Annotated in this window: 52 protein-coding genes and 2 tRNA genes (1 of these 54 running past the window's edge); 31 read left to right on the forward strand and 23 right to left on the reverse strand. The window is 67.0% G+C overall.

Annotated elements, in window-relative coordinates; all coding sequences use genetic code 11:
* Window positions 1-110 precede the first annotated feature (110 nt).
* Window positions 111-1616 (forward strand): methyl-accepting chemotaxis protein, encoded by a 1506-nt coding sequence (locus AB4Z16_RS01985; protein WP_441509642.1) that lies wholly within the window; start codon window positions 111-113, stop codon window positions 1614-1616.
* A 168-nt stretch (window positions 1617-1784) separates the two neighbouring features.
* Here AB4Z16_RS01985 and AB4Z16_RS01990 read toward each other — a convergent pair whose 3' ends face one another.
* The 7 genes from AB4Z16_RS01990 to rpsU form a co-directional block, all read right to left on the reverse strand.
* Entirely contained in the window at window positions 1785-2447 is a 663-nt protein-coding gene (locus tag AB4Z16_RS01990; protein WP_441509643.1) for a class I SAM-dependent methyltransferase, read from the reverse strand.
* Window positions 2444-3598, reverse strand: coding sequence for a glycosyltransferase (locus tag AB4Z16_RS01995; protein ID WP_441509644.1), 1155 nt, complete (start codon window positions 3596-3598; stop codon window positions 2444-2446). Before AB4Z16_RS01995 ends, AB4Z16_RS01990 begins: the two co-directional genes overlap by 4 nt.
* Before the next feature lie 116 nt (window positions 3599-3714).
* Window positions 3715-4983, reverse strand: coding sequence for a S8 family serine peptidase (locus tag AB4Z16_RS02000; RefSeq protein ID WP_441509645.1), 1269 nt, complete (start codon window positions 4981-4983; stop codon window positions 3715-3717).
* A 249-nt stretch (window positions 4984-5232) separates the two neighbouring features.
* Complete coding sequence (locus tag AB4Z16_RS02005; protein WP_441509646.1) at window positions 5233-5928, reverse strand: anti-sigma factor; 696 nt, start codon at window positions 5926-5928, stop codon at window positions 5233-5235.
* 48 nt (window positions 5929-5976) lie between these two features.
* A complete protein-coding gene (locus tag AB4Z16_RS02010; protein WP_441509647.1) occupies window positions 5977-6537 on the reverse strand; it encodes a sigma-70 family RNA polymerase sigma factor in 561 nt (186 codons plus the stop codon).
* Between the two features lie 279 nt (window positions 6538-6816).
* Window positions 6817-7191 (reverse strand): DUF6481 family protein, encoded by a 375-nt coding sequence (locus AB4Z16_RS02015; RefSeq protein ID WP_441509648.1) that lies wholly within the window; start codon window positions 7189-7191, stop codon window positions 6817-6819.
* Window positions 7192-7276: 85 nt separating this feature from the next.
* Complete coding sequence (gene rpsU / locus AB4Z16_RS02020) at window positions 7277-7540, reverse strand: 30S ribosomal protein S21 (RefSeq protein ID WP_441510105.1); 264 nt, start codon at window positions 7538-7540, stop codon at window positions 7277-7279.
* 381 nt (window positions 7541-7921) lie between these two features.
* Here rpsU and proB point away from each other — a divergent pair, with 381 nt between their 5' ends.
* The 9 genes from proB (at window position 7922) to AB4Z16_RS02065 (ending at window position 16574) form a co-directional block, all read left to right on the forward strand.
* Window positions 7922-9046, forward strand: coding sequence for a glutamate 5-kinase (proB, locus tag AB4Z16_RS02025; protein WP_441509649.1), 1125 nt, complete (start codon window positions 7922-7924; stop codon window positions 9044-9046).
* A 112-nt stretch (window positions 9047-9158) separates the two neighbouring features.
* A complete protein-coding gene (locus AB4Z16_RS02030; protein ID WP_441510106.1) occupies window positions 9159-10400 on the forward strand; it encodes a glutamate-5-semialdehyde dehydrogenase in 1242 nt (413 codons plus the stop codon).
* A gap of 14 nt (window positions 10401-10414) precedes the next feature.
* Window positions 10415-11026, forward strand: a complete 612-nt coding sequence (locus AB4Z16_RS02035) for a nicotinate-nucleotide adenylyltransferase (protein ID WP_441509650.1) — start codon at window positions 10415-10417, stop codon at window positions 11024-11026.
* A gap of 124 nt (window positions 11027-11150) precedes the next feature.
* Complete coding sequence (gene rsfS, locus AB4Z16_RS02040; RefSeq protein WP_441510107.1) at window positions 11151-11507, forward strand: ribosome silencing factor; 357 nt, start codon at window positions 11151-11153, stop codon at window positions 11505-11507.
* Between the two features lie 12 nt (window positions 11508-11519).
* Window positions 11520-11999 carry a 23S rRNA (pseudouridine(1915)-N(3))-methyltransferase RlmH gene (gene rlmH, locus AB4Z16_RS02045; RefSeq protein WP_441509651.1) on the forward strand — a complete coding sequence of 160 codons (480 nt, stop codon included), beginning with the start codon at window positions 11520-11522 and terminating at the stop codon, window positions 11997-11999.
* A complete protein-coding gene (locus AB4Z16_RS02050; protein ID WP_441509652.1) occupies window positions 11996-13357 on the forward strand; it encodes a murein hydrolase activator EnvC family protein in 1362 nt (453 codons plus the stop codon). The genes rlmH and AB4Z16_RS02050 overlap by 4 nt, the downstream gene beginning before the upstream one ends.
* A complete protein-coding gene (locus tag AB4Z16_RS02055; RefSeq protein ID WP_441509653.1) occupies window positions 13354-14739 on the forward strand; it encodes a S41 family peptidase in 1386 nt (461 codons plus the stop codon). The genes AB4Z16_RS02050 and AB4Z16_RS02055 overlap by 4 nt, the downstream gene beginning before the upstream one ends.
* A gap of 159 nt (window positions 14740-14898) precedes the next feature.
* Entirely contained in the window at window positions 14899-16068 is a 1170-nt protein-coding gene (locus AB4Z16_RS02060; RefSeq protein ID WP_441509654.1) for a divergent polysaccharide deacetylase family protein, read from the forward strand.
* Complete coding sequence (locus tag AB4Z16_RS02065; RefSeq protein ID WP_441509655.1) at window positions 16065-16574, forward strand: RNA pyrophosphohydrolase; 510 nt, start codon at window positions 16065-16067, stop codon at window positions 16572-16574. Before AB4Z16_RS02060 ends, AB4Z16_RS02065 begins: the two co-directional genes overlap by 4 nt.
* 115 nt (window positions 16575-16689) lie before the next feature.
* Here the strand turns inward: AB4Z16_RS02065 and AB4Z16_RS02070 are convergent, their stop codons facing one another.
* A complete protein-coding gene (locus AB4Z16_RS02070) occupies window positions 16690-17277 on the reverse strand; it encodes a hypothetical protein (RefSeq protein WP_441509656.1) in 588 nt (195 codons plus the stop codon).
* A 400-nt stretch (window positions 17278-17677) separates the two neighbouring features.
* Between AB4Z16_RS02070 and AB4Z16_RS02075 the strand changes: the two genes are divergently transcribed.
* Window positions 17678-17887, forward strand: coding sequence for a cold-shock protein (locus tag AB4Z16_RS02075; protein ID WP_038358045.1), 210 nt, complete (start codon window positions 17678-17680; stop codon window positions 17885-17887).
* 115 nt (window positions 17888-18002) lie between these two features.
* A complete protein-coding gene (locus tag AB4Z16_RS02080; RefSeq protein ID WP_441509657.1) occupies window positions 18003-18239 on the forward strand; it encodes a hypothetical protein in 237 nt (78 codons plus the stop codon).
* 9 nt (window positions 18240-18248) lie between these two features.
* Here AB4Z16_RS02080 and AB4Z16_RS02085 read toward each other — a convergent pair whose 3' ends face one another.
* Window positions 18249-18395, reverse strand: a complete 147-nt coding sequence (locus tag AB4Z16_RS02085; RefSeq protein ID WP_441509658.1) for a hypothetical protein — start codon at window positions 18393-18395, stop codon at window positions 18249-18251.
* A gap of 429 nt (window positions 18396-18824) precedes the next feature.
* Window positions 18825-18901 (reverse strand) — tRNA-Arg (locus AB4Z16_RS02090).
* A 28-nt stretch (window positions 18902-18929) separates the two neighbouring features.
* Between AB4Z16_RS02090 and AB4Z16_RS02095 the strand changes: the two genes are divergently transcribed.
* The 3 genes from AB4Z16_RS02095 (at window position 18930) to AB4Z16_RS02105 (ending at window position 22147) form a co-directional block, all read left to right on the forward strand.
* Window positions 18930-19700 carry a hypothetical protein gene (locus tag AB4Z16_RS02095; RefSeq protein WP_441509659.1) on the forward strand — a complete coding sequence of 257 codons (771 nt, stop codon included), beginning with the start codon at window positions 18930-18932 and terminating at the stop codon, window positions 19698-19700.
* Window positions 19701-19704: 4 nt separating this feature from the next.
* A complete protein-coding gene (locus tag AB4Z16_RS02100) occupies window positions 19705-21183 on the forward strand; it encodes a M48 family metalloprotease (RefSeq protein WP_441509660.1) in 1479 nt (492 codons plus the stop codon).
* Between the two features lie 94 nt (window positions 21184-21277).
* Window positions 21278-22147 carry a dienelactone hydrolase family protein gene (locus tag AB4Z16_RS02105; protein WP_441509661.1) on the forward strand — a complete coding sequence of 290 codons (870 nt, stop codon included), beginning with the start codon at window positions 21278-21280 and terminating at the stop codon, window positions 22145-22147.
* Between the two features lie 193 nt (window positions 22148-22340).
* Here the strand turns inward: AB4Z16_RS02105 and AB4Z16_RS02110 are convergent, their stop codons facing one another.
* From AB4Z16_RS02110 to AB4Z16_RS02135, 6 genes are all read right to left on the reverse strand, one after another.
* Complete coding sequence (locus AB4Z16_RS02110; RefSeq protein WP_441509662.1) at window positions 22341-22940, reverse strand: CarD family transcriptional regulator; 600 nt, start codon at window positions 22938-22940, stop codon at window positions 22341-22343.
* 374 nt (window positions 22941-23314) lie between these two features.
* A complete protein-coding gene (fdxA, locus tag AB4Z16_RS02115) occupies window positions 23315-23650 on the reverse strand; it encodes a ferredoxin FdxA (RefSeq protein WP_441509663.1) in 336 nt (111 codons plus the stop codon).
* Window positions 23651-23819: 169 nt separating this feature from the next.
* A complete protein-coding gene (locus AB4Z16_RS02120; protein WP_441509664.1) occupies window positions 23820-24128 on the reverse strand; it encodes an RNA-binding S4 domain-containing protein in 309 nt (102 codons plus the stop codon).
* Window positions 24129-24152: 24 nt separating this feature from the next.
* Complete coding sequence (locus tag AB4Z16_RS02125; protein ID WP_441509665.1) at window positions 24153-27533, reverse strand: helicase-related protein; 3381 nt, start codon at window positions 27531-27533, stop codon at window positions 24153-24155.
* A 277-nt stretch (window positions 27534-27810) separates the two neighbouring features.
* Window positions 27811-28257: a MerR family transcriptional regulator gene (locus AB4Z16_RS02130; protein WP_441509666.1), complete on the reverse strand. Its 447-nt coding sequence runs from the start codon at window positions 28255-28257 to the stop codon at window positions 27811-27813.
* A gap of 197 nt (window positions 28258-28454) precedes the next feature.
* Window positions 28455-29429, reverse strand: coding sequence for a KpsF/GutQ family sugar-phosphate isomerase (locus AB4Z16_RS02135; protein ID WP_441509667.1), 975 nt, complete (start codon window positions 29427-29429; stop codon window positions 28455-28457).
* A 258-nt stretch (window positions 29430-29687) separates the two neighbouring features.
* Here AB4Z16_RS02135 and AB4Z16_RS02140 point away from each other — a divergent pair, with 258 nt between their 5' ends.
* Window positions 29688-31220 (forward strand): outer membrane beta-barrel protein, encoded by a 1533-nt coding sequence (locus AB4Z16_RS02140; protein WP_441509668.1) that lies wholly within the window; start codon window positions 29688-29690, stop codon window positions 31218-31220.
* Window positions 31221-31336: 116 nt separating this feature from the next.
* On the opposite strand, the gene AB4Z16_RS02145 is transcribed toward AB4Z16_RS02140, so the two are convergent.
* Window positions 31337-33190, reverse strand: coding sequence for a M3 family oligoendopeptidase (locus tag AB4Z16_RS02145; protein ID WP_441509669.1), 1854 nt, complete (start codon window positions 33188-33190; stop codon window positions 31337-31339).
* A 188-nt stretch (window positions 33191-33378) separates the two neighbouring features.
* Here AB4Z16_RS02145 and AB4Z16_RS02150 point away from each other — a divergent pair, with 188 nt between their 5' ends.
* The 3 genes from AB4Z16_RS02150 (at window position 33379) to AB4Z16_RS02160 (ending at window position 39001) form a co-directional block, all read left to right on the forward strand.
* Entirely contained in the window at window positions 33379-34875 is a 1497-nt protein-coding gene (locus AB4Z16_RS02150) for a sigma-54-dependent transcriptional regulator (RefSeq protein ID WP_441509670.1), read from the forward strand.
* A 219-nt stretch (window positions 34876-35094) separates the two neighbouring features.
* A complete protein-coding gene (locus AB4Z16_RS02155) occupies window positions 35095-37011 on the forward strand; it encodes a L,D-transpeptidase family protein (protein WP_441509671.1) in 1917 nt (638 codons plus the stop codon).
* A gap of 235 nt (window positions 37012-37246) precedes the next feature.
* The gene (locus AB4Z16_RS02160) at window positions 37247-39001 is read left to right on the forward strand and encodes a peptidoglycan L,D-endopeptidase MepK (protein WP_441509672.1); all 1755 of its coding nucleotides are present in this window, start codon (window positions 37247-37249) and stop codon (window positions 38999-39001) included.
* Window positions 39002-39126: 125 nt separating this feature from the next.
* Here AB4Z16_RS02160 and AB4Z16_RS02165 read toward each other — a convergent pair whose 3' ends face one another.
* Together AB4Z16_RS02165 and AB4Z16_RS02170 are read right to left on the reverse strand one after the other, a co-directional pair.
* The gene (locus tag AB4Z16_RS02165) at window positions 39127-39735 is read right to left on the reverse strand and encodes a glutathione S-transferase family protein (RefSeq protein ID WP_441509673.1); all 609 of its coding nucleotides are present in this window, start codon (window positions 39733-39735) and stop codon (window positions 39127-39129) included.
* Window positions 39736-39915: 180 nt separating this feature from the next.
* The gene (locus AB4Z16_RS02170; RefSeq protein WP_441509674.1) at window positions 39916-40908 is read right to left on the reverse strand and encodes a LysR family transcriptional regulator; all 993 of its coding nucleotides are present in this window, start codon (window positions 40906-40908) and stop codon (window positions 39916-39918) included.
* A 112-nt stretch (window positions 40909-41020) separates the two neighbouring features.
* On the opposite strand from AB4Z16_RS02170, the gene AB4Z16_RS02175 reads away from it, so the two are divergent.
* Window positions 41021-41626: an FMN-dependent NADH-azoreductase gene (locus AB4Z16_RS02175; RefSeq protein WP_441509675.1), complete on the forward strand. Its 606-nt coding sequence runs from the start codon at window positions 41021-41023 to the stop codon at window positions 41624-41626.
* Between the two features lie 127 nt (window positions 41627-41753).
* On the opposite strand, the gene AB4Z16_RS02180 is transcribed toward AB4Z16_RS02175, so the two are convergent.
* Complete coding sequence (locus AB4Z16_RS02180) at window positions 41754-43085, reverse strand: aminotransferase-like domain-containing protein (protein ID WP_441509676.1); 1332 nt, start codon at window positions 43083-43085, stop codon at window positions 41754-41756.
* Between the two features lie 97 nt (window positions 43086-43182).
* Between AB4Z16_RS02180 and AB4Z16_RS02185 the strand changes: the two genes are divergently transcribed.
* From AB4Z16_RS02185 to AB4Z16_RS02230, 10 genes are all read left to right on the forward strand, one after another.
* Window positions 43183-44157, forward strand: coding sequence for a substrate-binding domain-containing protein (locus tag AB4Z16_RS02185; RefSeq protein ID WP_441509677.1), 975 nt, complete (start codon window positions 43183-43185; stop codon window positions 44155-44157).
* Window positions 44158-44250: 93 nt separating this feature from the next.
* Window positions 44251-45096 (forward strand): ABC transporter substrate-binding protein, encoded by an 846-nt coding sequence (locus tag AB4Z16_RS02190; protein WP_441510108.1) that lies wholly within the window; start codon window positions 44251-44253, stop codon window positions 45094-45096.
* 13 nt (window positions 45097-45109) lie between these two features.
* Entirely contained in the window at window positions 45110-46021 is a 912-nt protein-coding gene (locus tag AB4Z16_RS02195) for an amino acid ABC transporter permease (RefSeq protein WP_441509678.1), read from the forward strand.
* A complete protein-coding gene (locus AB4Z16_RS02200) occupies window positions 46018-46818 on the forward strand; it encodes an amino acid ABC transporter ATP-binding protein (RefSeq protein WP_441509679.1) in 801 nt (266 codons plus the stop codon). Before AB4Z16_RS02195 ends, AB4Z16_RS02200 begins: the two co-directional genes overlap by 4 nt.
* Window positions 46819-47143: 325 nt before the next feature.
* Window positions 47144-47476: a c-type cytochrome gene (locus AB4Z16_RS02205; RefSeq protein WP_441509680.1), complete on the forward strand. Its 333-nt coding sequence runs from the start codon at window positions 47144-47146 to the stop codon at window positions 47474-47476.
* A 439-nt stretch (window positions 47477-47915) separates the two neighbouring features.
* On the forward strand, window positions 47916-48731 hold the full coding sequence (locus AB4Z16_RS02210) for a cytochrome c oxidase subunit II (RefSeq protein WP_441509681.1): 816 nt from the start codon (window positions 47916-47918) through the stop codon (window positions 48729-48731).
* A 63-nt stretch (window positions 48732-48794) separates the two neighbouring features.
* Complete coding sequence (locus AB4Z16_RS02215) at window positions 48795-50555, forward strand: cbb3-type cytochrome c oxidase subunit I (protein ID WP_441509682.1); 1761 nt, start codon at window positions 48795-48797, stop codon at window positions 50553-50555.
* Window positions 50556-50567: 12 nt separating this feature from the next.
* Window positions 50568-51284: a cytochrome c oxidase subunit 3 gene (locus tag AB4Z16_RS02220; protein WP_441509683.1), complete on the forward strand. Its 717-nt coding sequence runs from the start codon at window positions 50568-50570 to the stop codon at window positions 51282-51284.
* A gap of 36 nt (window positions 51285-51320) precedes the next feature.
* On the forward strand, window positions 51321-52043 hold the full coding sequence (locus tag AB4Z16_RS02225; protein ID WP_441509684.1) for a heme-copper oxidase subunit III family protein: 723 nt from the start codon (window positions 51321-51323) through the stop codon (window positions 52041-52043).
* A gap of 9 nt (window positions 52044-52052) precedes the next feature.
* The gene (locus AB4Z16_RS02230; RefSeq protein WP_441509685.1) at window positions 52053-52388 is read left to right on the forward strand and encodes a cytochrome C oxidase subunit IV family protein; all 336 of its coding nucleotides are present in this window, start codon (window positions 52053-52055) and stop codon (window positions 52386-52388) included.
* A gap of 31 nt (window positions 52389-52419) precedes the next feature.
* Here the strand turns inward: AB4Z16_RS02230 and AB4Z16_RS02235 are convergent, their stop codons facing one another.
* Window positions 52420-53421 (reverse strand): D-cysteine desulfhydrase family protein, encoded by a 1002-nt coding sequence (locus AB4Z16_RS02235; protein WP_441509686.1) that lies wholly within the window; start codon window positions 53419-53421, stop codon window positions 52420-52422.
* Window positions 53422-53817: 396 nt separating this feature from the next.
* Here AB4Z16_RS02235 and AB4Z16_RS02240 point away from each other — a divergent pair.
* Window positions 53818-53894 (forward strand) — tRNA-Arg (locus AB4Z16_RS02240).
* Window positions 53895-53983: 89 nt separating this feature from the next.
* On the opposite strand, the gene AB4Z16_RS02245 is transcribed toward AB4Z16_RS02240, so the two are convergent.
* Together AB4Z16_RS02245 and AB4Z16_RS02250 are read right to left on the reverse strand one after the other, a co-directional pair.
* Window positions 53984-54622, reverse strand: coding sequence for an enoyl-CoA hydratase-related protein (locus AB4Z16_RS02245; RefSeq protein ID WP_441509687.1), 639 nt, complete (start codon window positions 54620-54622; stop codon window positions 53984-53986).
* 34 nt (window positions 54623-54656) lie between these two features.
* Window positions 54657-55676: the 3' portion of a TRAP transporter large permease gene (locus tag AB4Z16_RS02250; RefSeq protein ID WP_441509688.1), read on the reverse strand. Its footprint extends 273 nt past the window's final position; only the last 1020 of its 1293 coding nucleotides appear in the window; the start codon falls outside the window, past its right edge; its stop codon occupies window positions 54657-54659.

Consider the following 55676-nt stretch of genomic DNA (forward strand, 5'->3'; position numbering starts at 1 on the left):
CAGCAGATCGATCCAGATCGGCCCACCCTCCTCACCGGCCGTTAACCCGTGATCGGCGAGAGAGGGCAGCGGGCTCGAACAGTCGCGGGCCCAAAAGGAATTACCGTCTCATGTCCGCACCGGATCATCTCGCCAAGCGCCTGGCCTTCCTCGGCCTCGACACCGCAGCGAACAGCCATATCCGTGACGTCCACGAGACCCTCAGCGCCGCCATTCCGGGCGCGCTCGACGCTTTCTACGATCAGGTGCGCGCCTTTCCGGAAACCCGCGGCTTCTTCGGCAGCGACGAGCATATCGAGGCCGCCAAGCAGCGGCAGGTTCAGCACTGGGGCGGGATCGCGACCGGGAAGTTCGACGAGAACTATGTCAATGCCGTGACCCGCATCGGCAAGGTCCATGCCCGCATCGGGCTTGAGCCGCGCTGGTATATCGGCGGCTATGCACTGATCCTCGAGAAGCTGCTCGGCGCCATCCTGCAGGCGCGCTGGCCGAAGAACGCGCTCGGCAGGCGCATGTCCGGCGCCGATGAACGCGCCGCCGAGATCGGCGCCGTCGTCAAGGCCGCCATGCTCGACATGGACTATGCCATCACAGTTTATCTCGAGGCCTCTGAAGCGGCTCGCCTCAAGGTGGAGGCCGAGGCGCACGCCGCCGAGCAGGCGAAGGCGGCCGAGCGCGATCAGGCGATCGCCTGCGTCAGCAAGAGCATGGCCGCACTGGCCGAGGGCGACCTGACCCATCGCATGAGCAACGAGATCCCGGCCGAATACGCTGAGATCCGCGAGCATTTCAACGCGGCGATGGCGCGGCTTCAGGAGATGGCTGCAACGATCAAGACGACTTCGACCGCGATCGCCGCCTCCTCGCAGGAAATCAACAGCGGCGCGCAGGACCTGTCCATGCGCACCGAGCAGCAGGCTTCGGCGCTGGAAGAGAGCGCCGCGACGACTGAGCAACTCGCGGCTTCAGTCAAGACATCCTCGCAGGCCTCGCGCGAATCCGTCGCGCTGGCGGACGAGGCAGCCAATGTCGCCCGCACCGGCGGCAACATCGTCAGGGACGCTGTCGACGCGATGGCCCGGATCGAGGGGGCTTCGAAGCGAATCTCCGAGATCACCGACGTCATCGACGGCATTGCCTTCCAGACCAATCTGCTGGCGCTCAACGCCGCCGTCGAGGCCGCGCGGGCCGGCGAGGCCGGCCGCGGCTTCGCCGTGGTTGCGGCCGAGGTGCGGGCGCTGGCCCAGCGCTCGGCCGACGCCGCCAAGGACATCACCGGCCTGATCGCCTCCTCCGACGTCGAAGTCGCCGAGGGCGTCAAGCTCGTCAGGCAGGCCGGCGAGACGCTCAGCCGGATCGTGGCCGCCTCCGCCAAGGTGTCGAGCACGGTCGAGGAGATCGCGTCGGCTGCCGGCGAGCAGGCCAACGGCATCGACGAGATGAGCCAGACCGTCAGCCACATGGACGAGATCACGCAGCAGAACGCGGCGCTGGCCGAACAGAGCGCGGCTTCGGCGCGTACGCTGCTCGACCAGATCGACCACCTCAACCGGCTCGTCGCCGCATTCCGGACGGAGCCGACCGCTGAAACCTCGGCCCGCCGCCGCACGGCGTGAACGAGCGGCTTCGGATCAGACTGGCCAGCGACAAAATCCCGCCGTCATCCCGGGCTTGACCCGGGATCCATGCCGGAGCGCTGTCGATTCAGGTCCGGGCGTGGATCGCAGCTCTGCGCTTCGCTGCGGCCGGGATGACTCAGGTCACCCGGGACCCATTGATATGCGTCAACCGGCCAAGCGCCAAACCGAGCTGCGCTTGATCTCGGCGTCCTCCAATGCACGCGTCACCGGCACTTGGTAGGTCGCAACCGCCTCGAGCCGTCCCTTCGGCAGATAGCTGCGGCCGGGATCGCCGATCAGCACGGTCGCGCCGCGGGCAGATAGGGCGGAGAGCCAGGCGATGACGCGCTCGGCCATGTCGCGCTCGTAGCAGACATCCCCGGCACAGACGACCTGCCAGCCCTCGTCGCGGCCGATGAGATCGTCCGGCCGCGCCGTAACGGTGACGTCGTTAGCGGCAGCGTTGATGCCGATCGCAGCAACCGCGAAGGCATCGATATCGCAGGCCTCGACCCGCGCGGCGCCCGACTTTGCGGCAGCGATTGCCACCAGCCCGGAGCCGGAGGCGAAATCGAGGACATGCCGGCCCGCCACGATCTGCGGATTGTCCAGCAGATAGCGCGCCAGCGCCTGCCCGCCGGCCCAGGCGAAAGCCCAGAAGGGCGGCGGCAGACCGATGACGGCAAGCTCCTCCTCGGTCTTCTGCCAGAGTTCGGTCGCCTCCTCGGCGACATGGAGGGAAATCTCCGAAGCATGCGGAACAGGCAGCAACCGCGTATGCGCGCGGATGAAGCCCTCGCGGTCTAGAGCCGACGCCGCCTCGCTCACGCGACCTTCTCCGTCGCAGGCGCGGCGAGAAGTCCCTGATACAGCGCCTTCACGGCGTTCATCACATCGCGCTCGGTATGGCCGTCGAGCAGGCGGGCGCGGGCATTCGCGCCCATCCGCTCCGCGAGACCGGGCGCGCGGGCGAATACGGCGAGCGCCTTGGCCAGCGCCGCCGCATCGTCGGCCGGCACGACCATGCCATCCTGTCCCTCGCGGACGAAGCTGCGGCAGCCCGGCACATCGGTCGTCAGGATCGGCCGGCCGCAGGCGGCCGCCTCCAGGATCGTGCGCGGCAGGCCTTCGCCGCCGCGCGAGGGCAGGATGCAGAGATGATGCGCCTTCCAGACCGCCTCGACATCCCGGGTCGGGCCGGCCCAGTTGATGCCGGGCCGTGCCGCCCACTCCTTCAATGTCGCCTCGGGGATCGCCTTCGGATTGGACGGGTCGGGCGCGCCGTGGATGGTGAGTTCAACCCTGGCCCCCTCGGCACGGGCGAGCCTGACCGCCTCGACCGCAAGGTCGACGCCCTTGGACCAGAGCATGCGCGCGACGAGCGCGGCCTTGAGCGGCGGCGCCGGCGGCATCGGCGACGGCATCAGCATCAGCGGATCGACCCCGGCCCCGCCGACGATCGCGACCTTGCCTGCGTCCTGCGGGTCCAAGCCCAGCGTGACCGGATCATCCGGGTTCTCGAAGAGGAAGCGCACCTGCGGGCCGTCGATCGCCCCGCGCAGCCAGGCAATCGCAGCGAAGCGGGCTGCGGCGGCCAGAGCCCCCTGCCTGGCGCCGAGGAAGCCGAGGCCGGTCAGCGCATAGACCCGCCGGTCGATACCGGCGAGCTTGCCAGCGAGGCCGGCGAGCCCGATCGGCTTCAGCGCAATGCAATGCAGGATATCGGGTTTTTCAGCCGCGATCAGCCGTCTCAGCGCAGCGACCTGCTTGACCAGCGCGCGCGGATCGAGGCTGCGCCGCTCTGCCTCCAACGCGACCAGCCGCGCACCCGTCGCCTCGATGGCGCGCCGATGGTTGCGCTCGCGCGCGATGACGGCAACATCGAGGCCAAGTTCGCGCGCCGCCCGCGCCATCGGCAGGAAATGCGAGGCGAAGAACCAGTCCTCGGTGGCGACGAAGAGGAGTTTCGGGCGTGGCATCGCGCCATCAGGCCGATGCGGGGGCGCAGGTCAAGAGCGCCGATAGCTCAGAGTCCTTTCGGACACTTCCGAGCCCTCCTCCTGAAGGATAAGGGAGGCTTCTGCGAAAGAACCGATCAGGGCCGTGCCGTCGCGACCGGCAGAACGCGCGCCAGCGCCGCCGCAGGATCGATCCGCCCGGCGCCGAAGACAGGGTCGCGCCCCTTCGAGCCGAGATCGGTCGCGCTCTCGGCGATGATGCGGCGGGCGCTGTCGGGATCGAGTTCAGGCTGCTTCTCCAGCAGCAGCGCGACGAGCCCGGAGACATGGGCGGCCGCGATCGAGGTGCCGGAGGTGAATGCGTAGCGCCCTCCCGGCTCAGCCGTCAGCACATCGACGCCCGGCGCGGCGATGGCGACGTAAGCACCGCGGTTGGCATCGCTGAAGACCTTGTCGTCGGCATCGGTCGCCGTCACGGCGATGACGCTGGGGTCGGCGCCGGGATAGAGCGGTGCCGAGCGGATGCCGCCATTGCCGGCGGCCGCCACCGCAATGACGCCGCGTTCCTTTGCGCCGGCCAGCGCCTTTGACAGCAGGCGATCCTGCGGCCCGGCGAAGCTGAGATTGACCACCTTCGCCCGCTGCTGAACCACCCATTCCAGCGCCGTCAGGATCTGGAAGGACTTGCCATTGGCCGAGCTCGCCTGCGGGCCGCCGAAGGCGCGGGCGACGATCAGCCGGGCGGCCGGCGCGATGCCCTGCAATTCGCCATGCGCGACGATGGCCGTCGCCATGGAGGTGCCGTGCGCATGCGGGGTCGCCAGCCCGTCGACGGCGTCGAGATAGGCGAGGACCGAGCCGCTGATCTCGGGATGCTCCATGTCCACGCCGGAATCGATCATGCCGACGCGAATGCCGCGCCCAAGCGCGAGCTTGCGGGCTTCGCCGAGACGCAGCTTGTCGACGACATATTGCGGCGGCAGCACGCGCCGGACGGCCGCCGTCCCGCGCGCCGCCGTCGCGGGCTCCCCAAGCCGCAGGCTGGGGGCCGGCAGCCCGCTTGCCTCGGAAGACGCCGTCGTCGGCGCGGCCGAAGCGTTCGAGGCGCCCGGCCCGGGCGGCGTGCCCTGCTGCAGATCGAAGAGGAAGTTCGGCTGGGCGCCGGCGATGCTGCTGTCGTCACCCATCTGGGTCAGCACGGCCCGCAGGTCGCGGCCGGCCTCGAGCCTGGCGCGGATGATGGTGACGTTGGCCAGTTCGAAGCGCTGGCGGGCGATCAGGGTCGCGCCATAGCGACGCAGCACGATATCGGCCTCGGCGTTTGGCGCGAGCTCGAACAACACCTCGTCCGGGACGAAACGGGTCTCCTCCGGCGCCGGCACGATGGCCCGCTGCTGGCGCTGCATCCACGACCCCGGCGGCACGCGCATCGAACGGTTGGCCCCGTTGGCGGCGGGCTGCTGGGGCCCGGCCGCGGGAGCCTGGGCACGAGCGGCGGCAGGAACAAGCGCCGTCGCCCATATGAGCAATGCAGCGCCGGCGAGGCACCGCATCAGCGCCGTCCCGCTTGTGAAGCCGGATCGCAGCATGGCCTGGCCCTCCCGCCGCAGAACATCATGCCATGGCGCCGACGAGCGGCGCCTCAAAAGGATCGATCAGGGCGCGGGCGCGACGAAGCTGACGATGCCGCTCTCGCTCTTCATCCGCGTCGCGATCGCATCGACCTGGGCTGATGACAGCGAGGCATCGCCGACACGCACCTTGAAGAAGCCGTTCGCGCGCGGTCCGTCAACGACCGAAGCATCGAAGCGCTTGAAGAAAGCGGCGATCTCGCCGGCTTTCGCCTCCGGAGCGAAGCTCAGCAGGACATAGCGCTCCGAAGCCCGCGAGCCCGGCGCCGAAGCCGTCTGGAAGCCGGCGCCCCCGTCCCGCAGCGCGAGCCCGGTGATGGCGACGCCCTGCAGCGCGATCAGCGCGATGGCGGCCGCGCTGACATAGGCGAGCCGGCGCGGCGGCTGCGACGCGAGCAGGCCGCCGAGCCAGCCCAGGAAGCCGCGGCCCATGCTGTCGGTCGCCCGGGCCAGCAGCGGCGCCTGATGGGGAGCCGTGTCGATCTCGGCCATCAGCTTTTCGAGGGCACGATGCGACGGGGCGCCGAGGCTCTCGTTGAGCAGAACCGTCTCGGCCATGTCGTCGCGGATGATGTCGAGCCGGCCGGCGAGCTCGGCGTCGCCGGCGAGCGCGGCTTCGACGCGGCGCTTGTCGGCGTCCGAGATGCGGCCATTGGCATAGAAGGGCAGCAGCTCCTCGAGCTCGCGGCGCTTCGGATCGCTTGCGATGCTGTCGGTCATCACGCCACTCCTCCGGCGGCCTGGCCGCGCTTCATAACACGCAACGCCTCAAGGCCAGCCACGGTCGATACCGGCAGCCTTGAGCATCTCGCCCAGCTTCTTGCGAGCGTGGAAAAGCCGGGTCTTGACGGTGTTTTCGGGAATGCCGACGATCCGCGCGACCTCCTCGACGGAGGTCTCGTGGTAATAGACGAGGTCGACGACCTCGCGGTGCTCGGCCGAAAGGCGTTCGAGGCAAGCGCGGATCGCAAGGCTCTTGTCCTGCTTCTGGAGCACGATCTCGGGGCCGTCGGATTCATCCTCGATGCTGCCGGCGTAATCCTCGTCCAGCTCGGCGTCGCGGCGCTTGCGCAGGAGCGACCACGCCTTGTTCCGGGCGATGGCGAGCAGCCAGGTCGAGACCGAGGCGCGCGCCTCGAAGCGATCCGCCTGTCGCCAGAGATCCATGAACACGTCACTGATCACATCCTCGGCAAGCGTCTCGTCGCGGACGAGCCGCAGTACGAAACGGTAGACCCGCACCTGATGCCGTGAGAACAGCACCTTCATCGCGAGCCGGTCGCCCGAGGCGATCCGTTTGACGAGATCCTCGTCCGATTCCGTATGCATTGCCCCTCGAAGGCCAGGCATCCCGGCTCGCACCCATTCGTCGCGGCGAGCAGGGAAAAGGTTCAACCCAGGCGCACATTAATCTGCACGAGCGGATTTGCCGATAGGTCATCGGGGAGAGAACGAGCTTTTTTGCCCGAAAACCAGCCATTTAAAGACTGTCGAACCGCCGTCGCGGCCAGGCGGACATGAAAAGGGGCGCCCGCGGCGCCCCAGATCGCATTGATGACATGCGCGAATTCTTGGCGCTCGGCTGGCATCAGCCGAGCGGAAAGTGCGCTAGCGGCGCTTGCCGGCCGTGCGCATCTGCATGTACTGGACCGCTTCGAGCAGCACCTTGCGCGGCCGCTCGGCATCACGCTTGGCCTGCTCCGCCTTGCGGGCGGCCTCGCGGGCGATCTCTTCCTGGCGCTTCTCTTCTTCGATCCGCGCGCGCTCGAGCGCCTCGAGGCGCTCCTTCTCGGCCCGGATCTTCGCCTTCTCGGTTTCGCGTTCGGCGCGAGCCTGAGCGATGGCTTCCCGCTCCTCGCGTCGCTGCACCATGACCGGGTCATCGACCTTGGGCCGTGCCTTGAAACGCTCAAGCAGCGCCTGCTTGGCTTTGGCGGAGTTGGCCTGACGGTCGGTGAAGCTGCGGTCGCTCGGATTCTTCAAGGGTGATCTTCTCTCGGGTTGTTACGGGTTGTTTATCGGCCCGCGCGGGCGCCTTAAGCCAGATCGAGCCGAATTGGTATCGAAATCAACGCGCGGCACCCCCGCTTCCAACGCGGAGCGGGCGATTTTTCGGGCGTGGCGCCGCGATCAGACCTTCCTGGCGCGCCTGCTTGAGGGCCGCCTTGCGGGCCCGCCGCACGGCTGTGGCCCTTTCACGGATGCGGCGCTCCGAGGGTTTCTCATAGGCCGTGTGCCGCTTCACTTCTCGCATGAGGCCTTCGCGCTGAAGTTTCCGCTTCAGCACGCGCAAGGCCTGGTCGATGTTGTTGTCGCGAACAAGAACCTGCATCGCAGCTCCTTTCTGCGTTGATCGATCGCCGCGCCCCGCTCGGAGCGTGAACCGGCGATCCATCTCATCGGTGAAGCATCCGATCCGCCCGAGACGTGAAGTCCACGGCTCGGTCAGACGCTCCGCTGCCTTCCTGCGCGACCGCAAGACGGGTCCTGTCGTGACGCCAGGCACCACGCATATCCCCAAAGGCTCGCGGCGCGAGGCTTCGGAGCGGAACGGCGCGGTCGGCAGAACGTCGATATGGGTCTGAGGGCCGTTTTTTCAACGGGATCGACTGCAGATGCACGCCGAGCACGCCGGCCCCGATGGTCCCACCGCTTTACAATCGCCGGGATTTCCCCAACAGGCAGGGGGTCGCTGCAACAGATCGTGTGTCCCGTGAAGACGCCTTCGCTTTCCGATTTCCGCCGCATCGTCGTGAAGGTCGGCTCCAGCCTGCTGGTCGACCGGGCCCGCAGCCGCCTGCGCCATGCCTGGCTGGCCGCCCTCGCCGAGGATCTCGCCGAGCTGCACCAGCGCGGAGCCGACGTGCTCGTCGTCTCCTCCGGCGCGATCGCGCTCGGGCGCACCGTGCTCAACCTGCCTTCGGGCCCGCTGCGGCTGGAAGAGAGCCAGGCCGCCGCCGCCGTCGGACAGATCGCGCTCGCCCGCAACTGGGCCGAGGCGCTGGCCGCCCACGGCCTTACCGCCGGGCAGATCCTGCTGACTCTGGCCGATACCGAACAGCGCCGCCGTTATCTTAACGCGCGCGCGACGCTCGGGCGCCTGCTCGACCTGCGCGCCATCCCCGTCATCAACGAGAACGACACCGTCGCCACCACCGAGATCCGCTATGGCGATAACGACCGGCTCGCCGCCCGCGTCGCGACCATGGCCGGCGCCGACCTTCTGGTGCTGTTCTCCGATATCGACGGGCTCTATACGGCCCCGCCGAACAAGGACCCGAGCGCGCGGCATATCCCCGTGGTCGAGCGCATCACACCGGAGATCGACGCCATGGCCGGCGGCGCGGCCTCAGAGCTGTCACGCGGCGGCATGCGCACCAAGATCGAGGCCGGCAAGATCGCCGCTGCAGGCGGCACCCACATGTTGATCGCCGACGGGCGAGCCAAGAATCCGCTGGCGAGCGTGGCCGCCGGCGGGCGCTGCACCTGGTTCCTCTCCGCCTCGACACCCGCGACGGCGCGCAAGACCTGGATCGCCGGCACGCTGGAGCCGCGCGGCACGCTGCATGTCGATGCCGGCGCGGCACGCGCTCTGCGCGGCGGCGCCAGCCTGCTGCCGGTCGGCGTTGCCCGCATCGAAGGCGAGTTCGCGCGCGGCGACGCCGTGCTGATCCGCGATCCCGACGGACAGCTGCTCGGGCGCGGCCTCGTCGCCTATGATGCGGCCGAGGCCGCGCTCGTGCTCGGCAAGGCCTCGCGGGACATCGAGAGCGCGCTTGGCTACCCCGGACGCGCCGAGATGATCCACCGGGACGACATGGCGCTCGGGCTAGGCTAAGCTTTCTTCCGGGCCGGCTTTTGCCGGCGGGGTTTTTGGGCTGGGTGAGATGACGGGCGACAGCGCATTGCGCATCATCGCGACGAACGAGACCGGGGATGTCCGGCTCGTGATGCAGCAGGTCGGCCGGCGCGCCCGCGCCGCCGCACGCAAGGTCGCGCTCAGCCCCACCGAGCAGCGCAACGCCGCCCTCATCGCCATGGCCGATGCGCTGCGCGCCCGCAGCGCCCGCATCCTCGCCGCGAATGCTCAGGATCTCGCCGACGGCAGAGCGGCGGGTCTCAGCGCCTCCTTCATGGACCGCCTCGCTCTCGACGAGAAGCGCCTCGCCGCCATTGCCGAGGCCGTCGCCGAGGTCGCCGTCCTGCCCGATCCGCTCGGACGCGTACTGGCGGAATGGACGCGGCCGAATGGACTGCGCTTCGAGCGTGTCGCCACGCCGCTTGGCGTCATCGCCGTGATCTTCGAGAGCCGCCCCAACGTCACAGCCGATGCCGGCGCGCTCTGCCTGAAGAGCGGCAATGCCGCGATCCTGCGCGCGGGCTCGGATTCCTTCCGCTCCTCGACCGAAATTGCCGCCGCGATGCGCGAGGGGCTGGAGGCCGCCGGCCTGCCGGGCGATGCCGTCCAGCTCGCGCCGACGCGCGACCGCGCTGCGGTCGGTGAAATCCTTACCGGCCTTGACGGGAACGTCGACGTGGTCGTGCCGCGCGGGGGAAAGAGCCTCGTCGCCCGCGTCCAGAGCGAGGCGCGCGTGCCGGTCTTCGCCCATCTCGACGGCAACTGCCATGTCTATGTGGACGCGAAGGCCGATCTCGCCATGGCCCGCGAGATCCTGCTCAACGCCAAACTGCGCCGCACCGGCGTCTGCGGCGCGGCCGAGACGCTGCTCGTCGACCAGACCTGTGCGGCGACCCATCTCGCCCCGCTCGTCAGAGCGCTGCTCGATGCCGGCTGCGCCGTGCGCGGCGATGCGGCAGTGCGGGCCGTCGACCCGCGCGTGACGCCCGCCAGCGAGGAAGACTGGGCGACCGAATATCTCGACACGATCATCGCGGCGAAGGTCGTGCCGGGGCTCGATGCCGCAATCGACCATATCGAGCGCTACGGTTCGCATCATACCGACGCGATCGTCACCGCCGACGAAGCCGCCGCCGCCCGCTTCCTGGCAGAGGTCGATTCGGCCATCGTCATCCACAACGCCTCGACCCAGTTCGCCGATGGCGGCGAGTTCGGCTTCGGCGCCGAGATCGGCATCGCCACGGGCCGCATGCATGCGCGCGGCCCCGTCGGCGTGGAGCAGCTCTGCTCATTCAAGTACCGCGTCCATGGCGCGGGCCAGACGCGCCCCTGAGCCGTGCAGCACGGATGACGAGCGAGCATCTGCGCCTGCCGCCCCATGCGCCGGGCCTGTGCATCGGCCTGTTCGGCGGCAGTTTCAACCCTGCCCATGACGGCCACAGGTTGGCGAGCCTGACGGCGCTGCGGCGCCTGCAGCTCGACCGCATCTGGTGGCTGGTCACCCCAGGCAACCCGCTAAAGGACAATGCGAAGCTTCCGCCGCTCGGCGAGCGCCTGCGGCAGGCGCGCGATGTCGCCAACCATGCCCGCATCAACGTCACCGGCATCGAGGCGACGCTGCGCACGCGCTACACCGCCGACACGCTGCGGGCGCTGAAGCGACGCTGCCCGGGCGTCAACTTCGTCTGGATCATGGGCTCCGACAATCTCGCCGGTTTCCACCGCTGGGCGGAGTGGCGGACGATCGCCCGCATGATGCCGATTGCGGTGATCGACCGACCGGGCTCGACCCACAGCGCCATGGCCTCGCCCGCCGCCAACTGGCTGTCGCGCTGGCGCATTCCGGAAAATCAGGCTGCGAGTCTGCCCCGCTCCCGGCCTCCGGCCTGGGTTTTCCTGCACGGCAAGCGCTCGACGTTATCCTCCACCATGCTGCGCCGTCAGGCCGGCCGCGATTGAATTCCGAGGCTACCCGGCTTATTTTGACTGCGTCGCGCCGAGAGCGCGTCTGGATCGAGAGGATACGTCACTGACCCGTCAAACCCTTGGTGAGGCCGAGCCGAAGCCGCTTCCCCAGGCCGCTATCTCGGAAAATCCCTCCGCCGATAGCATCGCCCTCGCGCAACGTGTCCTCGAGGATATGAAGGCCGAGGACATCACGGTGATCGACCTCGTTGGCAAGACGTCGCTGGCCGACGCGATGATTATCGCGTCCGGCAACGTCAACCGCCATGTCGCGGCCATCTCGGATGCCCTGATCGAAGCCCTCAAGGGATCAGGACTTCCCACGCCGAACGTCGAAGGCATGCCTGCCTGCGACTGGGTGCTGATCGATACCGGCGACATCATCATCCACGTCTTCCGACCCGAAGTGCGCCAATTCTACAATCTCGAGAAGATGTGGGGCACCGACCGGCCGAACGAACGCCTCGATAGCTGACGTCGTTCGCGGATGCGGCTCGCAGTCATCGCCGTCGGCCGGCTCAAGGATGGGCCGGAACGCGAGCTCTGCGAGCGGTATCGTGAACGCGGGGTCGCGCTCGGGCGCGGCATCGGCCTGAGCGGACCCGACATCATCGAGATCGCCGAAAGCCGGGGCCGGCGCCCCGAGGAGCGCAAGCGCGAAGAGGCGCAGGCGATCCTCGCCAAGGCGCAGCCCGGCCTCGTGATCGCGCTCGACGAGCGCGGCCGCCAGCTCGGCAGCGAAGCCTTCGCCAGCCGGATCGCTGCCGCCCGCGACGCCGGAACCGGCCATGCCAGCCTGATCATCGGCGGCGCCGACGGCTTGAGCGAGGAGATTCGCGACAAGGCCGACATCACGCTCGCCTTCGGCGCGCTGACCATCCCTCACCAGATCGTCCGGGCGCTCGTGCTGGAACAGCTCTATCGGGCGATGACGATCATCGCCGGGCACCCCTATCATCGCGCATGACCTTCGCCGCGCCGCTGATTCGCTCCGGGCTGCGCCTTCTGAGCCTCGCCGCTCTGCTGGCTGCTCCGCTCGTTGCGCCGGCCTTCGCTCAAACGAGCACACCTGATCCCGAGGCCCTGTCGCGCGAGGCGATGCAGAAGCTCGTCGAGAAACAGGCCCGCGAAGCCGAGCTCAAGGCGATCGAGCAACGCCTCGCCGGAAACGCCGACGCCCGCGCCAGGCTTGAAAAAGAAATCGCCGCGATCCGCGCCGACCGTGCCGCGCTCAACAACGCCCTGCTCGACGCCACCGCGAAGACGCAGGCCGGCGAGGAACGGCTGGGTGCGCTGGAGAAGCGCCTCGCGCTGCTGCAATCCAGCGAGACGGCGATCCGCCGCTCCCTCGAGGGTCGGCGCGGCCTGATCGCAGAAGTGCTCGCCGCCTTGCAGCGCATCGGCCGGGCCCCTCCGCCTGCAGTGCTCGTGCGGCCGGAGGATATCCTCGAAGCCGTGCGCGCCTCGATGCTGCTCGGCGCCGTCGTGCCCGATCTGCGCCAGGAGATCGAAATCCTCGCCACGGATCTCGGCGAGCTGGTGCGGCTGCGCGACAACATCGCCGCAGAGAAGCTCAAGATCGGCACGGAGATGGAGCAGCTCGCAGGCGAACGGCAGCGGCTGGCGTCGTTGATCGATGCCAGGCGCGCGCGCGAAGCCAGCGCCGCCAAGGATGTTGAAGCCCAGCGCGCGCTCGGCAACGAACTCGCCGGCCAGGCCCGCTCGATGCGCGACTTCGTCGAGAAGATCGAGAAGGAGATCTCCGTCGCCAACAAGGCGGTCGATGCCGCCCGCCAGGCGATCGAGCAGGAGACGCGCGAGCAGCGCGAGCGCATGACGGCGCTCGCCTTCAAGGACCCGGCGCGCCTCGCCCCCAAGATCGCCTTCGCCGACGCCAAGGGCCTGCTCTCGCTGCCTGTGGCGGGATCACGATTGCGTGGTTTTGGCGACGCCGACGGCGCCGGCGGCACAATTCGCGGAATTTCACTGGAAACCCGGCCGAACGCCCTAGTTTCGGCGCCTTCTGACGGTTGGGTTGTTTACGCGGGGCCGTTTCGTTCGTTCGGGCAACTCTTGATCCTGAACGCAGGGGGTGGATACTACATTTTGCTTGCCGGCATGCAGCGGATCGATGTCGCGCTCAATCAGTTCGTCCTGGCGGGGGAACCGGTTGCGACGATGGGCGAAACATCGGAAGCTGCCGCGACGACAGTAGGAGTAGGAACCGGGCAGCCGGTCCTCTATATCGAATTCAGAAAAGACGGTGTTTCGGTCGACCCGACTCCGTGGTGGACGAAATCGCAAGGCGAAAAGGTTCGCGGATGATGCGCAAGGTTTCCCTCGTTCTCGCCGGCGCCATCATGGGCGCGGGCCTGACCGGACTCGCCACTCAGACCAGGCTGCTCAGCTCGACCAGCGCTGTCGCCGCTTCGGCCGAGGTCTATCGCAGCCTGAACCTCTTTGGTGACATCTTCGAGAAGATCCGCACCGATTACGTCGACAAGCCCGACGAGCAGAAGCTGATCGAGGCCGCCATCAACGGCATGGTCTCCTCGCTCGACCCGCATTCGTCCTATCTCGACGCCAAGGCGTTCCGCGATATGGACACCGACATGCGCGGCCAGTTCGGCGGGCTCGGCATAGAGGTGACGATGGAGGATGGCGTCCTCAAGGTCGCCAAGCCGATCAAGGACACGCCTGCCTCCAAGGCCGGCATCCTCGCCAACGACATCATCCGCCAGATCGACGGCACCGAGGTGAAGGGCCTGTCCCTGACCCAGGCGGTCGAGAAGATGCGCGGGCTGATCAACACCCAGGTCACGCTCAAGATCGAGCGGCCGGGCAAGACCGACCCGCTCGAATTCACCCTGACCCGCTCGACCATCGTCGTGCCCGCGGTCGAGGAGCGTGTCGAAGGCGATATCGGCTATATCCGCATCGGTACCTTCTCCGAGCAGACTTATGACGGCCTGCGCAAGGCCATCGACAAGCTCTCGAACGACATCGGCCAGGACAAGCTCAAGGGCTATGTCATCGACCTCCGCAACAATCGCGGCGGGCGCCTCGACCAGTCCGTGCTGGTCTCCGACGCCTTCCTCGAGCGCGGCAAGATCGTCTCGACCCGTGGCCGCAACGCCGAGGAGACCCAGGTCTTCAACGCCAAGTCGGGCGATCTGACAAAGGGCAAGCCGCTCGTCGTGCTGATCAACGGCTCGTCCGCCTCGGCGGCAGAGATCGTCGCGGGCGCGCTGCAGGACCACAAGCGCGCGGTCGTGATGGGCACGCGCTCCTTCGGCAAGGGCTCGGTGCAGACGGTGATCCCGCTCGGCTCGAATGGCGGCCTGCGCCTGACCACGGCGCGCTACTACACGCCGTCGGGCAACTCGATCCAGGCCAAGGGCATCACGCCGGACATCGAGGTCCAGCAGGACATCCCGCAGGAGATCAAGGACAAGCTCGTCGACAACAAGGGCGAAGCTGCGCTCAAGGGCCATCTCAAGGCCGGCGAGGGCGAGGAGCAGTCCGGCTCCGCTTCCTACGTCCCGAACGATCCGGCGAAGGACACCCAGCTGATCGCCGCCTTCAACCAGCTGCGCGGCATCAAGAAGGACACCGCCCAGATCGTCGAGAAGCCGGCGACCGAGGCCGCCCCGGCCCCGGCCCCTGCGGCGCCGACCCCCGCTGCCCCGGAAGCGCCGAAGAACTGAGCCCTGACGGGAGCCTTCGGGCTCGACGCCGGGCCGCTTAGGCGACAAGACTAGCGCGCGGGCCACTGATTCGGGCCCGCGGCGCAACTTTGAGGACGGCTGACTTTGGCCGGAACGCCGCTGACGGAGCTCAATCGGCCGCTCGGCCAGGATCGAGCCATGCCTTCCGGCAAACCGTGGGGCCGTTGGCTTGCGACTGCTGCGGCCGGCTGTGTCGGCAGCGTGATCCTCGGTCTCGTGCTTGTCGCCGCGTTGCGCCGCGACCCCGATGGCGGCCAGCCGATCGCCTATGCGGCCATCGAGAAGCGCGCCGCGCCCGTTTCCTCCGTCCCGCCGAGCTCCGATGCGGCGCTATCAGCCGCGCGCGGCCCGGCAAGCGCTGCCCAGCTCGAGAACAGCGCCGGCGTGACCGTCGTGCGCGCGGGCGAGGATGCACCGGGCGCGATCATCATCACCGTCCCGGATGAAGCGGGCGCGATCAAGCTCGCGCCGACCCCCGACAATCGTCTGGTGGAGCGCAGCCGCTACGGCCTGCTGCCGAAGCTCGGCCCGGATGGCGCGACTCCGGCCAAGATCTATGCCCGCCCGCTCGGCCCGGAGCCTTCGGTCAAACCGGCCGGACGCATCGCCCTGCTCGTCGGCGGCCTCGGCATCAGCCAGACCGGCACGGCCGACGCCATCGCCAAGCTGCCGGGGCCGGTCTCGCTGGCCTTCGCGCCCTATGGCACCGAGCTCGAGCGCACCGTCCAACGCGCCCGTGGCGAAGGCCACGAGGTCTTCCTGCAGCTGCCGATGGAGCCGTTCGACTATCCGGACAACGATCCCGGTCCGCACACGCTGCTGACCGGCCCGAAGGCCTCGGACAATATCGACAAGCTGCACTGGTCGCTCGGCCGCTTCACCGGCTATGTCGGCATCGTCAACTTCCTCGGCGGGCGCCTCACCGCCGATGAGAATGCCCTGTCTCCGCTCCTGCGCGAGCTTGCCGGCCGTGGCCTCATGGTCATCGATGACGGCTCCTCGGCGCGCAGCCTCCTCGCCAGCTCCGCCACGCGCGCCCAGATCCCGGCCATCAAGATCGATCGGGTCGTCGACGCCGTCACTCGCCCCGATGCCATCGACAAGGAACTCGCGGCACTGGAGGCGCTGGCGCGCGATCAGGGCGTCGTCGTCGCCGCCGCCAGCGCCCTGCCGGTCTCGATCGAGCGGATCAATCGCTGGGCTCAGTCGTTGGAAGCCAAGAAGATCGCGCTGGTGCCGGTCAGCGCAGCCCGCGGCTTCCGCAATCCCAAGACCACCGGATCAGTTTCAACCGGACCACAGCGATGACCGAGAGCGCTCCCGAAGGCTACCGTCCCTGCGTCGGGCTCGCCCTCTTCAACACCGAAGGGCTGGTCTTCGTCGGCCGGCGCGCCAACAAGACCCAGCGGGAGCATGTCGCGCCGGGTCATGCCTGGCAGATGCCGCAGGGCGGCATCGACAAGGGCGAGACGCCGCTGGAGGCGGCCCGCCGCGAGCTGGCGGAGGAGACCAACGTCACATCCGTCGAATTGCTCGCCGAAGCCCCGGGTTGGCTGAGCTACGACCTGCCTGATGATATCGGCAAGGAAGCCTGGAAAGGCCGCTGGCGCGGGCAGGCGCAGAAATGGTTCGCCTTCCGCTTCCTAGGTGCCGATGACGAGATCAACATCCTGACCCCGGCCGGGGGCCACAAGGCCGAATTCGACGCCTGGCGCTGGGCGCGGCTCGACGAGACACCGGAGTTGATCATCCCGTTCAAGCAGGGCGTCTACCGCCAGGTCGTCAGGCATTTTGCGCCCTTCGCACAGGGCTGAGCCGCATCGCCGCGCTTTCCCGAATCGCAGAATCGCTCCAACCGACCGCTACGTCGCAGTTTTCTCACGCGAAGCGGGCGTCCGCCTCGCTCGAAAATGCTCTCTTCGGCAGCGCTCAGCCCATCGTGTAGACGACGCGCCCGAGCCAGTAGAGCTGATAGGCGATGTGCACGGACGCCAGCGCAAGATGGACGGAGCGCCGCGCCGAGATGAAGGCCACGAGGCAGAGCAGCAGCCCGATCGGCACCTGCACGAGATAATCGCCGCTGAGCTGGCTCCAGCGCTCGGTGCCCTTGATCAGCGTATCGACGATATCGAGCAGGAAGGCTGTCGCCAGCAGGCCGAAGAACCAGCGCCGGCGCTTGATGAAGAAGTCCTCGTAGCCCGCATATTCGGAAATGTTGTCCGGGAAGAGCAGCGCAGCGAGCAGGTAAAGCACGACCGCGTAGCCGATCAGGAAAAGATAGATTCCGAAGCTCCAGGCGGGGATACGCGAGAGCCCGAACTCCCACCACCAGAACAGCACCAACTCCAGCAGGATCGAGCCGACCCAGAGCAAATGGAGCAGCGACAGGCGATAGCGGTCGGGATGCTGAATGAAGCTGGCGATGCCGGTCAGCATCCGGGTGATGCCGAGACCGATGACCATGCCCATGACGATGCGGACATGGGGGAAGAGCTCATGCGGCGAAATCGTCTCCATGCGATCTGCTTAGAACACCGCGCCGGAAAGGGGAATCCGCCGCCCCAAAACGCGGTTTTCAAGACTGACAGCTCCCGCCAGGTCTTGTTCATCGCGCCAGCTATTCCATGCCTCGCGATGTGCCTGAATGGGGTTGCGATGCAGAGAATTTTTCGCCGAAAACGCCCTCCGATCTGATAGTTAAAGTGATCAAGAAAATAAATAAAAGAGGTCACCCCATAAAACTAATTGAAATCCTCTCTTAAATAAAATAGATGTATCTTCATCGAGATTGCTTGGACGGCCGTTGTTATTTTCGCGCTTTGGCGCGGCTCTGATAAACTCCCCCTTTCGAAATCGTTCTGAACTCGCCGAACATTCTGTCGGCGAGCGACAGGTCTTGCCAAAAGGAGGGTTTTTCATGACCACCGGCACAGTGAAATGGTTCAATTCCACCAAGGGTTTCGGCTTCATCCAGCCCGATGACGGCAGCCAGGACGTGTTCGTGCACATCTCCGCCGTCGAGCGCGCTGGCATGCGGGACCTCCAGGAAGGCCAGAAGCTCGGATACGAAGTCGCTCGCGACAACCGTTCCGGCAAGATGGCCGCGGAACAGCTCCAGACTGCGTGATTAGGCAATCGTCGCCGTTGACCACGGATGTACTGGCGCCAGCGACTTTAGCCACTCGAAAGGCCGGGCACTTGCTCGGCCTTTTTGCTTTTCAAGCTAAACATGAATGGAAATCATGATGTTCGAAATTTCAAAGCAGCGTTTAACCGCCGACAATCAGTTCTTGAAGATCCAGACTCGGGCTCTCTCTCACGCGAGGATTATGTCCGAAACGGAAAAGCTAACCCAGCAGCGCGAAGACAACATGCTCAAACTGCGCGGGCTCCGTTTGGCGAAAGAGGCCAATGTTAAACAGGCCGGGCTCGCAGCACAGATCAACAAGAAGTCGCGGCGGCGTCCGGGCTTCAAATAGCTCTGGATCTCACTCGCCGATATCAGAAATCAAGCGCCCGCCGACCTGAGGGGCTCGCTGAAAGCCAGCGGAATGATTGAGGATCAGAACGGGCTCGCGCTCTGTGATCCGCCTTTCCGCGGAGGCGCGGCGATACGCGGCGCGGTTCTCGTCCATCGTCGTCCCGCATAGGATGCGCCAGCGCAGCGGGATGCGAGCCTCCGCGCAATTTCCAGCCGATAGAGGCGACGGGCGACCGCGCTGGTCATGTATCGGCTCTCAATGCTGCGGCGATGGCTGCCTGTCCTGAGCGCCATGCGTCGCCATCTCCGCAAGGGCACGACTGAACGGCGGCCATCGCGTCAGACCACGAAGTCGGACTAGATCAGCGGCAACCGCTGCGTCGCGCGCTTCCCTGGCGATACGATCTGCTATTCCACAAGGTAGCTTCCCGGCAAAGACAAGCGACCTGGAGAAGCTGGTGAAGGACGCTCGCCTAGCTCGCGCTCGGCAGCAGCTAGCCTCGGACGGCGTTGGGGCAAATGTTGGGTGTCGCGAATCAACCCCAAAATTCACGATATAATTCAATGACGTATGTAGAATCCATGGCGTCCCGGAAGGGATTCGAACCCCTGACCTACGGTTTAGGAAACCGTTGCTCTATCCTGCTGAGCTACCGGGACGCACAAAAACTCGTGTAGCATAATCGCGATGCGGGTGAAGTCCCTTCTTGCAACTGTCATGATCGCAGCGCTGCCGAACATGCCGGCCGCGGCGGCATCGGATTGCGCAGCCGCCCAGCAGATGGAAACCACGGCCGCCCGGCTGGCCGGTCTCAACGCCGCCGGCGACCCGGTCCTGAGCGATGGCAGAACGCCGCGCCTGATCGGGCTGGCGCCGCGTCAGAGCGGTGAGGAGGCTGCGCGCTTTCGCGCTGGGCTGGAACCGTTCCGCGACCGCTCGCTCGATCTCGCCGTCGTCGGCGAGCCCGACCGCTGGGGACGCTGGCCGTCGAAGCTGTTCATCCCCGCAGATCGCCCGGGCGGAGAGCCGCAGGAGCTGGCTCTGGTTCTCCGACGCGATGGTGCAGCCCTTCCGCTCGCCGAGCCGCTGGCGTCGCCCTGCCCGGTCGCGCCCGTTCAGGCAGCGTTAAGTTCCTCGCCCTCACCCTCCCGGCCAATGGCCATCGACGGTCATGATCTCGCCGCTGTAAAAGCGCAGGAAGGACGCTACGTCATGCTGGAAGGCAGGATCGCCTCTGTCGGCGAACGCTCCCAGCGGACCTATCTGAACTTCTCTCGCCGGCCTGGGGAGGCAGCTTCGATCGTCGTCTCGCGGGCCTTGTGGCGAGATTTGAAGGGCACCGGCTGGACCGCGGGCAACCTCGGCGGTAAACGCGTGCGCGCCTATGGCGTCCTGTCGGGACGCGATGGCCTCCTGCTGGAGGCGACATCCCGTGCGGCGCTGGAACTGATCGACTGAGGATATGCTGAAGCTCTGGCGGACATCGCTCTCGCGGCATTCGAAGCGGCTGGCGGCCATTATGCTGCCCGGCCTGCTGCTCGTCGGCTGCCTCGGCGACCAGAGCCCGCTCGCGCCGGCGGGCTCGGGCGACGAGATCGCTCCGCGCATCAACACGGTCCAGCGCGCTGCGGACCAGGAGCATCAGCGCCTACTTTCCGCCTTCGGCGGCGAATATCGCGCGCCCAAGACCCGGGCGGCGCTGGACGAGGTCGTCCAGCGGCTCGCCAAGGCCGGCGAGGGCCAGATCGGCCATTACGAGATCACCATCCTGAACTCGCCGGTGGTCAATGCCTTCGCCCTGCCCAACGGCCGGCTCTATGTCACCCGCGGCCTGCTCGTGCTTGCCAACGACACCTCCGAGATCGCCTCGGTCCTGGCGCATGAAATCGCCCATGTCACCGCGCAGCACGCCGTCGAGCGCGCCGAGAAGGAGGCGGAATCGGCGCTGGTGAGCCAGGTCGTCTCGCAGGTCCTCAAGGACCCCTCCCAGGGCGCAGCGGTGAAGGCCGGCTCGAAGCTCTCGCTGGCCCGGTTCTCGCGCCAGCAGGAACTCACCGCCGACCAGATCAGCGTGCGCAACATCGCGCGGGCCGGCTACGATCCTTATGGCGCCAGCCGCTTCCTGGCGACGCTGGGCCGCAACACCGCCTTCCGCAGCAGCGGCCAGAACCAGAGCGCCGACGACAAGCGGCTGGACATCCTCTCCAGCCACCCGCAGACGCCCGAGCGCATCGCCGCCGTGACCAATGCGGCCCGCCAAATCAGCGCTCCGGGCATCGGCGAGCACGATGCCAATCGCTGGCTCAACGCGATCGAGGGCCTGGCCTATGGCGACGACCCTCGCGACGGCGTGGTGCGCGGCCGGCGCTATCTCAACAGCACCCTGCGCATCGGCTTCACGGCGCCGGAAGGCTTCAGCCTGGAAGCGGCGCAGGACATGGTAATCGGCGTCAGCGCCAGCGGCTCCCAGGCGCTGCGCTTCGACTCGGTGACGCTGAAGAGTGGCCAGACCCTGGAATCCTATGTCGCAGCCGGCTGGATCGAGGGCGTCGAGACGACCGGCATCGAGAAGATCGAGATCGGCGGGCAGCCGGCCGTGATCGCCCATGGCAAGGGCACGGACTGGATGTTCCGCCTCGCCGCCGTGCAGGTGGGCGAGCGGGTCTACCGCTTCATCCTCGCCGCGCGCGGCGCGAGCGATCCCGAGCGGGCGATGCGTGCCATCGCCGAAAGCTTCCGCATCCTGACCCCGGCCGAGGCACAGGCTGTCCGGCCCATGGTCATCCGGCTGGTCGCGGCCGAGGCGGGCGACAGCATCGCCAGCATGGCCGAGCGCATGCCGGAGCAGGACCGCCCCGGCGAGCTCTTCCAGCTCCTGAACGGGCTCGACCGCAACACCGCGCTGACACCGGGCCAGCGCTACAAGATCGTCGCGGAGTAACCGCTCCTCACAAGGCCGCGAGTTTCGGCGCTGGCCTCCTGCAAGCGGCGAATCCGCCGCTATGATCGCCGCCATAACGCCAGAGGGAGCGGATATGGCACTCGATCGCAGGATCGTCGAACTCTACGACGAATACACCCACAAGCCGCTCGACCGGCGCGTCTTCTTCAACCGACTCCTGGCGATCGCCGGCTCCGCCGCCGCGGCGGAAGCGGCGCTGGCCGTGCTCGAGCCGAACTACGCGAGGGCCCAACAGGTCTCGGCCGACGATGCCCGTATTACGGCATCGCGCCTCGATACCATCGTCGATGGCGTGACGCTCAAGGGCTATCTCGCCACGCCGAAGGCGCAGGCCAAGCACGGCGGCGTGCTCGTGATCCACGAGAACCGTGGGCTCAACCCTCATATCGAGGACATCACCCGGCGCATGGCGCTGGAAGGCTTCACCGCGCTGGGCCTTGATTTCCTCACCCCGCTCGGCGGGACGCCTGTTGACGCCGACGCCGCCCGCGCGCTTTTCCCGCAGCTGTCCACGGACGCCGTCATCCAACAGGGCCGCGCGGCCCTGAAATACCTCGCCTCCCGCCCGGACGCGAACGGCAAGGTCGGGGCCGTCGGCTTCTGCTGGGGCGGCGGCGCGGTCAACGATCTCGCCGTCTCCGCGCCGGAGCTTGCCGCCGGTGTCGTCTTCTACGGGCGCTCGCCTGATCTCGCCAAGGTGCCGCTGATCAAGTCCCGCCTCCTGATCCAGCAGGCCGCGCGCGACAAGCGCCTTGTCCAGATGCTGCCCGATTACGAGAAGGCGCTGAAAGCAGCCGGCATTCCGTTCGAGGCGATCGTCTATCCGAATGTCGACCACGCCTTCATGAACGACACCAGCGCCGAGCGCTACGACGCCGCGACAGCCAAGCAGGCCTGGCAGCGGACGGTCGCCTTCCTCAAGGCGGGAACGGGTACGACGTGAGAGGGCCAGCGTCATTCTCGGGCAGAGAGCAGCGCAGACCCCAGAATCTCGTGATGAGAAGCTGCCGGAGCCTTCTCCGGCGAGAGATGCTCGGGCCGAAGCCCGAGCATGACGGGCCGATGACCCCGATCAAGCCAACAAAAAACCCGGCGGTCGCCCGCCGGGTTTCGCATCCTGGAAGGAAAAACGCCGCTCAGGCGGCCTCTTCCTGCAGATCTTCGTTGTCGTTCTCGAGATCCGCATCGGCATCGGCCGCCTCGGCCTTGCCGGCACGGCGCGGCGACTTGGCGAGCTGCCCTTCGATCTTCTTGAGCGCCTCGGTCTCGGTGACATCGTCGACCACCGCGATCTCGCGGGTCATGCGGTCGAGAGCGGCCTCATAGAGCTGACGCTCGGAGTAGGACTGCTCGGGCTGTGCCTCGGAACGGTAGAGATCGCGCACGACCTCGGCGATGGCGACGAGATCGCCCGAATTGATCTTCGCTTCGTATTCCTGCGCGCGGCGCGACCACATGGTGCGCTTGATGCGGGCGCGGCCGGTGAGCGTGGTCAGCGCCTTGCCGACGGATTCGGCGTCGGCGAGCTTGCGCAGGCCGACGCTGGCCGCCTTCGCGGTGGGGACCCGCAACGTCATCTTGTCCTTGGAGAAGCTGACCACGAAGAGTTCAAGCTTGAAGCCTGCGACTTCCTGTTCCTCGATCGCCGTGATCTGGCCGACGCCATGGGACGGGTAGACGACGTACTCGCCCGTCTTGAAACCCTGGCGCACAACAGCTTTCTTCACAGTGGACATGCCGTTACGACTCCTGACCGGCCCGCTCGACGCGAGCACGCGATGATCTGTCTCCGTCCGGCTGGCCGGAGACTTTCCGCCTGACGCGACGCTGAAAAGGCACCGCTTCACGCTCCCTAGTCGACTGTTTCATTCGCCCCGGACAAGAACGACAATTAAAATCCGGCTCTGAGGCCGGTGATCATGTCGTTCCGATCTTTTGGGGGCACCCCATTTGTGGAAATCTCGCAGGGGCATGCGGAACCAATTCGACTGCGGCTAGCTTGTAGCACAAAAAACACGCCGAATCAAAGGTAAACGCCGATGGGCGTTCCCTCGTGAAGGCATGGCAAAGCCGTGGTTAACGCAGCGCAGGGGTCGCGCGAGGGTCTAAATCAGTCGCCCTCGCCCGGCTCCGGGGAGAACATCTCGAGCTTTCCAGCCACGCCGTCGAACGCCTTTGCGTCCGCCGGCGGCTCCTTCTTCTGGGTGATGTTAGGCCAGCTCGACGCATACTTCCCGTTGAGCTGCAGCCAGCTTTCGAGGCCCGGTTCGGTGTCGGGCTTGATCGCCTCGGCCGGGCATTCCGGCTCGCAGACGCCGCAGTCGATGCACTCGTCGGGATGGATGACGAGCATGTTCTCGCCTTCATAGAAGCAGTCGACCGGGCAGACCTCGACGCAATCCATGTACTTGCACTTGATGCAGTTCTCGGTGACCACATAGGTCATGGGTCGGCCCTTCCAACGCTTCTAAACAGCCCCATAAACCCTTGCCCAGCGCAGGTTTCAAGGCTGTTTTCGTGATCTTCGGCAGAACGATTTTTCATTTCGACGGCGCCGTGGAGACGATTTTCATCCCCAACCGGATTCCGGCGCCCACCCATGGCAGGGCGCGGATTTAGTCCTCGCCGTCCGCCTCCGCAAGCGGCGCATCGCCGCTGCCCCCGTCGAGCCGCTCATAGAGCTCTCGCGCCGTCTCGAAGGGGCCGCGCCGCTCGGCAAAGCCCAGGACCCTCACGACCATGGTGGCGTGCGGCAGCGCGAGGGTGAGCACCGCTCCGACCCGAATGCCCTGCGCCGGGTTCTCGGCGCGCCGCCCCTCGATTCGGACATGACCGTCCTCCACCAGACGCACAGCGGAAGGCCGGGTCCGCGCGAAGCGCGCGAACCAGAGCCATTTGTCGAGGCGTTGGCGGTGCTCCTGCAAGCGGTCGGCGCCTCCCCGGCTCGCTCAGTTCTTGCTGCCTTCGAGCTGTGCCTTGAGGGCGGCCAGCTTGGCGAAAGGCGAATCCGGATCCGGCTCGCGATTGGCCGGGCGCGAACGCTGCGGCTGCTGGAAGCGCTCGTTATTCCGCTCCTCTCGCCGCGGACCGCTGGGACGGCCCTCGCGCTTGAAGTCCGGCCGCGGGCCACGACCGCCCTCGGGACGCCCCTGCCGCGGCTGCTGATCGTCACGCCGCGGACGCTCATCGTGGCGGGGACGCTCGTCGTGGCGCGGCCGCTCCTGGCGCTGCGGTGCCGCCCCTTCGCCAGCCGCCGCTGCCGCCGGCCGGTTCTCGGGGCGTCCGTCGCGACGCGGACCGCCGGGACGACCTTCGCGCTGCGGGCGGTCGCCGCCGCGGCGCTCGCCCTCGCGGCGCGGGCCGTCATGCCGGCCGCGCTGGCCATGCTCGGGCCGGCGGCCGCCCTGATGGCGATGCGGCCGCCAGACCTCGATGAGCTCCGGCTCTGCCGACGCGGTCTCAGCGACGGGAACTTCAGCGGCAGCAACCTCGACGGAGGCCGCTTCGACGGCCTCGGCCGCCACCGGCAGGGCAACGAGCGCGTCGGCCGGGTCCGGCTCGCGCTCCTGCTCCAGCTCGGTCTCGGTCTCGGCCTCGGTCAGGATCGGCGTGGCAGCCGTCTCGACCGCCGGAGCTTCGGCGGCCTGAGCCTCGACGGCAGGCGCCTCGCCTTCCGCCGGCGCATCGGCGTTCAGCGCCGCAGCCGGCTCGCCCGCACCCTCGGCCTCGGGGGAGGCTTCCGCGGCATCGCCCTCGGCAAATGCCGCTTCCGGGGCCGCTTCACCAGCCTCAACCGGCCGTGCCGGCTCGGTCGCGGCCGGAGGCGGCGCCAGCGGCACCGTGATCGCGGGGCCGGGACGCTTCACCGACACATAGCCGAGCGAGCGCAGGATCGAAGCGAAGTCCTCGCCGGCGCAGCCGACGAGCGAAGTCATGGCGCCGGTGGCGACGAAGCCGTCCTGATCGGCAGCACCGGCGGGCGGGGTGCCCTGCGTGGCGCCGGGGCGGTAGGCGATCGCCGGGCGGATCAGATCGGCGAGGCGTTCCAGAATGTCGACGCGCACGGCCCGCTCGCCGCAGACGCGGTAGCCCGCCGCGCGATACAGCCCCTTTGGCACGGCCTTGTCGACCGGGAAGGAGGTGCGCCCCGACGCCGCTAGATGGGCGATATCGTCGAGTCCGGCCGTCTCCGGCCCGCCATGCTTCAGCGCCCAGAGCTGGGCGGCGAGCGCACGCGGCGCCGGCTTCAGCAGCGCCGGCATGTAGATGTGGAAAGCGCCGAAGCGCATGCCGAGCTGGCGCAGCGCGGCGCGGCCCTCCTGATCGAGCGCCTTCATTTCCTCGCCGACCTTGGAGCGCTCGAGCACGCCGAGCGCCTCGGCCGTCTGATAGGCGATGCCGCGGGCAATGCCGGTGACGCTTTCGGCCGCTTCGAGGATCTGGATCGCGCCGAGCAGGCGGGTGATGTGATTCTTCAGCCAGAGATTGAGGCGCGCCTCGACCTGTTCGCGCGCTCCGCCGGAGAGGTGTTCCTCCACGAGAAGGCGCAGGCGCGGCTCCAGCACCTTCTCGCCGGCGACGAGGCGCGCCACCGGCTCGCCCGTCCAGCGGACCAGCCCGTCATGCGAGAGCACGAAGGCATCATCGCCCGCCAGCACGACGCGCGCCGCCCGCGACTCGATCTCGGCGCCGAGCGCCTTCATCGCCGCCAGGTTCAGCGCCTTGACCTCGGCGCCTCCCGCCTTCGGGTCCGCCGTAAAGCGGAAGCCCTGCAGCATTCCCACGTGCTGGCCCTCGACGAGCACGTCGCCCGTCGCGGTGACCTCAGCCTCCAACATCGCATTCTCCCGCAAGCGGCGCATCAGCACGCTGGTGCGCCGATCGACAAATCGGTGGGCCAGACGCTCATGCAGAGCGTCCGACAGTTTGTCCTCTACAAGACGAGCCATGCCCTGCCAATGCTCAGGATCAGGTAACCAGTCAGGACGATTGGCAACATAGGTCCAAGTCCTGACCTGCGCGATCCTGGCCGAGAGCGTGTCGATCTCGCCATCGGTGCGGTCGAGCGAGGCGAGTTGCACCGCATACCAGTCGGCGTCGAGCCGACCATGGCGCATCAGCCTGAGATACAGCGTGGTCGCAAGATCGGCATGCTGCATCGGCGAGATCTTGCGGTAATCGGGCAGGCCGCAGACCTCCCAGAGCCGCTCGACCGCAGCACGCCCATGCGCCAGCGACGCGACATCGGGGTCTCTCGCCAACACCTCCAGCGTCGTCATGTCCTCGGCGATCAGCGCCCGGGTCAGGCCGGGTTCCGAGGGCTGGATATTGAGCGTATCGAGGAGGCCGGCGATCGAGCGCAGGTCGAGGTCGGAATTGCGCCACTGCATCTGGCGCACCGGCTCGAAGCGGTGATTCTCGATCGCCTCGACCAATTCCGCGTCGAAGGGCGGGCAGCGCCCGCTGGTGCCGAAGGTGCCGTCTCGCAAATGCCGCCCGGCGCGGCCGGCGACCTGACCGAACTCGGCCGGGTTGAGCTTGCGGTAGTGATGCCCGTCGAATTTCCGGTCGGCTGCGAAGGCGATGTGATTGACGTCGAGGTTGAGCCCCATGCCGATCGCATCGGTGGCGACGAGGTAGTCGACATCGCCGGACTGATAGATATCGACCTGCGCGTTGCGGGTGCGCGGCGAGAGCGCGCCGAGCACGACGGCCGCCCCGCCCTTCTGCCGGCGGATCAGCTCGGCGATCGCGTAGACCTCCTCGACCGAGAAGGCGACGATGGCCGAGCGCGGCGGCAGCCGGGTGATCTTGCGGTCACCGGCGAAGGTCAGGCTGGAGAGGCGCGGGCGCGTGACGACGTTGACGCCGGGGATGAGCTGCTCGATCAGCGGGCGCATGGTCGCCGCGCCGATCAGCATGGTCTCGGCCCGGCCGCGGCGGTTGAGCAGCCGATCGGTGAAGACATGGCCGCGGTCGAGGTCGGCAGCGAGCTGGATCTCGTCGATCGCGACGAAATCGACCGCGAGGTCGCGCGGCATCGCCTCGACCGTGCAGACCCAGAAGCGCGGCCGCTCCGGCTTGATCTTCTCCTCGCCGGTGACGAGGGCCACGGCCTCGGGGCCGACCTTGTCGACCACGCGCTGGTAGACCTCGCGCGCGAGCAGGCGCAGCGGCAGGCCGATCATCCCGGTGGGATGAGCGACCATGCGCTCGATGGCCAGATGGGTCTTACCGGTATTGGTGGGGCCGAGGACCGCGGTCACGCCATGGGCGCGGGCGGCGGGCGGCAGCGAACGAAACGGAAGCAAGGCGACGGAGCCGATCATCTCGCCCGCCCATGCGGGCGGGAGCGTGGACGGGAATCAGGAACGGGTCTGGCGAGAACGCCTCTGGAACGAAGCGAGGCCGAATCGCGGACTCCGGCAGAATCGGGATTTGTTCCCCGTTCGGGGCTGCCCTCCCTTCGGCATGGGCCATCCCGGCATAGCGCGCCCTCCCACAGAACCGCCGTGGCGGCGCAAAAGGCCGCTCGGCACGATGCCTATTTAAACCCTTCCGCTCCTGAAACGAGGGGCAATCGACATTTAAGGCCGCTGGCCAGCTTCAATGGCGAGCGTGGTCGCACTGCCCGTGGTCGGCCAGCGCCTCGATGATCGCGCAGTCGCAGGCCGCGACACCGCCCGAGCAGGTGGTGGCGATCCGCTCCAGCTCCTTCTCCAGCGACCGCAATTTCGCAATCTTGTCCCGCACCTCTTCGAGATGCGAGACGGAGATCGCATGCGCCTCGTCGCAGGCGATACCGGGCGTGTCGGAGAGCCTGAGCAGCGTGCGGATGTTGTCGACGGCGAAGCCGAGATCGCGCGCATGCTTGATGAAGGCGAGCCGCTCGGCATGGCGCCGGCCGTAGCGGCGCTGGTTGCCCTCGGACCGCTCCGGCGGCGGCAGCAGGCCGACCTGCTCGTAGTAGCGGATCGTCTCGACCTTGACGCCGGTGCGCTCGGCAAGGGTGCCGATCGGCATTACGCGTTCGAGCTTGTCCAGTGCAGCCATGGCGCTCCCTCTGAAGCTATAGTCTCTACAGCTTTAGATAGGCCGCAGTGTGCCCGTGACAAGAGCACTTCGCGCGAAACGACCGCGTCGTCATTTGCGGTCGGAGCGAAGCGCGGACCGGAGAATCCTGGACAAGACAAGCTCCCGCAGCCGCGTCAGGAGATGCTCGGGTCAAGCCCGAGCACGACGCGCGAAGACTACGCCACGCCCATCGCCAGCAGGTCGTGGACATGCACCAGCCCGACCGGCCTGTCCTGGTCGTCCACCACGATCAGCGCTGTGATCCGCATGCGGTTGACCAGCTCGAGCGCCTCGACGGCAAGCGTATCGAGCCCGATGCGCCGGGGGTTTGCCGTCATGATATCGCGGGCGCGCAGCGAGCCGCCGCCGCCCATCGCCGCCTTGCGGCGCAGATCGCCGTCGGTGACGACGCCGGCGAGCCTGCCGTCCAGATCCATCACGACGGCGCAGCCGAAACTCTTGTCCGAGATCATCGCGATCACGTCCGGCAGCAGCGTGTCGAGGCCGATTAGCGGCAATTCGGCGCCGCGATGCATGATGCTCTCGACGGTCTTGAGCTGTGCGCCGAGCTTGCCGCCGGGGTGATAGACGAAAAAGTCCTGCCGCGAGAAGCCGCGTGCCTCCAGCAGCGCTACGGCGAGAGCATCGCCCAGCGCGATCTGCATGGTCGTCGAGGTCGTCGGCGCAAGCCCGTTCGGGCAGGCTTCCGCGGACTTGGGCAGCACGAGCGCGATATCGGACTCCTTGCCGAGCGTGCTCTCGGAATTGGCGGTGATGGCGATCAGCCCGACCCGGAAGCGCCGGGTATAGCCGACGAGCGCGGCGAGCTCTGCCGCTTCCCCCGACCAGGACAGAGCGATCACAACATCCTCAGGCTGCACCATGCCGAGGTCGCCATGGCTCGCCTCGGCCGGATGGACGAAATGCGCGGGCGTGCCGGTGGAGGCCAGCGTCGCGGCGAGCTTGCGGCCGACATGGCCGGACTTGCCCATCCCTGAGACGATCACGCGCCCGCTCGCGCCCCGGATCATCGCGACGGCATCGGCAAAGGGCTGGCCAAGCCCGTCGGCGAGCGCGTCATGGAGCGCGTCGAGGCCGGCGCGCTCGGTGGCGACGGTGCGAAGGGCGGAGGCGCGGATATCGGCGATCATGGCCGGCGCTCTAGCACGGGGAGGCCCGCGATTGCCACCGCCGAGGCTCGGCAGAGATTCGTCGCCAAGCCGAACAACGCTCCCCCGGGGCCGCTCGATTTGTCGCTGATCCCTGGCGGAAACCGTGCGGGCGCTTTCCGGAAGCTGCTGAGCGCGCCCGCTTCGTTGACGGGTCCTTAACCCTGTTCGTTCTAACTCCGTTAACCATGCGCGCCCCTCCAGGGCGCGTGAGCTGTTGCCTGGAGCCTGGCGAACCCCGTGTCCGCTCGCACGACGATCCTGCTTCTATCCGGCACCGCCCTGGCCGGAATTGCGTTCGGCTGGACGACGGCCGCGGCGCAGCAGGCAAACGCGCTCCGGACGGGTACGCCGATCTATATCGCGCAGCAGCCGGCCTCGACGGAGGCGCCCTTCGACCCGAGCTCGACCGAGCCCGGCGCCCGGCGCGATCCGGCCGCTCCAGCCCAGCCTCCCGGCTCGGCCGTCTCGACGCGCCAGCCTTCCCGCGCCAGCCAACCCGTCCAGGCGCCGGCCCTGCGCGGCGTCACGCAACGCCAATTCCGCGCTCCCCCACCCGCGGTGGCGACGCTGCCGCAGCCGGCACCGCCTCTCCCGCCGCCGCCCCCTCGTCGCCGCACCGCCGCGGAGGAGGACCCCTATGCCGCGCTGGGGGTGCGCATCGGCTCGGTGACGCTGCGGCCCGGTTTCACCAACTCGATCGGCTACGACACCAACCCGCAGCGCATTGCCCCGCCCGGCGTGAAGGGCTCGCCCTTCGCCCGCTACGAGGGCGATCTCGACATCCAGTCCGACTGGAACGTGCATCAGCTCAGCGGCCGGCTGCGCGGCGGCTATTTCCAGTATTTCAGGGACAGCCAGGCCTCGCGCCCCGATGCCGAAGGCAATCTCGACCTGCGCCTGGACGCCACGCGCGACACCCGCATCCTGCTCGAAACGCGGTTGCGGCTCGATACGCAGCGTCCCGGCTCCCCCGACCTGACCGCCGCCGTCGAAGGCCGGCCGCTGGTCTGGCAATATGGCGGCTCAGCCGGCGTGACACATGACTTCAACCGGCTGCAACTGACCCTGCGCGGCTCGGTGGATCGCGCCGACTATGAGAACGCGCAGCTCACCAACGGCGCGATCCTCTCCCAGCAGGACCGCAACCAGACGCAGTACGGCCTGCGCCTGCGCGCCGCTTATGAGGTCACACCGGGCTTCAGGCCCTTCATCCAGGGCGAAATCGACCAGCGCGAATACGACGACAAGATCGACGCTGGCGGCTATATGCGTTCGTCGAACGGGGTGGGCGGCCGCATCGGCTCGACCTTCGAGGTCAGCCGGCAGCTCACCGGCGAGATCTCAGGCGGCTACCAGAACCGCAGCTACGAGGACCCGCGCCTGAAGAATCTGCGCGGCTTCGTCGGCGATGCGGCGGTGCTGTGGTCGCCGACCCCGCTCACGACCGTGACGCTGCGCGGCTCAGCCACGCTCGGCGATACCACCGTTGCCGGCTCCTCCGGCACGACGGTGCGCGGGGTCGGGCTCGAAATCGCACACGCTCTGCGCCGCAACCTCACGGTCACCGGCTTCACCGGCTTCGTCCGCACCGACTATGAGGGGCAGAACCTGCGCGAGAACCAGATAAATGTCGGCGCGCGGATCGAGTACAAGCTCACTCGCACCTTCGCGATCCGCGCCAGCTTCACCCATGAGCGCCTGAACTCGACGCAGCCGGGCAACGACTACACGGCGAACGTTTCGATGGTCGGGCTCAGGATGCAGTTCTGACCGGCGTCGTCATGCTCGGGCCTGATCCGAGCATCTCACGACCAGCGGTGCCAGCGCCGTTCCTGCGGGAGATTCCCGGGTCTGCGCTTCGCTTCGCCCGAGAATGACGTTCCGCCTCACTCCATGCCTTCGAGCTCGATGATCATGCCCTCGATCATCCTGAGACCGATCTGCCAGAAGCCCGGATCCTTCGCATCCAGCCCGAATGGCGCGAGCAGCTCGCCATAGGGCTTGCTCCCGCCGGCCGAGAGCAGCGCGAAATAGCGCTCCTGGAAGCCTTCCGCTGCGTTCTGGTAGACGCCGTAGAGCGAGTTCACCAGGCAGTCCCCGAAGGCGTAGGCATAGACGTAGAAGGGCGAATGGATGAAGTGCGGGATGTAGCACCAGTACGGCTCGTAGCCCGCCGTCAGCCGGATCGCCGGGCCGAGGCTCTCCGCCTGCACGCTCATCCAGATCTCGCACAGCGCTTCCGGCGTCAGCTCGCCCTCGCGGCGGGCCTGATGGACCTTCCGCTCGAAGGAATAGAAGGCGATCTGGCGCACGACCGTGTTGATCATGTCCTCGACCTTGGCGGCCAGCATCGCCTTGCGCTGCTGGCGGTCGGTGGTCATGTCGAGCAGCCGGCGGAAGGTCAGCATCTCGCCGAAGACGCTGGCCGTCTCGGCCAATGTCAGCGGTGTCGGCGCCATCAGCGCTCCGTTCGGCGCCGCCAGCACCTGATGCACCCCGTGGCCCAGCTCATGCGCCAGCGTCATCACGTCGCGCGGCTTGCCCTGGTAGTTGAGCAGCACATAAGGATGCGCGGATGGCACCGTAGGGTGAGCAAACGCGCCGGGCGCCTTGCCGGGGCGCGGCGGGGCGTCGATCCAGCGCTCGTCGAAGAAGCGCCTGGCGATATCCGCCATCTTCGGCGAGAAGGCGCCATAGGCCGAGAGCACGGTGTCGCGCGCCTCGGTCCAGGGGATGGTGCGTTGCTCGACCTGCGGCAGCGGCGCGTTGCGATCCCAGAAATCCAGCGCGTCGCGGCCGAACCATTTGGCCTTCAGGCGATAATAGCGGTGCGACAGGCGCGGATAGGCCTCGCGCACGGCGGAAACGAGAGCATCCACGACCTCGCGCTCGACTCTGTTGGCGAGATGGCGGGAATCCGCGACATCCTCGAACTTGCGCCAGCGGTCGGAGATTTCCTTGTCCTTGGCGAGGGTGTTGGTGATCAGCGCGAAGGTGCGCAGCTCCTTGCGGAAGACAGTGCTCAGCGCCTCCGCCGCCTTGCGGCGGACATCGCCGTCGCTGTCCTGCAGCTTGTTCAGCGTCAGTTCGAGCGTCAGCTCCTCGCCGTCGACGGTGAAGCGCAGCGAGGCGATGGTCTCGTCGAAGAGGCGGTTCCAGGCGGCCGCGCCCGTAATCGACTTTTCGTGGAACAGCGCCTCGATCTGATCCTCGAGCTGATGCGGCTTGTCTTTGGCGAGGTCGTCGAGCCAGGGCTTCCAGTGCGACAGGGGGGCCTCGCCCGCGACCTTCGCCATCACCTCGGGCGCGATGCGGTTGAGCTCGAGCTCGAAGAACAGCAGCTCGGTGATCGCCGCGTTCACCTTGTCCTGCGTGTCGCCATAGAACTTGGCGCGCTGCGGGTCGGTGGTGTCGCCGGAATAGACGAGGCCGGCATAGGCGCCGATGCGCCCGAGCAAATCACTCAAGCCCTCATAGCGCTTGACCGCTTCCGCGAGCTTCTCGCTGCCGTCCGGCTGGGCGGCGAGGTCCGCGAGCTTGCCGCGATAACGCTCGGCAAGGGCCTGTGCCTCGGCGAGCGCCCGTTCGAGATCGCTCTTGAGCTCGGGCGAACCGACACCCGGATAGAGGTGGCTCAGATCCCATTCCGGCAGATCGCCGGGCGTGCTCGCCGGCTTGGCCGCGCCCGCCTTGGCACCGGAGCGCCGGATCGTCTGCCAGATCGTCTCTTGGAAGCTCATTCGCTCGACACCTTGCCGCACTGACTTGGGCTTACTCCATAGGCCGGGCTCTGCCCACGGATCAACGCCGGTGCGTGCCGCGGTTTAAATCCCGCTTAACCCTTCTGGCCGACGATGCCCCAGAACGGAACAGGTGATTCCGTCGGCACAAAGCATTTCTTTCATACTGCATCGTCTTTCGAGGTGTCATGACCGCCACCGTCCTCGTCGTCGACGACGATCCCGTCCAACGCCGCCTGCTCGACGCGATGCTGAAGCGCTTCGGCTATGAGGTGATCGTGGCCGAGGACGGCAAGGCGGCTGTCTCCCTCTTCGGCGGGCCGGACGGCGAGCGGGTCGATGCCATCGTGCTCGACTTGCAGATGCCGGGCCTCGACGGCATGGGTGTGCTCGCCAATCTGCGCGAGCGCGGCATCGAGACCCCCGTCATCGTCCAGACCGCGAACGGCTCGATCGAGACCGTGGTTGCGGCGATGCGCGCCGGCGCGGCCGATTTCGTGGTGAAGCCGGTTGGCGCCGAGCGTCTGCAGGTCTCGCTCAAGAACGTCCTCAAGCTCGGCGCGCTCGAACACGAGCTGCGCCACATCAAGCACCGCGCCTTGAACACGCTGGGTTTCCGCGATCTCGCGACCAAGAGCCCCGACATGGGGCGCGTCGTCAGGCTCTCCGAGCGCGCGGCGAAGTCCAACATTCCCGTGCTGATCGAAGGCGAATCCGGCGTTGGCAAGGAAGTCCTGGCCCGCGCCATCCAAGGCTCCAGCGACCGCCGGGGCAAGCCCTTCGTCACAGTGAATTGCGGCGCGATCCCGCATAATCTCGTCGAGTCGATCCTGTTCGGCCACGAAAAGGGCGCCTTCACCGGCGCGACCGAGCGCCATCTCGGCAAATTCGTCGAGGCCAATGGCGGCACGCTCTTCCTCGACGAGGTCGGTGAATTGCCGCTCGACGCGCAGGTGAAGCTGCTGCGCGCCATCCAGGAGGGCGAGGTCGATCCGGTCGGCGGCAAGAAATCCGTCCGCGTCGACATTCGGCTGATCTCCGCCACCAACAAGAGCCTGCTGGACCAGGTGAAGCGTGGCGAGTTCCGCGAGGATCTTTATTACCGCCTCAACGTCTTCCCGATCACTCTGCCGCCGCTGCGACAGCGCCGCGAGGACATTGCCGATCTGGCGCGCGGCTTCCTTGCGCGCTTCGCCGCGGAAGAGGGGCGCAAGCTCAGCGGCATCACATCGGAAGCCGTCGCCCTGATCAGCAGCTACGACTGGCCGGGCAATGTCCGGCAGCTCGAAAACGCGGTGTTCCGGGCCGTTGTCCTCGCCGATGGCGACGAGCTCGGCGTCAGCGAGTTCCCGCAGATCGCCGCGCAGATGGAAGGCTACGACGTCAGCATTCCGCCGGCGCCGGCCCCCATCGCCCGCGGCGAAGCGCAGGGCGAGCCGCCGCCGCGCATCATCCAGATGCCGGTGCGCGACCCCAACGCCCTCGACCTTGTCGCCGGCTCCGACATGCGCAAGCTCGACGAGCTCGAGCGCGAGATCATCACTTTCGCGCTAGCGCATTACCGCGGGCACATGTCCGAGGTCTCGCGCAAGCTCGGCATCGGCCGCTCGACTCTCTATCGCAAGCTCAAGGAATACGGGCTGATCGAGAACGAGAACGGCGCCGATGAAACCGACGCGGCCTGAGCCGCGCAAGAGCACGCGCCGACCAGATCGCGGAGCAATCCGGCCGGCTTAAGCGTTCTCTTAAGAAAGTTGGAGGCGGATTTACCGCTCAGGCCGGTTCGACCCCGGGGGGGGCCGGCTCCTGCCGAATGCAGCGGCCTGTTGCGCCGCCGCATCTTGTATCAACCAATCGAGTCACGCAGGAATGGCGCGACTTCGACAGCGATCGGGAAAGTGACCATGCGTCCTCGCCATTGGGCGAAACTGACCTCGGCATCCGCCTTGGCCATCATGATGGGATGCCTCCCGCTCCGTGCCGAAACGCCGATCCAGGTCGACGCCACGCTCGGCGTTCCGCTGCCCGAGCAGCCGGAGCTGAAGCTGCTCGATTCGGAGCACCCGGCCTCCTCACCTGCCGCGATCGCCCATTCCGGCGCCGCCTCGGAGCCGGAGATCGTCACCGGCACGGTCTCGGCCGGCAGCCGCCTGCGCGATCCGGCCAAGCTCGACGCCACTGCGCCCGCGGACGTGGAGGACGAGCCGGTCACGCTCGACATTCCGGCAATCGAGATGCCGGTGACCGATCCGGCGCTTGTCCCGGCCTCGAAGACCGTCGAGCCGACGCCGCCGCCTGCTCCGCAGACCGGCCCGCTGCAGAGCGTCGAGCCGCTGGTGCCGCCGCCCGAGATGCCGCAGGTCGTGATCACGGTTCCGCCGGGCCTGGAATTCGCGGCGGCCGTGGCCGAGCACCTTCAGGACGCGGTTGCGGTCCCGCGGCTGTCCGAGCGCGAGCGCAACGAGATCATCGCCGCCTATCAGGCCAATGAGAACAAGCCGTTCTGGATCGACGGAAAGGGCTGGAACGAGGCGGGCAAGCGCATCGCCGCGCAGCTCGGCCGCGCCTCCGAGGACGGCCTGCGGCCCACCGACTACCCGCTGCCGGTCTTCGAGGCGAGCGACAAGGCCAAGCTCGCCGAGGCCGATATCCGCCTCTCGGCGCTCGCCGTGCTCTATGCCCGCGATGCGCGCGGCGGCCGCATCGATCCGCGCCGCCTCTCGAAGCTGATCACGCCGACCCTCTACCTGCCCTCGGCCACCGAGGTGCTCTCCGAACTCGCCGGTGCGACCGACGCCGGCGCGGTGCTCGCCGCCTACAACCCGCCGCATGAGGGCTATCAGCGCCTCAAGGCCAAGCTCGCGGAGATGCGCGAGCATCTCGACGACACGCCGCTGGTGCGCATTCCCGCCGGCCCGCCGCTCAAGCTCGGCATGCGCGACGAGCGCGTCCCGCTGGTGCGGGCTCGCCTCGGCCTCGGGCCGAGCGAGGATCAGGTCTTCGACCGCTCGACTTCGCTGGCGCTGGCCGATTTCCAGAAGAAGGCCGGGCTCCCCGCCAACGGCATCCTGAGCGAGCGCACGCTCGCGGCGCTGGGCAAGCCTGCCGCCGCCCGCGGCGAGGAGGATATCGTCGCCCAGATGGAGCGCTGGCGCTGGCTGCCGCCCGATCTCGGCACCGACCACATCATGGTCAACGTGCCGGAGATGCGCGTCCGCGTGATCCGCTCCGGCAAGGTGGTGCACGAGGCCCGCACCATTATCGGCAAGCCGGAATCGGCGACGCCCATCTTCTCGCACAAGATGGACCACGTCATCGTCAACCCGTCCTGGTATGTGCCGCCCTCGATCCTGAAGAAGGAATTCCTGCCGGGCCTCGCCGCCGATCCCGATTATGCGGCCAAGCGCGGCTATGTCGTCACCCGCACCAAGGGCGGCGGCATTTCGGTGCGCCAGCCGCCGGGCGAGCGCAACGCGCTCGGCTGGATCAAGTTCATGTTCCCGAACGAGCACGCCGTCTATCTGCACGACACGCCGAACCGCCGGCTCTTCGCCGGCGAGCGGCGGGCGCTCAGCCACGGCTGCGTGCGCGTCGAGAACCCCTTCGCGCTGGCGGATCAGGTGCTTGGCCCGGAATGGACGCATGAGCGGCTGAAGCGGCTGATCGGCTCGGGCGAGCGGCGAATCAACCTGCCGCAGCCGCTGCCGATCCACCTCGTCTACAACACCATCGTCGTCGGCGCGGACGGCCGGATCACCCGGTTCGACGATGTCTATGGCTTCCACCGGCTCGTTCGCCAGGCGCTCGAACAACATGGCTGAAATGGGCCCGCCGCAAGGCGGGCACCTTTTTGCCATGATCCGTCTTTAGCCAACTCGTCACAGCAATTTCCGACGCAGTGATTGTCGGCTCGCTAACGAGCCGTTAACGCTTCTCCGCAACTGTTCGTTCACGTTCATCGTACCGCTTCGGCGGGGGCACCGAGACGGGTCAGACAGATTGGGCAGGATCAACGCCAAGCTTGCAGGATGGTTGCCGTCCGGCCTCAAGCCAGCCATGCGGCGCGTCCTGTCCCTCGGCCTGGCCTGCGCCGCTTCGTTCCTGGCCGTCCGCAGCACGCAGGACGCCGTCGCCAACGGCGACACCCGCACGATCACCATCCGGCACATGCACACCAAGGAAGAGACGACCATCACCTTCAAGCGTGACGGCCGTTATGATTCCTCGGCGCTGGAGAAGCTGAACTGGGCCCTGCGCGACTGGCGCAGCGACGAGCCGATTCGCATGGATCCGCGCCTGTTCGACGTCGTCTGGGAAGTGCAGCGCCAGCTCGGCTCCGACCAGCCCTTCCACGTCGTCTCCGCCTATCGCTCGCCGAATACAAACGCCATGCTGCGCCGCCGCTCGCGCGCGGTCGCCAAGCACAGCCAGCACATGCTTGGCAAGGCGATGGACTTCTACCTGCCCGACGTTCCCACCGCGCGCATCCGCGAGATCGGCATGCGGCTCCAACGCGGCGGCGTCGGCTTCTACCCCAACGCCCATACCCCCTTCGTCCATCTCGATGTCGGTTCGGTCCGCTCCTGGCCACGCATGACGCGCGACCAGCTCGTGCGCCTCTTCCCGGACGAGAAGACGGTCCATATCCCGGCCGACGGCCAGCCCCTTGCTGGCTACGAACTCGCCAAGGCAGAGGTCCTCTCCAGCGGCGGGTCAGTGGGCGGCTATGCGGTCGCCGATGCCGACGAGGGCGCGGTCGCGGCCTCCGGCGGCAAGAGCCTCTGGGCGTCGCTCTTCGGCGGCGACGATGAGGAGGCCGATGCCCGGCCGGCCCGCGGTGGCCGCCGCGCCGCGCCGCGCCAGCAGCCGGCCGTCATCGCCTATGCCAGCCCCGGCTATGCCGACAGCAACTCGGGCGATGGCGGCCGTTTCGCCGTCGCCATGGCACCGGAGCCGACGACGCGGACGCTCGCGCGCGAACGCTCCGAGCGGCTCGCTCCGCAGGCAGCTGCAGCGCCGCCTCCTGCGCCGGCCGCTCCAGCCCCCGCTCCGACTCCGGAACCAACCATCCTGCCCACGCCGCAGCAGCGCGCGCCTGAGAGCAGGCCGCAGTTCATGGATGCGCCGCTGCCTCTGGCGCGGCCACGCGGTCTCTCCCTGCCGGGAGACGATCCGGTCCAAGTCGCGGCCCTGCCCGCGACCGGCGGCGCACTCGCCTTCGCGCCGCAATCGGGCGCCGCGGCCGAGCCGCGTCTCATCCTCGCCTCGCTGCCGCCGCGGCGGCCCGACGAGGTGGCCGCGGCAACCACTTCCGCCCTTGCCGGCAGCCCGGCCGGCAGCCCGATCAACGCGCCATTGCCGCCGATCCGGCCGACGGCGCTGGCCGACTCCGCCATCGCCAGCCTGCGCGGCACCGGCGCCCCGGAACAGGCTTCGGCTGCAGCGCCCGAGGGCCGCCTCGTCACGGCCGCTCTGCCCCCCGTCCGGCCACGTGAAGGCGGCGTCACCTTCGTTCCGGCCAGCCAACGCTCAGTCCCCGTCGCGGCCGAGCCTGAGGAACCCGCGGACATGGACCGCTCCGGCCTGAACTCGCTGTTCGCGACGGTCACGCGCACCGGCGTTTCCGTCGGCAAGCCGGTGAATGTCGCGACCGCGCGCGCCAGGACCACGGGGTCCTCCGCCGCTCCGATCGCCGGCCCGAGCCCCGCCGCCGCGCTCGGCTTCAGCCATGCCGATTCCGGCGCGCCGAAGCCCGGCGCATTCAGCGGCCCGGCGGTGCGCCCGCTGCCGACGAGCTTCGTGCAGAACTGAGCGCTCGCTTGCCCGTCATGCTCGGACTCGACCCGAGCATCTCGTGCCATGAACCCGAAACCCCTTTCGGCTCGAGATTCTCGGGTCTCCCTGCGGTCGCCCGAGAATGACGCCTGGCAGTTCGGCTACTCCCGGTCGATCGGCCATGCCTTGAAGACGTCGAGCGCCTCGCAGGCGCGCGCCTGCTCCGCCAGCGCCGGCCAGCGTTCTTCCGGCACGAATTCCGGGATGACGAAGCGGCAGAAGCCCCAGGCAATGGCAGCGGCGATGTCGCTCGGCAGCAGTTCCGGTCCGGCCGTCAGCTCTCCCTCCTTCGCCGCTTTGTCGAGCAGGTCGAGCGCGACATGGAGCTGGCTGACGATGCGCTCCTGCCAGGGTGCGTAGCGCTGCGCCTCAGGCCGCTTGCGCTCGTACTCGACCGAGACCGCCTTGTCGGCCGCGACGATGCCGATGCCGGTGAGCGCAAGGTCACGCCGGCGCGCCACGCCCTCGATCGGGCGCAGCGAGCGGCCCGCGACATCCTCGAAATGCTGGATGATCAGCAGGGATTCGCTGATGGCGATGCCGTCGTCGGTGACCAGCGTCGGCGCCTTGATCAGCGGGTTGATCGCCCGGAAGGCGTCCATATGCCGGAACACAGAGACCGAGCGATGCTCGAACGGCACCTCCAGCAGCGTGCCGGTGATCGCCGCGCGGCGGACATAGGGGCTATCGAGCATTCCAACGAGCAGCATCGCTTCCTCCTGACGAGAGCATTTCCGCGCTTCTCCGAATCGCGGAAATGCTCTATGTCTTTGTTTTATCGCATTTTCTTCACGCGAACCGGTGTCCACTTCGCTCGAAAATGCTCTAGAGCCGCGCAACAGTGCCCAGACGCGCGAAAGAAGCCACGCGAATTCGCGTGATGCGCCGGATCACGCGGCTTGATGCTCGGGCTTCTTGGCCGGCGTGAGCTGATCGCTCAGCGGTTCGTCCAGCCTGATCCCGCGCTCATGCGCCTCCATCTGGCAGGGATCCCAATAGGGCGTGCCGCCGAAGCGCTCGACCAAGAGGTCGATCAGCACCCGGACCTTGCCGGGGACATAGGCTCCCGGCGGACGGACCACATAGAGCGCGCGCGTCGGCATGGGATAGTCGAGCAGGATCGGCTCGACCGCACCGGAGCGGATCGCATCGGAGGCGATGAAGGTCGGCAGAACGGCAAGCCCCAGCCCCGCGACAGCCCAGGACAACAGCGTGTCGCCATTGTCGGAGCTCATGCGCCCCGGCGGCCGCACCGTGATCCAGCGCTTGCCGGTGCGGAACACCCAGTCCTGATCGTTGGTGCCGCTATAGAGCAGGCAGTCATGGTCGTTGAGATCGGCGGGAATGACGGGGCGCCCGCGCCGCGCGAGATAGGCCGGGCTGCCGATCACCGTGGCATGGACCGGCGCAAGCCGCCGGGCGATCAGGCTCGAATCCTTCAGCGAGCCGATGCGGATCGCAGCATCGAAGCGCTCGCCGATCAGGTCGACATAGCGGTCACTCGCCTGCACGTCGATCTCGAGCCGCGTATACCTCTGGGCCAGCTCGCCCAGAAGCGGCGCGACATGCTTGTTGCCGAAGGTCAGCGGCATCGAGAGCCGCAGCCGCCCGGCGACCCCGCCAGCCTGCTGCGCCACCGCCTCGCGCGCCTCGTCGAGCTCGGCCAGGATGCGCTCGCTGCGCGCCTTGAATTCCAGCCCCGCCTCGGTCGCACTCACGCCGCGCGTGGTGCGGCTGAGCAGGCGCGTGCCGAGCTCCTCCTCCAGCCGGCTGACTCGGCGGCTGACGATCGACTTCGCCAGGCCGAGGCTCTGCGCCGCCCGGCCGAAACCACCGGCCTCGACCACGGCGATGAAGCTGCGGATGTCATCGAGCTCCGACATGGGTGTTCCTCAGGCTGCAACAGCTTGGTGCCGATTATGCGAGTTCTGGTGCGATCCGTGAACCACTATCTTGCGGTCATCGAAATCACCCCTCCGAACAGGAAGTTCCATCATGGCTACCGTTCTCGTCCTCAACAGCAGCGCTTCGGGCGCCGATTCGGTCTCCAGGCAGCTGGTTCAGAGCACCGTCTCCCGGCTGCGTGCCCAGAACCCCGGTGTGCATGTCGTCGAGCGCGACCTCGACGCCAACCCCATCCCGCATCTGAATGCCGAGACCACTGCGGCCGTACGCGCCGGCATCACGGAGACCGCGGCGCAGCGCGAGGCGCTCGCCCTTTCCAATGCGCTGGTCGAGGAGCTGAAGGCCGCCGACACCATCGTCATCGGCGCGCCGATGTATAATTTCGGCATCCCGTCGACGCTGAAGAGCTGGTTCGACTACGTGCTGCGCGCCGGCGTCACCTTCCGTTACAGCGAAGCCGGCCCGGAAGGCCTGCTCAAGGGCAAGCGCGCCATCATCGTCGAGAGCCGCGGCGGCCTCTACAGCAGCGGCCCGGCCCAGGCGATGGACTCGCAGGAGCCGCATCTGCGCACCATGCTCGGCTTCGCCGGCATCACCGAGCTCACCTTCATTCGGGCCGAGAAGCTGGGTTATGGCGCCGAGGCGCGCGAGGAGGCGATCCGCAACGCCAACGCCGAACTCGCTCTCGTCGCCTGAGGACGTCGTTCGCAGAAAGCCCCGCATCGGTTGCCCGATGCGGGGCGTTCTGTCGTCTGCATCGTCCACTCCAAGCGCCGCCGAAGATGGCCTGACGGAAGCGCGGCGGCTCGGCGTAGCAACAGGATCAGTCGCCGCGACGCGCGGCGCGCGCCACGGCGGCGGCGACCCGCTCATGCCCTTGCGCCAAAACCGCCGTCGCCAGCCGGACATGCTCGGTCGGCTGTAGAGAGCACTTGCTGCCGGGCAGGACCGCGATGCCATGAGCAGCGAGCGTCACCAGCGCATATTGCTCGGATTCGACCGGAATCCAGATACACAGCCCATCCGTCTCCGGCATCGCGATGCCGTGTTCCGCCAAATGTCCCAGGAAGGTCCGCCGGCGCTCCGCATAGATCTGGCGCGCATTGGCGACGCTTTGCGTCGTCGCCGCATCGTCGAGCAGCCAGGCGGTGGCGGCCTGCAGCAACCGGCTCGTCCAGCCGGAGGAGAAGCTGCGATAGGACTGGATCTGGCGGATGACCTTGTCCGGGGCCGAAAGCACAGCGATCCGCAGGTCGGGGGCAAGCGATTTCGAGAAGGAGCGGATATGGACGACCCGCTCCGGCATGGTCGCGCCCAGGCTGATCGGCGGGTGGATGGAGACGTCGCCGACACCGTCATCCTCGATCACCAGGGTATCGCTGCCGGCTAGCACCGTCGCCAGTTCCTGCAGGCGTCGCGCACTGACATGCCGCCCGGTGACGGAATGGGTGCGCGGCTGGAACATGAAGGCAGCGGGGCGCCGCACCAGCGCCGCCGCGAGCTGGTCGGGCAGCGGCCCCTCCGCATCGCAGCCGATCGGCAGGAGCTCGGCACCGAGATCCTCGACGATATCGAGAAGGCGCATCGCCGTGGGATCCTCGATCGCGACACACGCGCCCGGCAGCACGGTCGCGTGCAGCACCGAATAGACCGCGTTGTAGCCGCCATTGGTGGCGAGGAAGGCATCGGGGGCATAGGGCCATTGCGGCAGCACCGCCTGCCGCAGCGCCGGCAGGATCGGCGTGCGCTCGTAGCTGTTGAGGTTCTCGGTTTCGGCCGCATGCGCCAGGGCCCCGCGCAGCGGCGGCAGCAGGCTGGCATCCGGGATGGCGAGCGAGAGGTCCAGGACATCGGGACCGAAATGGGCGACGCTGCCCATGCGGGCCGGGCGGGGCGTGGCGCTGTCGCCGCTGACCCAGGCGCCGCCGCGGCCGCGCCCCGAGACGATCTTCTGCCGCTTCAGCTCGCTCCAGGCCTCCGAAATCGTGCCGGGGCTGACGCCGAGCGCGAAGGCGAGGTCGCGCACGGTCGGCATCCGCGTGCCCACGGGCAGCGCACCCGAGCGGATCAGCGCGCTGACCTCCAGCGCGATCCCGCGTGCGGTGTGTTGCGTCACGCGGCTCGCCAGCCAGGTCGCGTCGGGTTCGGTGCTCATCGATTCTAAAATTAATGTTCAGGAACGTAATATCGATTGATCAGGCCAAGTGAACATTTAATCTGCCGGATATTCAAGGCTTGGAACGAGGTATGCGTTGAAACCTGTCATCCGGCTGGCCCTGCGGGACTGGGACTTCATCACGCCGCTGCTGCTCGGCGACGTCGCCTCCGACCAATTCGAGCTCAAGATCGAGCGGCTTGCGGCCCTGCCGGACGATTTCGCCAGCGATACCCGCTTCGACGCCTCCGAGATCTCGTTCAGCCGCTACACGACCGGGAAAGCGCGGGGCGAGACCGGCGTCTTCGGCATTCCGAACTTCATCATGCGCGGTTTCCGGCATCGCTGCGTCGTCACGGCGGCGAAGAGCCCGCTGACGCGCTTCGAGGATCTGCGCGGCAAGCGCATCGGCATCGCCGGCTGGCAGGATTCCGGCAACACCTGGACGCGCGCTGCGCTGGCCGAGGCCGGGATCGGCATCGAGGATGCGTTCTGGGCGGTCAGCCGCCTCGCGGCGGACCATCCGGTCACCGATCGCATCGGCCGTTATGCGCGGCCGGGCCGGATCGAGGCGCTGCCCGGCCAGCCGCCGCTGCTCGACCTGCTCGCCGCCGGCGAGATCGACGCCGTGTTGATGCCATTCATGCCCAACGGTTTCTTCGCGCCGGGCTCGGCATTCCGCGCCCTGCTGCCGGATGTCCGGGCGGCTGAGGTCGACTATTTCCGCAAGGTCGGCTTCGTGCCCGGCATGCACATCATCGGGCTCAAGCCGGAGCTTGTGGGGCGCGAGCCCTGGCTGCCGCAGGCACTCAGCGACCTGCTCGACGAGAGCCAGCGGGTCTGGCTGGAGAAGCGCCGCCGCTATGCCGACACCAGCCCATGGCTGATCGACGAGCTCGTGCGCAGCGGGCATGATCTCCCGGCCGAGTGGAATGCGAGCGGCCTCGGCCCGAACCGGGCGATGGTGGCGGCGTTCCTGGAACAGCTGCGGATCCAGGAACTCGCCGAGACCGACCTGACGCCGGAGACGCTGTTCCCGGCCGCCGGCGCCGGGGCCGAACAGGCTGCCTGAGCGCGAACCAATTTGAGAAATAACGAACAGGGGAATGTCGCCATGAAGACGATCGTGAAACTTGCCGGTGCCGTCGCGTTTTCCGTTGCGCTCATGCAGGGCGCGGCGCAGGCGCAGGATCAGTCGATCCAGATCCCGAAGCAGAAGGTCGACGAGGCCCTGCGCGCCAAGCTGCCGGAGACGATCCGCAGCGCCGGCAAGATGATCTCGGTCAACAACGGCTCTTTCCCTCCCTACGAGATCGTCACCGACGCCAACAAGATGATCGGCGCCAGCGCCGATCTCTCCGAGGCGCTCGGCGAACTTCTCGGCGTCAAGATCGAGCATGCCACGGTCAACGGCCTCGCCTCGTCATTGAGCGGCATCGCCGCCGGCCGCTTCCAGTTCGCGATGGGCCCGATCGGCGACTTCAAGTCGCGCCAGGAGGCGAACGACTTCGTCGACTATGTCCGCGAATACGTGGTCTTCGCCGTGCAGAAGGGCAATCCGAAGGCCATCAACAGCCTTGAGGACAGCTGCGGCAAGAAGGTCGCCGTGATGTCCGCCGGCTCGGCCGAGAAGGTCATCAAGGCACAGGCCGAAAAATGCGCTGCCGACGGCAAGCCGGCGCTGGAGGTGATGTCCTTCACCGATCAGCCGACCTCGATCCTCTCGGTGCGCTCGCGCCGGGCCGATGCGTTCTTCTCGTCGCAGGCGCCGCTGACCTACTTCGTCCAGCAGGCGAAGGGCGATCTCGAGCTGGCCGCGATCGGCAAGGCGAACGGCTTCCAGGATCTGTTCCAGGGCGCCGTCGTGCCCAAGGGCTCGCCGCTCGGCGAGGTTCTGGTCGGCGGCATCAAGGCGCTGAAGGCCAACGGCACCTATGCCGCGATCTTCAAGAAATGGGGGATCGAGAACAACATGATCGACGAACCCGGCATCAACCGGTCGGCGAACTGAGCCCGAGCACAGAATGAGCAACGCAACGCAGGCGACGGGCGAGCGCGAATTGGCGCTGCGCGACGTCGCCAAGGCGCACCGCCCGGTCGAGTGGGGACGCTGGCTGCTCTGGGCCTTCGTGCTCGCCGTCGCAGCCAACTTCGCCTGGATCGTCGCCTGGAATCCTAATTTCGGCTGGCCGGTGGTGGCACAATGGTTCACCGCGGAGTCGATCCTGCGCGGGCTCTCGGTGACGCTCGGGCTGACGGTCGTCGCCATGGTGATCGGCGTCGCCATCGGGCTGGCGCTGGCCATCGCCCGGTTGTCGGAGGACCGCTTGTTCAGCGGCGTCGCCGGTCTCTACATCTGGTTCTTCCGCGGCACGCCGCTGCTGGTGCAGCTCATCTTCTGGTACAATCTCTCGACGCTGTTCCCCGAGATCTCGATCGCCATCCCCTTCGGGCCGACGCTCGTCAGCTGGCACACCAATGACCTGATCACGCCGATGACGGCGGCGATCGCCGGGCTTTCGCTGAACGAGGCCGCCTATATGGCCGAAATCATCCGCGGCGGCCTGATCTCCGTCGACAAGGGGCAGGTCGAGGCGACCGACGCCTTCGGCATGACGCGGGGACGAGCGCTGCGCCGCGTCATCATCCCGCAGGCGATGCGCTCGATCGTGCCGCCCACCGGCAACCAGCTGATCAGCATGATCAAGGCGACCTCGCTGGTCAGCGTCATCGCCATGGCGGACCTGCTCTATTCGGTGCAGGCGGTCTACAACCGCACCTTCGAGGTCATCCCCATGCTGATGGTGGCGGTGATCTGGTATCTCGCGATCACCTCGGTGCTGAATATCGGCCAGGGCTTCATCGAGCGCTACTACGCCCGCGGCGAGCGCGGCGCGACGCAAGCCAAACCCGTCATCGCGGAGCCGACGCCATGAGCCGCGACGCTATCAAGGCCGGGGCCGCGCCGCTGGTCAGCGCCCGCAACGTCCACAAATCCTTCGGCGCGAACGAGGTGCTGAAGGGCATCGACCTCGATGTCGCGCCCGGAGAGGTTGTGGTGATCCTCGGACCGTCAGGCTCGGGCAAGTCGACCTTCCTTCGCTGCATCAACCATCTCGAGGCGATCGATCGCGGCTCGATCATGGTCACCGGCGAGCAGATCGGCTACCGGCTCTCCGGCGAGCGCCTGATCAAGCTGTCGAACCGGGCGATCGCGGCGCAGCGCCGCCAGATCGGCATGGTCTTCCAGCAGTTCAACCTCTACCCGCATATGACGGCGCTGGAGAACATCATCGAGGCGCCCGTCGGCGTCCACGGTCACAGCCGCAAGGAGGCGACCGACTACGCGATGGAGCTGCTCGGCCGCATCGGGCTGACCGAGAAGGCGCATGCCTATCCGCGCCAGCTCTCGGGCGGCCAGCAGCAGCGCGTCGCCATCGCGCGGGCGCTCGCCATCCGTCCGAAGCTGATGCTGTTCGACGAGCCGACCTCGGCGCTCGACCCCGAGCTCGTCGGCGAAGTGCTGGCGACGATGCGCGATCTCGCCAGACAGGGGCTGACGATGATCGTCGTCACCCATGAGATCGGCTTCGCGCGCGAGGCGGCCGACCGTGTCGTCTTCATGGATGGCGGAGTCGTCGTCGAACAGGGGCCGCCGGGCGAGGTGCTCGCCTCTCCCAAGCATAGCCGCACGCGCTTGTTCCTGAGCCGCTTCATTCGCGAAGCGGTTTGAGGCGTGACGCCATAAGAGCGCTGACGACAGCGCCAACGCCGGGAGAGATCGCCGACAAAAACCCTTCAGAGATCGTTTGAGAATTCCCCGAGCCCTCATCCTTCGAGACGCTGCTCACGCGGCTCCTCAGGATGAGGGCCGGAGTTTCCAGACGGTCTCTCAGGCGATTTGGAGCGATCAAGTATTGGCAGTATAAACGTACTGAGAATGCGGCGCGGTCGACGGGTCTGACGGAAGGATCACCTCTGTTTCTTGAGGAGTGTGTCCGATGGCATGCAGGGCCGTGATAGCCTTGTCCATACTAGCCGTATGGCCTCATTCAGCCATGGCGGCCGGCGACGCCGCCGCAGGCGAGAAGATCTTCCTGAGATGCCGGGCCTGTCACCAGATCGGCGAGACCGCGAGGAACGCCGTCGGGCCAAAGCTGAATGGCCTTTTCGGGCGCCACTCGGGCTCGATCGAGGGCTACAGCTATTCGCCCGCCAACAAGAACTCCGGTATCGTCTGGGACGAGCCGACGTTCCGGGATTACATCAAGGCGCCACAGGCCAAGATCCCAGGCACCAAGATGACGTTCCCGGGCCTCAAGTCCGACCAGGAAATCGACGACGTCGTCGCGTTCCTCAAGCAATTCGATGCTGACGGAAAGAAAAAATAGCCGCTTCGCCTCCCGGCCGCGGCTCCCGTCAAGCTGTTCTGCCGTGCGGCATCGATTGACAACTCCCGTGCGCGGGACGACAACATAACGATGACTTTTGGCCGGAGACTTGACTGCCTCGTGGCCCGGTCCGAAGTGTATGCACCCGCTGGCGGCGCGTGATCGCCGAGGCTGGCCGAGGGTTCGGCGATGACGAGCAGGAAGCACAAGGCTGAGCCTTCCACTCCGCTCGGCGGAGTTCGCGCCCGGCAGCTGCCTTGCTCCACCCCCGATCGTATCGGCCTCGTTCGTTTCGAGCAGAGGATCCGCCCGGCCGCGGGCTGCAGCGTTGTTTCGATGTTGAAGATGAGTTCGTCTGCCTAGCGCTGCGGCGCATTTTCCTGCGCCGAAGCGTTGCCTTGCTCCTGTTCCTCGCCGCCCTCGGCAAGGATGAAAAGGGATGGGTATCGCGGTCGTCCTGGCTCTGGTCGTGATCGGCTCGGTGGTCTTCCACTTCCTGAGTCCGTGGTGGTGGACGCCGATCGCCTCCAACTGGCGCTATATCGACGACACCATGATCATCACGTTCTGGATCACCGGCGCGGTCTTCACCGCGGTCGTGCTGTTCATGGCCTATTGCGTCTTCCGGTTCCGCCATCGCGAAGGCCGCCGCGCCGCCTACGAGCCGGAGAACAAGCGACTGGAATGGTGGCTCGCGATCGGCACGGGAATCGGCGTCGCGGCCATGCTGGCGCCCGGCCTCGTCGTCTGGCACCGGTTCGTCACGGTGCCGAAGGACGCTTCCGTCGTCGAGGTCGTCGGCCAGCAATGGCAATGGGCCTATCGGCTCCCGGGCGCGGACGGCCAGCTCGGCGCCACCGACATCGCCCAAGTCACGCCCGAGAACCCGCTCGGCATCGACCCGAAAGACCCGCACGGGCAGGACGACATCGTGATTCAGGGCGATCAACTCCACCTGCAGCTCGACAAGCCGGTCAAGCTGCTGCTGCGCTCGCTCGACGTGGTGCATGATTTCTACGTCCCGGAATTCCGGGCCAAGATGGACATGATCCCGGGCACCGTCACCTATTACTGGCTCACGCCGACACGCGCGGGCACCTTCGAGGCGCTGTGCTCCGAGCTGTGTAGCACCGGCCACACCTTCATGCGCGGCGGCGTCGTGGTCGAGCCCGAGAGCCAATACCGCGACTGGCTGCAGCAGCAGAAAACCTTCGCCCAACTCCAGAGCGCGGCGAGGACGCAGGCGAAAAACTAGGGATGAGACAGGGGCGAGCACCCGAACAGGGATTTCGTCCTGCGAAGAGTGGGAGATGGCCCGATGGTCGACGTGATGCACGGCGTTCCCGAACCGCTACCGGCGGCCGAGATCGAGGATGTCGAGCTCTATCATCCGCATAGCTGGATCACGAAATACGTGTTCTCCCAGGATGCCAAGGTCATCGCCATCCAGTATTCGAGCGTGGCGCTGGCGATCGGGCTGGTCGCGCTGGTCCTGTCCTGGCTGATGCGGCTGCAGCTCGGCTTCCCCGGCGCGCTCCCCTTCATCGACCCCGATCGCTACTACCAGCTCATCACCATGCACGGGATGATCATGGTGATCTATCTGCTGACCGCCCTCTTCCTCGGCGGCTTCGGCAACTATCTCATCCCGCTGATGCTCGGCGCGCGGGACATGGTGTTCCCCTATGTGAACATGCTGAGTTTCTGGATCTATTTCCTCGCCGTGCTCGTGCTCCTCGGCGGCTTCTTCCTGCCGGGCGGCCCGACCGGAGCCGGATGGACCCTCTACCCACCGCAGGCGATCCTCGCCAACACGCCCGGCCAGCAATGGGGCATCACCGTGATGCTGTCATCGCTGATCCTCTTCATCATCGGTTTCACCATGGGTGGGCTGAACTACGTCGTGACGGTGCTGCAAGGGCGCGCCCGGGGTATGACGCTGATGCGCATGCCATTGACGATCTGGGGCATCTTCACGGCGACCGTCATGGCGCTGCTCGCCTTCCCCGCGCTCTTCGTCGGCGCCGTGATGATGCTGCTCGACCGGCTGATCGGCACCAGCTTCTTCATGCCGGCCATCATCGCGATGGGCGAGCCGCTGGCTTACAAGGGCGGCAGCCCACTCCTGTTCCAGCACCTGTTCTGGTTCTTCGGGCACCCGGAGGTCTACATCGTGGCGCTGCCGGCGTTCGGCATCGTCTCCGACCTGATCAGCACCCACGCGCGCAAGAACATCTTCGGCTACCGCATGATGGTCTGGGCGCTGATCGCGATCGGCGCGCTCAGCTTCGTCGTCTGGGCGCACCATATGTATGTCAGCGGCATGTATCCCGCCTTCGGGTTCTTCTTCGCCACCACGACGCTGATCATCGCGATCCCCACCGCGATCAAGGTCTACAACTGGGTGCTGACCCTCTGGCAGGGCGATATCCACTTCACCGTCCCGATGCTGTTCGCGCTCGGCTTCATCGTCACCTTCGTGAATGGCGGGCTCACCGGCCTGTTCCTCGGCAATGTCGTCGTCGACGTGCCGCTCTCCGACACGATGTTCGTCGTGGCCCATTTCCATATGGTGATGGGCGTCGCGCCGATCCTCGTGATCTTCGGGGCGATCTACCATTGGTATCCCAAGGTCACGGGGCGCATGCTCGACGATCGGCTCGGAAAGCTCCATTTCTGGGTCACCTTCCTCGGTGCCTATCTGATCTTCTTCCCGATGCACTACATAGGATTGATGGGCGTGCCGCGGCGCTATCACGAGATCGGCGGGATAGCCCTCGTTCCGTCGTCGGCGGCAACGCTGAACGAATTCATCACGGTCGTCGCGCTGATCGTCGGCGCCACCCAGCTCGTCTTCCTGTTCAATCTCATCTGGAGCCTCCGGCACGGCCGGCCCGCCGGCGGCAACCCCTGGCGCGCGACCACGCTGGAATGGCAGACGCCGCAGACGCCGCCCGCCCATGGCAACTGGGGCAAGACCCTGCCCGTGGTCTACCGCTGGCCCTATGACTACAGCGTGCCCGGTGCGGCGGAGGATTTCCTGCCGCAGAACCAGCCGCCGGATCCGCGGGCCGCGTGAGGAGATGTCGCCATGGGCGTGGTCCTCAGCTTCATCGTCGTCGTGGCAGCCTTCGCCGGCTGGTGGCTCTCGCGTCAACGCCTGACGGCAAAGCCCTGGCTCGAGGTCGGCGTGATCGGCGACGCGGCCGAGCCGACCTCGCCCATGACGGCGAAGCTCGGCCTCGGCACCTTCCTCGTCGTCGCCAGCTCGCTCTTCGCGCTTCTCATCAGCGCCTATTCGATGCGCATGAGCATGGCGGATTGGCGCGCGCTGCCGATGCCGACCGTGCTCTGGTTCAGCACCGGGCTGCTGATCCTGGCGAGCATCGCCCTGCACATGGCGGTGGTCGCCGCGCGTTGCGACGAGCCGGGCCCGCTCCGCTCCAGCCTTCTCGCCGCGGGCATCTGCTCGCTCGCCTTCCTCTCGACGCAGGCACTGGCATGGCGTGAGCTTGTCGTCTCCGGCTATTTCGCCGCGACCAACCCCGCCAGCGCCTTCTTCTATCTGGTCACAGCCATTCACGGAGCGCATGTGCTCGGCGGGCTCGGCGCGCTTGGCCGAACCTCCGTCAGCGCCTTCGCTACGCCGAAGGACCTCGCACCGAAGATTCCGCGTGAGCTGACCCTCAGCGTCGAGCTCTGCGCCATCTATTGGCATTTCCTGCTGCTGGTCTGGCTCGTCCTGTTCAGCCTGCTGATGCGCTGGACCGACGACCTCATCGAGATCTGCCGGGGATTGCTGACCTAGAGCCTGGCCTCATGAGCTCCCATCGAGGAGGGGCCGATGAATGAGATTGCGCCGACTGCCGTAAACACGGACATCGCCCGCCCCACCGGCTGGCGCGGTATCGCGGCTGACTGGTCGTCCGATCAGCGGGCCTTCAAGAACGTCTCCTGGGGGAAGGCCATGATGTGGATCTTCCTCCTCAGCGACACGTTCATCTTCGGCACCTTCCTCATCTCCTACATGACGGTCCGAATATCGACGGTGGTGCCCTGGCCCAATCCGAGCGAGGTCTTCGCGCTCGAGATCGGCGGCCACCACCTTCCCTTGATCCTGATCGCGATCATGACCTTCGTCCTGATCAGCAGCAGCGGCACGATGGCGATGGCGGTCAATTTCGGCTATCGCCGCGACCGCAGGAAGACGGCGAGCCTGATGCTCGCGACCGCTCTGCTCGGCGCGACCTTCGTCGGCATGCAGGCCTTCGAATGGACGAAGCTTATCCGGGAAGGCGTGCGCCCATGGGGAAATCCCTGGGGCGCCGACCAGTTCGGTTCCAGCTTCTTCATGATCACCGGCTTCCACGGCACTCATGTCACGATCGGCGTGATCTTCCTCCTCATCATCGCCCGCAAAGTCTGGCGCGGCGATTTCGACCAGGGGCGGCACGGCTTCTTCACGAGCCGGAAGGGTCGCTACGAGATCGTCGAGATCACCGGCCTCTACTGGCACTTCGTCGATCTCGTCTGGGTTTTCATCTTCGCGCTGTTCTATCTCTGGTGAGGTGGCGACATGGCACAGCCCGCAGCTCATAACGACGCGCAACAGCACCCGATCAGGCTCTACCTCGTGGTCTGGGTCTGGCTGTTCATCCTCAGCACCTGCTCCTACCTGGTCGATTATTTCGGCCTCGTCGGCTACCTGCGCTGGTCGTTGATCCTGCTCTTCATGATGTTGAAAGCCGGCCTGATCGTCGCGGTCTTCATGCATATGGCCTGGGAGCGGCTGGCGCTGACCTATGCGATCCTCACCCCGCCGCTGGCGCTCATCGTCTTCGTCGGCATCATGATGTTCGAGTCGCACTACACGCTCTTCAGCCGGCTGACCTTCTTCGCGGCCGGCTCGTGAGGCGAAGCTTCCGAACCCGGCCTGGATGTCTCTACCGCTGGAACACCTCCGGATAGGCAAAGAGACCGGGCGCACCGCCCGTGTGCCAGAAAACGACGGTCTCGTCAGGGCCGATGGCGCCGGTTCTGACAAGTGAAAGAAGTCCAGCCATCGCCTTTCCGGTATAGACCGGATCGAGGAGAATGCCTTCGGTGCGGGCAACCAGCTGGACGGCCTCGATCATCTCGGCGGTGGGCTGGCCATATCCCGGCCCCACCCGGGAATCATCGATCTCAAGAGCGGACATGGCGTCCCTCCGGCGATCCTCCAGACCGTAGATCTCCTGAACCAGCCCGGAGACGATGGCCCGCGCCTGCTCGGATGAGCGAGAGACGCTGATGCCGTGCACGCGCCAGGGCAACCCGGCCTGCTCCACGCCGGCGAGAATGCCGGCATGGGTGCCGCCGCTTCCCGTCGGCAGAAGGATGCGGTCGATGCGGCAGCCTTCATCCTTCGCCTGGGCGGCCAACTCCAGAAGCGCATCGCGATAGGCAAGGCTTCCCAGCGCATTCGAACCGCCGACCGGGATGAAGTACGGCCTCCGTCCTTGCGCCGCCAGCCCCGCCATCGCCTCCTCAGCGGTCGCGGCACCGTCCTCGCTCGCGGCGAGGAGGCGAATCTCCGCGCCAAAGATCCCGTCGAGCAACCAATTCCCGTTGGTTCGATAGGCTTCGCCGCGATTTGCGACCGAGTCGGTCAACAGCAGCAAGCAGCCGAGGCCCTGCCGTGCCGCCGCCGCCGCGGTCTGGCGGGCGTGATTCGACTGGATCGCGCCCATGGTCACCAGCATGTCGGCGCCGTGTTTCAGAGCATCGGCCACCAGATACTCAAGCTTGCGGGCCTTGTTTCCGCCGCCGGCAAAGCCGGTGCAGTCGTCACGCTTGATCCAGATCGACGGAGCCCGGCCATTGTCGCCGAGCGCGCTCGCAAGGCGCGGCAATCGCTCGAAGGGCGTCGGCAGCATCGCGAGCCGGATTGTGTCGTGGCGATTCATTCGAGCAAGCTCCCGGTATCTGGACGGCATCGGCGATACCATACTGCCGGAATGGAGATTGGCTGGGTCCGCTGCCGCATGCCGGATGCGCGCCTTCGACGCAGCGGCATGCCCAAGGCGACACGTCAAACATCTGCGTGCTTCGCCAGGCCTCCCCTTTTTCGTCTTCTACCCCACCAGCGATCGCGCGATATACCGGCATCACCGGTAAACAGGGTGCCGGAGGCGAGATATCCATCGCAGCGGTCGATAGGGCAAATATCGATCGCGAACGATGAGAAGCAGCGGCACGCCGACGCGATGCGAATGAATGACCTTGCCGCCTCGGTCTCCGCCCTTCTGCAAAATCCTGCATTGCCGAAGCGGCGGGGATCGGTTATCCAGCCTTCACGGTTTGCGCCCGTAGCTCAGCTGGATAGAGCGTTGCCCTCCGAAGGCAAAGGTCACACGTTCGAATCGTGTCGGGCGCGCCAGTATTTTCCGGCCTTTTCCAGCATTGCCAGCGTGTGACTTTCATCGATTTGGGACAGTTTTGGGACAAGTCGCTTCTTCAGCGGATGTCTCATGCCGCGATGCGCAGGGCAAAACGATGGGCGGCATCCAGCAGCTCGCCATGCGGCACGACCGCTGAAACCAGCCCAATAGTCTTGGCTTCGTGCGCCGCTACCGCCTCGCCGGTGAGGGCCATCTCACAGGCTTTGGCGAAACCCACGATTCGCGGCAGCAACCAAGCTCCGCCATCTCCCGGGATCAGGCCGAGTCTGACGAAGTTCTCGGCGAAGCTTGCCTTTTCGGAGGCGATGCGAAGGTCGCACATTAATGTCAGGTCGCAGCCCGCTCCAATCGCCGGCCCGTTGACCGCCGCGATGACAGGGATTTCGAGTGCTTCGAGCGCCAGGGGCAGCTTCTGGCTTCCGCTGCGATAATTGCGTCGCGTTCGCACCGGCAGCCGATCGTTAAGGCCGCCGCCGCTGCGCATCTTCTTGAGGTTGCCACCGGAAGAGAAGGCCGTGCCGGCTCCGGTCAGGATGGCGACACGGGCAGCCGGATCGGCCTGGAGCCTGTCGAAGGCGGCAAGCAGCGCTGTGACTATATCTTCGTCCGAGATCGGATTACGGAGCTCGGGCCTGTTCAGGGTCAGAGTGACGATTCCCTGACGAGCATCCTGGTAGAGAACCCCGCTTCTGTCATTTTGCGCCACGCTGAACTGCTGAAAATGAGTGAAGGAAAGATCGTCAGCCCGCCATCATCTTGCGCGGCAGCCAGAGGATGATCTCGGGCCACGCGACCAGGACCGCGATGATGACGATGTGGGCGATGAAGTGCGGCAGCGAGCCGCGGAAGATCTCCTGTACCGGCCGCCCCGAATAACGCGCCACGACGAAGCAGTTGAGCCCGATCGGAGGCGTTATCATCCCGACCTCAGCCGTGACGATCTTGATGATGCCGAACCAGAGCGGATCGAAGCCGAGCACCTTGATCAGCGGCAGCACGATCGGCACGGTCAGGACCAGGATGGCGATCTGGTCCATGAACATCCCGAGGACGATGTACCCGCACAGGATGATCGCGATGATCAGCCAGCGCGAGACCTCTAGCGCGCCCACCCAGCCGACAAGCGTCTGCGTGACCTGGGTCAGCGTGAAGAAATAGCCGAAAATCTGGGCACCGAGCAGGATCATCACGATCATGCAGGTGCCGTTCGCGGAACGGCGCAGGACGCGCACCAGTGCCGGCAGCGTGACCTTGCCGTACCAAGCCGCAATGGCAAGAGCGCCGGCGGCGCCGAGTGCCGAAGCCTCGGTCGGCGTGGCGATGCCGGTATAAATGACGCCGGTCACCGCTCCGAACAGGACGACCATCGGGCCGACGACCCTGAGCCAGGCGATCTTCTCGCGCCAGGGGACGGGTTTTGCCGGCGGGGCGCGGGAGGGGTCGAGCAACACCAGCACGTAGACCGTCGCCATGATCGTGAGCATGACGAGGATGCCGGGTATGATGCCGCCGATCAGCAGCGCACCGATATTGACCTCGGCGAGCAGCCCGAAGATCACGAGCGCGACGCTGGGCGGGATCAGCATCGCGAGCGTGCCGGAGATCGCGACGACGCCGCCGGCCATCGCCGGCTCGTAGCCCTGCTTGAGCATGGCTGGCAGGCTCGTTGCCGACAGCGTGGCTGCCGACGCCGTGCTCGTCCCGCAGATGGCGCCGAAGCCGGCGCCGGCGAGCGCCGTCGCCATAGCGAGGCCGCCGCG

It is taken from the genome of Allobosea sp. TAF32 (assembly GCF_052113585.1).
Classification (GTDB): Bacteria; Pseudomonadota; Alphaproteobacteria; order Rhizobiales; family Beijerinckiaceae; genus Allobosea.

Excerpts from the sequence above, each read along its gene's own strand:
- AB4Z16_RS01985 (WP_441509642.1), top strand. The coding sequence starts at position 111 with ATGTCCGCACCGGATCATCTCGCCAAGCGCCTGGCCTTCCTCGGCCTC.
- AB4Z16_RS01995 (WP_441509644.1), bottom strand. The coding sequence starts at position 3,598 with ATGCCACGCCCGAAACTCCTCTTCGTCGCCACCGAGGACTGGTTCTTC.
- AB4Z16_RS02000 (WP_441509645.1), bottom strand. The coding sequence starts at position 4,983 with ATGCAGCGCCAGCAGCGGGCCATCGTGCCGGCGCCGGAGGAGACCCGT.
- AB4Z16_RS02005 (WP_441509646.1), bottom strand. The coding sequence starts at position 5,928 with ATGACCGACAGCATCGCAAGCGATCCGAAGCGCCGCGAGCTCGAGGAG.
- AB4Z16_RS02010 (WP_441509647.1), bottom strand. The coding sequence starts at position 6,537 with ATGCATACGGAATCGGACGAGGATCTCGTCAAACGGATCGCCTCGGGC.
- rpsU (WP_441510105.1), bottom strand. The coding sequence starts at position 7,540 with ATGCAGGTTCTTGTTCGCGACAACAACATCGACCAGGCCTTGCGCGTG.
- AB4Z16_RS02030 (WP_441510106.1), top strand. The coding sequence starts at position 9,159 with ATGCAGCAGGTCGGCCGGCGCGCCCGCGCCGCCGCACGCAAGGTCGCG.
- AB4Z16_RS02035 (WP_441509650.1), top strand. The coding sequence starts at position 10,415 with ATGACGAGCGAGCATCTGCGCCTGCCGCCCCATGCGCCGGGCCTGTGC.
- rlmH (WP_441509651.1), top strand. The coding sequence starts at position 11,520 with ATGCGGCTCGCAGTCATCGCCGTCGGCCGGCTCAAGGATGGGCCGGAA.
- AB4Z16_RS02050 (WP_441509652.1), top strand. The coding sequence starts at position 11,996 with ATGACCTTCGCCGCGCCGCTGATTCGCTCCGGGCTGCGCCTTCTGAGC.
- AB4Z16_RS02055 (WP_441509653.1), top strand. The coding sequence starts at position 13,354 with ATGATGCGCAAGGTTTCCCTCGTTCTCGCCGGCGCCATCATGGGCGCG.
- AB4Z16_RS02060 (WP_441509654.1), top strand. The coding sequence starts at position 14,899 with ATGCCTTCCGGCAAACCGTGGGGCCGTTGGCTTGCGACTGCTGCGGCC.
- AB4Z16_RS02065 (WP_441509655.1), top strand. The coding sequence starts at position 16,065 with ATGACCGAGAGCGCTCCCGAAGGCTACCGTCCCTGCGTCGGGCTCGCC.
- AB4Z16_RS02070 (WP_441509656.1), bottom strand. The coding sequence starts at position 17,277 with ATGGAGACGATTTCGCCGCATGAGCTCTTCCCCCATGTCCGCATCGTC.
- AB4Z16_RS02075 (WP_038358045.1), top strand. The coding sequence starts at position 17,678 with ATGACCACCGGCACAGTGAAATGGTTCAATTCCACCAAGGGTTTCGGC.
- AB4Z16_RS02080 (WP_441509657.1), top strand. The coding sequence starts at position 18,003 with ATGATGTTCGAAATTTCAAAGCAGCGTTTAACCGCCGACAATCAGTTC.
- AB4Z16_RS02085 (WP_441509658.1), bottom strand. The coding sequence starts at position 18,395 with ATGGACGAGAACCGCGCCGCGTATCGCCGCGCCTCCGCGGAAAGGCGG.
- AB4Z16_RS02095 (WP_441509659.1), top strand. The coding sequence starts at position 18,930 with ATGCGGGTGAAGTCCCTTCTTGCAACTGTCATGATCGCAGCGCTGCCG.
- AB4Z16_RS02100 (WP_441509660.1), top strand. The coding sequence starts at position 19,705 with ATGCTGAAGCTCTGGCGGACATCGCTCTCGCGGCATTCGAAGCGGCTG.
- AB4Z16_RS02105 (WP_441509661.1), top strand. The coding sequence starts at position 21,278 with ATGGCACTCGATCGCAGGATCGTCGAACTCTACGACGAATACACCCAC.
- AB4Z16_RS02110 (WP_441509662.1), bottom strand. The coding sequence starts at position 22,940 with ATGTCCACTGTGAAGAAAGCTGTTGTGCGCCAGGGTTTCAAGACGGGC.
- fdxA (WP_441509663.1), bottom strand. The coding sequence starts at position 23,650 with ATGACCTATGTGGTCACCGAGAACTGCATCAAGTGCAAGTACATGGAT.
- AB4Z16_RS02125 (WP_441509665.1), bottom strand. The coding sequence starts at position 27,533 with ATGATCGGCTCCGTCGCCTTGCTTCCGTTTCGTTCGCTGCCGCCCGCC.
- AB4Z16_RS02130 (WP_441509666.1), bottom strand. The coding sequence starts at position 28,257 with ATGGCTGCACTGGACAAGCTCGAACGCGTAATGCCGATCGGCACCCTT.
- AB4Z16_RS02135 (WP_441509667.1), bottom strand. The coding sequence starts at position 29,429 with ATGATCGCCGATATCCGCGCCTCCGCCCTTCGCACCGTCGCCACCGAG.
- AB4Z16_RS02145 (WP_441509669.1), bottom strand. The coding sequence starts at position 33,190 with ATGAGCTTCCAAGAGACGATCTGGCAGACGATCCGGCGCTCCGGTGCC.
- AB4Z16_RS02150 (WP_441509670.1), top strand. The coding sequence starts at position 33,379 with ATGACCGCCACCGTCCTCGTCGTCGACGACGATCCCGTCCAACGCCGC.
- AB4Z16_RS02155 (WP_441509671.1), top strand. The coding sequence starts at position 35,095 with ATGCGTCCTCGCCATTGGGCGAAACTGACCTCGGCATCCGCCTTGGCC.
- AB4Z16_RS02160 (WP_441509672.1), top strand. The coding sequence starts at position 37,247 with ATGCGGCGCGTCCTGTCCCTCGGCCTGGCCTGCGCCGCTTCGTTCCTG.
- AB4Z16_RS02165 (WP_441509673.1), bottom strand. The coding sequence starts at position 39,735 with ATGCTGCTCGTTGGAATGCTCGATAGCCCCTATGTCCGCCGCGCGGCG.
- AB4Z16_RS02170 (WP_441509674.1), bottom strand. The coding sequence starts at position 40,908 with ATGTCGGAGCTCGATGACATCCGCAGCTTCATCGCCGTGGTCGAGGCC.
- AB4Z16_RS02175 (WP_441509675.1), top strand. The coding sequence starts at position 41,021 with ATGGCTACCGTTCTCGTCCTCAACAGCAGCGCTTCGGGCGCCGATTCG.
- AB4Z16_RS02180 (WP_441509676.1), bottom strand. The coding sequence starts at position 43,085 with ATGAGCACCGAACCCGACGCGACCTGGCTGGCGAGCCGCGTGACGCAA.
- AB4Z16_RS02190 (WP_441510108.1), top strand. The coding sequence starts at position 44,251 with ATGCAGGGCGCGGCGCAGGCGCAGGATCAGTCGATCCAGATCCCGAAG.
- AB4Z16_RS02195 (WP_441509678.1), top strand. The coding sequence starts at position 45,110 with ATGAGCAACGCAACGCAGGCGACGGGCGAGCGCGAATTGGCGCTGCGC.
- AB4Z16_RS02200 (WP_441509679.1), top strand. The coding sequence starts at position 46,018 with ATGAGCCGCGACGCTATCAAGGCCGGGGCCGCGCCGCTGGTCAGCGCC.
- AB4Z16_RS02205 (WP_441509680.1), top strand. The coding sequence starts at position 47,144 with ATGGCGGCCGGCGACGCCGCCGCAGGCGAGAAGATCTTCCTGAGATGC.
- AB4Z16_RS02210 (WP_441509681.1), top strand. The coding sequence starts at position 47,916 with ATGGGTATCGCGGTCGTCCTGGCTCTGGTCGTGATCGGCTCGGTGGTC.
- AB4Z16_RS02215 (WP_441509682.1), top strand. The coding sequence starts at position 48,795 with ATGGTCGACGTGATGCACGGCGTTCCCGAACCGCTACCGGCGGCCGAG.
- AB4Z16_RS02220 (WP_441509683.1), top strand. The coding sequence starts at position 50,568 with ATGGGCGTGGTCCTCAGCTTCATCGTCGTCGTGGCAGCCTTCGCCGGC.
- AB4Z16_RS02225 (WP_441509684.1), top strand. The coding sequence starts at position 51,321 with ATGAATGAGATTGCGCCGACTGCCGTAAACACGGACATCGCCCGCCCC.
- AB4Z16_RS02230 (WP_441509685.1), top strand. The coding sequence starts at position 52,053 with ATGGCACAGCCCGCAGCTCATAACGACGCGCAACAGCACCCGATCAGG.
- AB4Z16_RS02235 (WP_441509686.1), bottom strand. The coding sequence starts at position 53,421 with ATGAATCGCCACGACACAATCCGGCTCGCGATGCTGCCGACGCCCTTC.